The sequence below is a fragment of the Demetria terragena DSM 11295 genome, assembly GCF_000376825.1.
In the GTDB taxonomy this organism is placed as follows: Bacteria; Actinomycetota; Actinomycetes; order Actinomycetales; family Dermatophilaceae; genus Demetria; species Demetria terragena.
On sequence record NZ_AQXW01000004.1, the window covers coordinates 341,702 to 398,384 of the forward strand.

A 56,683-nucleotide genomic window follows, 5' to 3' on the forward strand; every position below is an offset into this window, starting at 1 on the left:
GAGCACGAGCAATCGCGAGACCAATGCCGCGGTTGCCTCCAGTTACCAATACAGAACGAGGGGAGTCGCTCACGGACGCATCTCCTGAGGTCGAAACGGTTTGCCGTGGCGACGCTATAGGACTACCAGGCGGTAGGCGTACCGTGGCATCCATGAGCGGGTCGTCGAGGTCATCTGGCAACGTGTCGGTGCCGTCCGCGACGAGCCTTCCCGACGGCCCGCGCAAGGACTACGAGTCCCGAATGCGCAACTATCTGCTCTCGATGGGCATCCGTACGGCCTGCTTCGTCGCGGCGGTGGTGCTGACCGGATGGCTGCGGTGGACCTGCGTCGCCCTTGCGGTTCTCCTCCCCTACGTCGCCGTGGTGTTTGCGAATGCGGCGAGCAAGCGTCGAGTCGAGGCGATTGGCTCGGTCAGCCCCGACGAACGCGCGCAACGCATCGGCCCCGCATGACCGAGCACCTTTGCAGCGCCAAAGGCTGCCGCCAGGACGCCACCTGGGCGATTCGCTGGAACAATCCCACCCTGCACGAGCCCACGCGTCGCAAGGTCTGGCTCGCGTGTGATGACCATCGCGAGTCACTGCGTGACTTTCTCGCGCTCCGTGGCTTCGTGAAGGACGTCGTACGCATCGACGAACTGCTCCCCACCGACGGCTGACCACCAGAACTGACTGCGTTAGTTCGGTCAGGCGGCGAGGAGTGCGTCGATCTGGTTTGCGGCTTGGGTGGAGCCTTCCACCATGCCCATTTCCAGCACCTGCTTGAACTGGTCGGCGCTGGCGTACGTCGTCGTTGACGTCATGCGCGTTCCGCCTTCGTGCTCGGTCAGTTCGACCTGGGTCACGGATACCGGCATGGCCTCCGTGGGGTTGCCGTCCTTGTCCCCGAAGCCGTCCCGCAGCTCAAGAGAGTGCGGCGCCTCGGCCGCGAGGACTTCCCACCACCCGTGGTGCTTGACACCTTCGGGGGATGTCATGAAGTAGCGAACCTTTCCGCCGGCCGTCAGGTCGTGCTCGGTCACCGCGGCCGGGTAGCCGGGAGGACCCCACCACTGCTCGAGCTGGCGCGGGTCAGACCAGACCTGCCACACGCGCTCAACCGGCGCGGCGAAGTCCGAGATCATTGTCAGCTGGTTGTTGTCCAGGTCTTGCTGCACGTCGACGACGGCCATGATCAATCTCCTTGAGAATCGTGTGTTTCGTTCAGCAACTCTTCGATGCGACCGATGCGGCCGCGCCACACCGCCTCGAACTCCGCCAAAGTGTCGGCGACCTCACGTACGGCGTCCATCTCCCCGCGGGCTAGCTGCTCACGCCCGTTGCGGCGTTTGGTGAGCAGACCAGAGCGCTCAAGCACGGCGACGTGACGTTGCACGGCCGCAAAGCTCATGGGATACAACTCCGCCAAAGTCGACACCGAGTGCTCCTCGCGCATCACTCGACGGAGGATGTCCCGCCGGGTGCTGTCGGAGAGCGCCTGGAAGAGGCGATCCGCCCGCTCCTCGTCGTCCCTGGCCATGACTGAAACATACAACACTTTGGTTGTATGTTGTCAAGGCTTGCTGGGAATCAGTTTCGAGTCCTTTGCGTTGTCCCCAACATGACTGATCGCACTTACTCCGTTTCCAAGTCCGATGACCAGTGGCGCCAGGAACTCTCGCCCGCCGAGTACGACGTCCTGCGCAAAGCGGGCACCGAGCGCCCGTTCACCGGGGAGTACACCGACACCGAAACCACCGGTGTTTATAGCTGCCGCGCGTGCGATGCCGAGTTGTTCACCAGCGACGCCAAGTTCCACAGCGGCTGCGGATGGCCGTCGTTCTACCAGCCCACGACCGATGACAACGTGGAACTCATCGAAGATCGGTCAATGGGGACCGTCCGTACCGAAGTCCGTTGCGGTAGTTGCGGATCCCACCTCGGACACGTCTTTGAGGGCGAGGGCTACAACGTCCCGACCGACCAGCGGTGGTGCATCAACTCCGTCAGCCTGAAACTCAAGCCGACGGAGCGCTGAGCCAGCGCTCCCTCATGGCGCGCCTTTCCCCTATGGAAGGCGAATCACGAACTCATCCAAGGAGATTCGCGGTCCGGTGAAGAATGGGGTCTCTTCCCGGACGTGGCGTCGCGCCTCGGTGGCTCGTAGGTCCCGCATGAGATCGACGATGCGGTGCAGTTCGTCACCCTCAAATGCCAGCAGCCATTCGTAGTCGCCGAGGGCGAACGCTGGCACGGTGTTTGCGCGTACGTCTGGGTAGTCCCGGGCAGCCAGACCGTGGTCCTTCAGCATGGTGCGCCGCTCCTCATCGGGCAGGAGATACCAGTCGTAGGAGCGCACGAATGGGTAGAGGCACATATATGCCTTGGGGTTCGGGTCCACCAGGAAATCCGGAACATGCGACTTGTTGAACTCGGCGGGGCGATGAACGGCGGCGTTGGACCATACGGGCTTCAGGTGCCGCCCCAGCACGGTGCTCTGGAATCCGCGGTAAGCGGCCTGGAGCGACTCAATCTCGGGCGCATGCCACCAAATCATCAGATCAGCGTCACCGCGCAAGCCGCCGAGGTCATAAAGACCTCGCACCACGACATCGTGCTCACCGATCGCATCGAAATAGCCGTTGACCTCAGCGACCAACCTCGAGCGGTCCTGTGGGAGTTCGCGATCGACCCGGAAGATCGAGTACATCGTGTAACGCACGGTCGCGTTGATCTCGTTGATCTGGGCTGCACCCGGGCGTACGGCGCGTGGCCCGCTACTGGAATCCGTCGACTCGGTCATGCAGGCCATTCTCGCCGGTCACGTCAACCATGAGACAGGTGGGGCAACAACATCTCCGCTGCGCGGGTCCCGGATCCAATGCACGCTGGGATGCCCACTCCCTCATAGGCTGCGCCCGCGACCTCCAGGCCGGGAAGGGCCTCGACCGCTCGGCGAACGCGCCCGATCCGGTCCTGGTGTCCGAGGAGGTACTGCGGCAGTCCGCCGCCCCAGCGTTGTAAGTGCGTCTCGACTGGACGCGGCAAGGTCGTGCCGAGAGCCGCGCCAAGATCAGCAAGACCGGCAGCCGTCAGGTCTTCGTCCGAGGTCTGCAGGGAGACCTCCTCACGGTGGCGACCCAAAGACACCCGAACATAGGTCACGTCCGAAGCGGCCTCTGACAGCCATGGCCACTTGGCCGAGCTAAAGGTCGCGGCCTTGATCCGCTGTCCGTCGACAGGTGGCACCAGAAAGCCACTTCGGTCTGTCATCGTGGACGGAACATCGCCCCGGCCAAACGCGTAGGTAACGATCGCCATAGAGGCGTATTCGATTGCAGTTAAGGCCGATCCAGCGGTCGCATCATGCGGGCCGAGCAGGCGAGCCGTTGGTGCAGACGGCGTCGCGAGGACGACCGCGTCGGCGCATATCCGCTCCGGTGCTCGCGTCTCCCCCACGGTCAGTTCCCAACGTGTACCGACTCGGTTCAGCGCGCGAACCACGGCACCCGTTCGCACGACCGCACTGGCTGCGCGCAGCCGTTCTGTCAGGATGCCCGGCAGCTGACCCAAGCCACCCGGAAGTGTCGCAAAGACCGGATCGTGCCGCCTGTCCCCTGCGGCTGTTGCCGCGGAGGACGCCAGGGAGATCAACGAATCCCCTCGGGCCACAGCACTATTGACCTGAGGCAAGCACGCGGATGCCGACAACAGTCGGGCATGGCCCGCGTAGACACCCCCTAGGAGCGGCTCCACCAATCGGTCCACCACGGCATCCCCAAGAGCGCCGGAGATGAGGTCACCGAGTGAGCTATCACCGCTGGACTCGACCGGCCGCTCAGCTACCGCACGAGCGACTTCCGCTGGCGTCAGCAAGCCAGACAGCGCGCTCGGATCACTCGGAATGCCCATTAACGTCCCAGTCGGCATCGGGTGCAGGGCGCCGCGGCTCCAGATCGAAGCGCTCAACTGCGCCGGGTGGGTGACCCGCACATGGAGATCATCGACCAACCGCCGTCCCTCCGGTCGCCGCCACAACAGCGACTCAGCCCCGACGTCGATCAGCTGACCAGCGAGTTCCGCCTGGCGCAGTTTGCCGCCTACCCGATCAGTCGACTCCAGGAGGAGGACATCGACGCCCCGCTGCATCAGAGTCCAGGCAGCCGACAGACCGGCAACTCCACCACCTACCACCACGACATCCGGCACGCGATCAACGATGTCACAACCGCGAAATCCGCCAACGGTGGCGCGCAATGTGTGGGGCTCGGATATTCTCCGGACATCGTGGCGCGGCGATCGGCCCGCCCGAATTTCGGGAGGCGAACCAACGTGGGACTCTTTCAGGCAGTGGCTGGTGCCATCGGTGGAACGCTGGCAGACCAGTGGGTTGACTTCTTCACCGTTCCCGCGGACGTCGGGTCCACGACGGCGATCTTCCCCGCAGTGCAGCGCGGCGAAAATTCCGGACGAGGCGGCAACGATCGTCCCTCCGAGGGTGTGATCACCAACGGGTCGAAGATCATCGTCCCCGAGGGCTACGCACTCGCTCTCTTGGAGGACGGTGCCTTCACCGGTCTTGCCGCTCAAGCTGGTGCCTACATCTGGAACTCCGACGAACCCGCCTCCCAGTCGGTATTCACCGGCGGCGGCCTGGTCGATGCCGTGCTCAAGCAGAGCTGGGAACGATTCAAGTTCGGCGGTCGGCCTAGCGCGCAGCAGAATGCGGTCTTCGTCTCGCTCAAGGAATTGCCCAACAACAAGTTCGGCACCCAGTCGGAGATCTATTGGAATGACGCGTTCCTCAACACCCAGGTCGGGGCGGTCACGCGCGGAACGTACACCCTGAAAATCACTGATCCGTTGACCTTCATTCGCAATTTCGTGCCAGCCGATGTCATCACGGGGCGCGCCCGCTTCGACTTCACCGACATGGACAACCCCGCAGGCGAGCAGCTGTTCAATGAGGTCATCAGCTCGTTGGCACCGGCCTTCTCGATGTATACCAACGACCCGGCCAAGGGCAATCGAATCGCCCGCCTCCAACAGGATTCCATCGGCTTCGCCGAGTCGCTCTCGGCCGCGGTGGAGCAGAACTACCAGTGGAAGACCGACCGCGGACTGGAGATCATCAAGACCGCGATCATTTCCATCGAGTACGACGCCAATACCCGTGAATTGCTCAAGACTGTGCAGCGCGCCGATGCCCTGTCTGGCGCTCGCGGCAATGCGAACCTGCAGGCTTCGGTCGCCGCGGGTGTCGAATCAGCCGGCGAGAATGCCGGCCCCGGCGGCCTCATCGGCATGGGAATGGCGACCTCCGGTCTTGGAGTGAGCGGACTGCAGCAGCCGGTCGCCGGTCAGCAAGCGGCCGCTCCCCCGGCCCAACAGCCCGCGCAGCAGGCACCGCCGGCTGCTGCGCCCCCGGCTGCCGCTGCGCCCGCCGAAGCGCCTGCGGCGGATGACCCGATGGCTGTCCTCAAGCGTGCCAAGGACATGCTCGACGCTGGCCTGATCACCCAAGAGGACTACGACGCCGCCAAGGCCAAGGCCCTGGGGTTGTGAAGTGAGCACCGAAGAGTCTGGTTCTTCGGCTGACCACCACCCACCACCGTTCGATGGCCCGCCCAACTCCCTAGAAGAAGAACTCGCCGCCGCGCGCGCCGAGCCGGCGCCGAAGCCAGACATCAACACGGTCAACGAATCCCTGCGGGACGGCGTCAACCGATGCCCGCGGTGTGGATCGACCGAGGTCCGGCAACGTGCGTCAACCACCGCCTTGCGCTGCCTTTTTTGTCGCTACGAGTGGGAAGAGGCCCGGGTCGAGGAGGAGTTCGGGCTCGGCGACGGAATCACTGACCTGGAGGGTCAGGTCGTGTCCACCGGTGCCGCAGCCATCGACGCCGATGCATCAGCGGTCGTGACGCTCAAATGCGACGGGTGCGGTGCCGAGGTAGTTGTCGACACCAAAAACACCATGAATGCTCGATGCCACTGGTGTCGCCACACGCTCAACGTCAGCCAACAAGTACCCAACGGCGCGGTCCCTGACGCGGTGTTGCCGTTCAAACTGACCAAGGAGGAAGCGGTCGAGAAGATTCGGGAATTCGCTTCATCTCGTCGGTTGTTCGCCCATCGCGCGTTCAAGGCGGAGTTCGTTCCCGAGAATGTGCTGGGTGTCTTCTTGCCCTACCTCGTGATCGACGCTCATGCGGAGTCGACCTTCTGGGGCGCCGGTGAGATCCAGACCAGGCGCTGGACCGAAGGAACGGACAACAACAAAACGACCTACTACAGCGCCGACGTCTATCACGTGCAGCGTCAGGTCGGATTCACCGTCGATGACCTCACGGTCGAAAGCTCCAGCGCTCGGGGCACTTTCGGGGAAGAAAACACCAACAACATCATCAATACGGTCTTGCCTTTCGACACCAAGAACGCGGTCAAGTGGAACGCGAACTATCTCGTGGGCTACACCAGTGAGAAGCGAGACCTCAACGTCGAGGGAGTCATACCGCGATTCGAGGATCAACTGCTCTCGATCGGTCGATCTCGGGTCGAACCCTCGATCTCAAGGTTCGACCGTGGAGTTCGGTGGGAACAGGAAAAACTCGATGTCGGGGGCTCCCGGTGGATCGCGATGTATCTGCCGGTCTGGATCTACTCCCACCAAGACGACAAGTCCGGAATGATTCACTACATCGCCGTAAATGCTCGTACGGGCGAAACCATGGGAAGTGTCCCGGTCTCCCAACCCAAGCTGATTTTGGCGGCACTGACGGTGGGCACCTTCCTTGAAGGCGCGGCCGGCGCATTCTTGGTGGCTGCGTCATGATCGTCGACCTCATCCCCATCGTGACCGATTACGCGTCCCTCGCGGCGGCCGCCGACACAAGCAGCACGCAAAGCGGCCCACCGTGGTGGATTCTGGCGGCCGGTCCGGTCGGCGGAGCTGGGACCTACTGGGCGATCTACAAGTACTACCGAAACCAGGACAAGTCCCACCATTTCGAGCGAGACACCTTGATCAGCGAGAAGCCGGTGGAAGGAACGGAGAAGGTCATCGACCAGATCCGGAAGACCAGCGATCCCGACATTGACGGGGGCAATGGCTCGAGTCACCGGGAGCGAGTCAAGCGGGTGACCTGACCCGGCCGCGAGACCAGCCTCACGTCACCCGGGCCCACGCTCGGGCGAGCCGCACAACAGCCTCGGTGAGGTCGGCCTCGGGAAGGGCGAACGGCGTACGCACCCAATGCTCTAGGCCACTCTCCGCGACCGCGAACGTCGACCCGGGGAGCATCAACAGGCCTTCCTCGCGTGCTGCGCGTACCAACGCGGTGGAACGTGGCACCGGAAGTCGCCACCAGAGCCACAGCCCGCCAGGCGGCGCGACAGTCGTCCAGTCGGGAAGTGCTTCATGGATGCCGTCCATCACGACACGGCGCCGGGAACGCAGGCTGTCCCGGCGCTCGTTATCGGACCCCACCCCGCGGCGAATCAGATCCGCGGCGACCATCTGCTCCATCACCGGCCCTCCGAGTCCAATACTCATCCGCGCCTGGGTGAGTGGCCCAATAAGGTTGCGCGGCGCGCGAATCCACGCCACGCGCAACCCTCCCCACAGCATCTTGCTCACGCTCCCCACCGTGACCGCACTGGTCGCAAAAGCTGCCATGGGCGCCGGCATCGTGAGGTCGTCGATCACGAGCTCGGCAAGCGTCTCGTCAACTAACCCGGTGAGCTTGTGGCGCCGCCACAGTGCCGCCAGCTGGTCGCGCCGCTCAGCATCCAGCAACGCGCCCGTCGGGTTGTGGAAGTCCGGTGTAAGGAACGCGGCCCGCGCACCGGACCCCACTGTCGCGCTCTCCCACGCACCCACATCACTGCCGTCCCAGGTGATCGGAACTGGCACGACACGCGATACCTCACGTCGCAAGGTGACCAGTGAGTTCGGATAGGCCGGCGTCTCGGCGATCACCCGGCTCCCCCGACCCAACAGCACCTGAGCGGCTGCCGCGGTCCCCTCGGTTGCGCCCGTGGTCACGATGATCTGGTCGGGCGAGGTGGCCAAACCTCGTTCGGTATAGCGCTGCGCCACGGCCTCCCTGATCTCCGGGATGCCCACTGGGAAATATCCCATCCCGCTGACAAAGCGACCAATGTGTTCCCCCGCTCGGGCATAGGCCGAGGTCAGCCCAGCCACCGCTGGTGGAGCCGCCGAGCGCCAGTCGATGGCACCGGCAGGTGCCGAGCCCGGCACACCCATCGGGACCGGCTCGGCTCCCCCGGCCGCCGGACCTCCAGGCAACACGGCAATCGTTCCTGATCCCTGTCGGGCGGTGGCATAGCCACGATCTCGAAGTTCGGCGTACGCGCGTGTCACCGTGGTCCGACTCAACCCGAGTGCGGCGACCATGCTTCGTTCGCTGGGCAACCGCGTGCCGTGCAGGAGTCGACCGTCGGCCACCAGCGAGCGCACCGCTTCGCTCAGCCACTGATAGGCCGGCCGGTCTACTTCGGGGGTACCAACCATCACGACCAGTCGCGTGGCCGAGATGGAAGCGGTTGAGGCGCTCGTCGCGGGCTCCATCAGGCCAGTGTTTCACAATTGGCCCTTTATTTCGGGACCATTTTCCGCGAAGGTGGGAGCATGGCCTGCACTTCCACCACTCGGCCGCGCCTCTCCGGGCGACGCCTCCCCCGACGATTCCTTCAACTCATGGTCGGTCTGACGTTGTACGGCGTCTCCGTCGCACTCCTGGTGCGGGCCGGGCTCGGCACGATGCCATGGAGCGTGCTCGAGGTCGGGATCGCCGAACGGCTGGATCGCGACCTCGGCGTGGTCATCGTTGCGGTCAGCTTCATCGTGCTGTTGCTGTGGATTCCGTTACGACAGCGGGTCGGCATCGGCACGCTAGCCAACTCACTATGGGTCGGCCCCGCGGCCGGTGTGACCTTGGCGAAAGTGCCCACCATGCACGATCTCGTGCCGCAGGTCGGCCTCCTGCTCCTCGGGATTGTCCTCAACGGCCTGGCGACCGCGATGTATATCGGCACCCGCCTTGGCCCCGGTCCGCGCGATGGGCTCATGACCGGACTGCATGCGCGAACCGGCCGGAGCCTGCGCCTCATTCGCACCGGCATCGAAGTCACCGTCGTGGCGGTGGGCATCCTGCTCGGTGGAGTGGCTGGCATCGGGACGGTCCTCTACGCCCTTGCCATCGGCCCCATCGTCCAGCTTTTTCTGCCACGCTTCACCGTCGCGGAGACCGCTGGCTCGAGCCGAGACTCGATCAGGCGGAGTAACCCTTCGGAGGAATCAGGCTTGCCAGCAGGTCAAAACCGATCCAGTACTGTCCCTGGCTGAACTGAGCAGAATCGACGACGAAGACATCACGCGAATCGGGCTGATAGCCGACCACCGTGAAGTAGTGGTAGATCGTCTGGTCAGAGGGGTAGCCCGGCGGGTGATTTCCAGGCGGGGCGACAATGTTGGCGACCAAGCCGTAACCGTTGTCGACATTGTGGGTCACATCGCGCCACAACAGATCCCGCTGCTCTGGTGACGGCGGGTCCGAGGGCATCTCCTTGGTCTCGTACCAACCGACGAGACTGCCCAACACCCTGGTGATCTGCCCGATGTGGTCGGTTCCGTCCCCATCCGTCCCGAGTTGCCCGGCGAGTTCGGCCTGGGTCAGGTGAATACCACGACAGGACAACGCAACTCGGGCCGCTGCCGGACCGCACCAGTACTTGGTCTCCTGCCACTGATGCTCGTACTGAAGGACCACTGCCAAGTCCGACGGAGTCATAAGGGTGGCTATTCCACTGGGGAATGCACGAGTTCCACGACACGGGTCAGCACACCGGGGTCAGTCGTCGGAAGCACGCCATGGCCAAGATTGAAAATGTGCCCGGGCGCCTTGGCCCCGGAAGCCAGTACATCTCCGACAGCTCGTTCCAGGACCGACGCTGGCGCGAACAGCAGCGCCGGATCGAGATTTCCCTGGACGGTATGACCGCCACCAGCGCGTCGAGCTCCCTCCTGTAACGGCAGGCGAAAGTCGATCCCGATCACTTCGCACCCGGCACCCGCCATTGCCCCGAGGAGTTCCCCGGTGCCGACGCCAAAGTGGATGCGAGGAACACCTGAACCCTTTACTGCCGCAAGTGCTTTCGCTGAATGGTTGCGAACATAGGTTAGGTAGTCGGCGTGTGACAGGCACCCTGCCCAGGAGTCGAAGAGCTGAACCGCACTGGCGCCGGCATCGACCTGCACCTTCAAGAACGTGCCCGAGATCTGGGCCAGCCGTGCGCAGAGATCGTTCCAGAGCTCGGGGTCGCCATGCATGAGCGCTTTGGTCTGCTCGTGGTTACGCGAGGGGCCGCCCTCAATGAGGTAGGACGCCAGAGTGAACGGCGCACCGGCGAACCCGATGAGTGGGGTGCCACCTAATGCTGCGACCAACCGCGTGACCGACTCGGTGATGTCTTCTACGTGTTCAGCCGTGAGTTCGGGAAGCCGGTCAAGATCTGCGCGTGTGCGGATCGGGTCGGTCAGCACCGGACCGACTCCCGGGCGGATCTCGATGTCCAAACCCACCGCCTGCAACGGCACCACGATGTCGCTGAAGAAAATGGCCGCGTCGGTGCCGTGGCGACGCACTGGCTGGAGCGTGATCTCGGTGACCAGGTCGGGCGTACGGCACGCTTCGAGCATCGTGACGTCGGCCCGTAACGCCCGATACTCCGGGAGCGAGCGCCCGGCCTGTCGCATGAACCACACCGGCGTGCGGTCGACGGGGAGACCACGCGCAGCACGGACCAGCCGGCTATCCGCGGTATCGCCGGGGGTGGGAAGCGTCAGGGACTGCGGGACATCGATCGCTGCTGGCACATGCCAATCCTCCCAGGTCGTGTTCCAGCCGACCGCATCGCCGTGCTCAGGTGAGGCGCAACCGAGCAGCTTGCTTCATGAGGTGGTCTCGTTCAGGTGTGCTGGTCGCCAGCGCGGACGCCTCGACATAGAGCTGACGCGCCTTCGCGTGATGGCCGTCCCGCTCGGTGAGATAGGCAAGGACGGACATATACCGCGGCATGCTGGCATCAAGACCGGCAAGCGCCGCCAGACCGCCCCGAGGCCCCTCGGCCTCTCCGACCGCGACTGCGCGGTTAAGGCGTGCCACTGGGTTGTCGGTCAGGTCGATGAGCTCGTCGTACCACTCAACGATCTGGACCCAGTCGGTTTCGTCCGCCGATTGCGCGTCGGCATGCAGCGCGGCAATCGCCGCCTGCGCTTGGAACTCACCGAGTCGGTCGCGGGCGAGTGCGGCGCGGAGGACCGTGATGCCTTCCCGGATCAAAGTCGTGTCCCACAACGTTCGATCCTGCTCGGCCAGCGGCACCAGACTGCCGTCGACTCGGGTACGCGCCGGTCGCCTCGCGTGATGCAGCACCATCAGCGCCAGCAGGCCTGCCACCTCGGGGTGGTTGGTATGAACCCTGAGCTCACGGGCAAGGCGGATGGCTTCGACGGCCAAGTCGACGTCCCCGGAATACCCTTCATTGAAGACGAGGTACAGCACTCGCGCGACAGTCCTTAGGTCTCCTGCACGGTCCAACTCCACGTCGGCGAGGGTGCGCTTAGCGCGGCTAATCCGTTGGGCCATAGTCGATTCCGGCACCAGATAGGCGTCAGCGATCTGCTGAGTCGTGAGGCCGCCCACCGCACGCAGCGTGAGCGCGACGGCCGACGCCGGGGTCAGAGACGGGTGCGCGCATAACAGGTACATCTGGAGGGTGTCGTCGGCGGGTATGCCCGCCCCGGGTGCTGGCTGCGAGGCCAGCCGCTCCTCCCGCGAGCGTCGAGCCTGCCCAGAGCGCTCGGCGTCAAGGAACTTTCGCCAGGCGACCGTCACCAACCAGGCTTTCTGGCTGCGCGGAGTTTCTCGCGGCCAGACGCGGATGGCTTCGACCAGCGCATCCTGGACGGCGTCCTCAGCCGCCGCGAAATCCGCTCCACGACGGACGAGGACGCCGTTCACCTCAGGAATGAGCGCGCGCAACTCGTTCAGGTCCACGGACCACGCTCACTCGACTGCGGTCGGCTCGTGGCCCATGACCGCACGCAGCTCCAACCATTCGTGGATGGGCTTCCCACCGAGCCCAGGAGCGGCGGACAGCTCACCGGCGAGTTCGACGGCTCGCTCGTGGCTGTCGACATCGATGATCATGTATCCGGCGACGAGGTCCTTGGTCTCGGCGAACGGACCATCGGTGGCTGGCGGCTTGCCCTCGCCGTCGTACCGGACCCAGGATCCTTCCGGTGTGAGCGCAACGCTGTCCACGAACTCGCCGCTCTCCCGAAGCCGGTCTGCGAACTCATCCATGTAGCGGATATGCGCAGTGATCTCCTCGGGAGTCCACTCGTCCATCGGAGCGTCGTTCACGCCTTCCGGGGCGCCGCGGTAGTGCTTCAACATCAGGTACTTAGCCATCGTGCTCTCCTCTGCTGGTGCCGCCCATTCTGGCGGCGCTCACTCAGGAGACGGCGCTGATCGGACGTTCTCGACATCGCTCGGACATTGAATCTCAAGATCCGCCCGACACCAGCACGACGCCGACGACCGCGAGAGCCACCCCGACCAATTGAATGCGCCGCATCCGTTCGTGCAAGACGAACCGGGCAAGCAGCAGTGTCATGACGGGAAACAGGGAGCCGAGCACGGCCGCGACACTCACCGCGCCATACGCCGTGGCCAGGCCATAGAGGGCGTTGGCCCCGAGGTCACCCAGGCCGATCACCGCGAGCATCGGGATGTCGCTGCGCATCGGACGCCCGCTGCCGAGCGCTCCCCGCGCCCGAACGACGGTGATGAGGACACCCAGCACCACGAGGTCTGCAGAGCGCATCATCATCAACGATGGTGCGACCGCCACTTCACTGGCGCGGTCAATGAAGAACAACGTGAGCCCGAAGCAGCATGCTGCGAGCACCGCGTATGCGACCGGGCGCGCGCCGACGCCGCCCGAGATTTCAGGGCCTGCGGCCAGCACACATCCGCCGATGGCGCAGGCAATGCCGATGCCGAGCGCGGCGCCCATGGGATCGCCAGTCGCCAGACCTAACGCGACGGGCACGACGGCCGACAGTGCAGCGATCGGCGACACCACGCCCATGGCCCCAGACGACAACGCGGTGTAGAAGGCCGCCAAACCGATGGAGCCGACCGCGCCAGCCAGAATCGCAGGGAGCCAGCCTCCCCAACGCTGGTCACCACTGATCAGCACCATCACGATGGTCGCGGACAGCCCGAAGATCTGAGACGAGGCGACGACAAGGAGCGCCGGGATGCGCTTGGTCAGCAGGCCGCCGAGAAAGTCCGAGGTACCCCACACCACGCTGGAACCGAGAGCCAGGAGAGCAAGCACGCCCTGAGGCTAGTCAGGGTGGCGCTGGCGCTCTGCGCCGGTGGCGGACCTACCGGAAGAAAAGCCTCGCCCGGTCGTGGCGAGTCTCCTGCGCAGCGACGGTGCTTCGACTTAGGCTGCCGAGCGTGAGCACGCGTAGCCTTTCCGGAGACCCCTCGGCAGCCTTTGACGCTGCAGCGGCTCAGGTGTCGCGAGCGCAACTGCGCCCGGAGCTTCGGCTGACCGAGGTGCCTGCGCCGACGCGCGTCGCACCCTACGCGCTCGCCCTCACCGCCGAGGTCGTGTCCGATCACCACGACGAAGATGACGACCTGGCCTCAGGACGCTTCGTTCTGCTACACGACCCGTCCGCTCCCGAGCCGTGGGCTGGACAGTGGCGCGTCGTGTCATTCGCGCGTGCGGAGTTGGAGCCCGAGACCGCACCCGACCCACTCCTGGGCGAAGTGGGCTGGTCCTGGTTGGCCGATTCGCTGCGTGATGAGGGCGCTGAGTACACGGCTGAGGGCGGCACAGTCACTCGGGTCGTGTCCGAGAGTTTTGCGGCCTTGTCCGAGCGTCCGCCATCGATCGAGATGGAGGTACGCGCCTCCTGGACTCCGACCAACACCGACTTTGGTGCCCACCTTCGAGCCTGGGGCGCATTGCTGTGCACCATCGCTGGGCTGCCACCACTGCCGGATGGCGTCGTGGCATTGCCCAGCCAGCGACGATGAGTCGACGGGCGACGTCCGCAGCTGGTCCTCCTCGGAGGGCCGCAGGCGCCACCATGCCCGCGGTTCCTGACGCTGAGGTACCTGTGGCTGACGTTCCCGCCCCTGACGTCCCGGCGACAGAGGAGACCGTCCTCGCCCCGCCCGTTCCCGTTCTCGATGAACCAGCGGACGGGCTTCCCGAGGTCGTCACGACCGAACGTGGTCTCACTCTCGCGGCGGAGGCTATCGCGGGTGGCACCGGCCCGGTGGCGTTGGACGCCGAGCGGGCCAGTGGCTTTCGATACTCCAGCCGCGCCTATCTGGTCCAGATGCGCCGCAAGGGCGCCGGTACCTGGCTGATTGACCCGATCGCCTGCCCGGACCTGAGCCCTCTCCAGGAGGCCATCGGTGACACCGAGTGGGTGTTGCACGCGGCCACCCAGGACCTCATGTGTCTCGCCGAGGTGGGCTTGCGCCCGACCCGCCTGTTCGACACCGAGCTCGGCGGACGGCTCGCCGGGTTGCCGCGAGTGGGCCTGTCCGCGGTCGTCGAGCACTATCTCGGGCTCTCACTCGCGAAGGAGCACTCCGCCGCCGATTGGTCCGAGCGCCCCCTTCCAGAGCCCTGGCTGCGTTATGCCGCACTCGATGTCGAAGTCCTAGTCGAGGTACGCGACTTGATGGCCGAGCATCTCGAGCAGCAAGGAAAGAGTGAACTCGCTGCCCAAGAGTTCGACGCGCTGACACGCTTCACCGGGCCTCCAGTACGCACCGACCCCTGGCGGCGCACGACGGGCGCACCGACCATTCGCGATCGGCGGGGGCTGGCCCGGCTTCGGGCTCTCTGGCACATGCGCGATGACATCGCCCAACGGCGTGACATCGCACCGGGGCGCATCCTGCCGGACCGCATCCTGTCGCAGATCGCGGCGGCGAACCCCACGACCGACGATGAGCTGCAGGCAGTTGCGAGTACGCCCGGCCGCACGGCGCAGAGTCGGCCACGCCCAGCTCATCGGGCGGTCGTGCGCCATCGCGCCGCGATCCTCGACGCCATCAAAGCCTCCAACGCGGTCCCGGAGCGGAGCCTGCCTCCGCGCTCGATCCGCAGCGATGCACCGCCCCCTGCACGCGCCTGGGCCGACCGGGACCCGGAGGCCGCCGCCCGCCTTCAGGCGGTCCGCGCCGCACTTGCCGTTGAGTCGGAGCGACTCGCCATCCCTGTGGAGAACCTGTTGACTCCAGACACCCTTCGCCGTGTCTTGTGGCAACCTCCGGGGCCGTACGACATCGAGTCGCTGACGCATGCGCTGTCAGATCTTGGAGCCCGACCGTGGCAGGTCGAACTCGTGGTTCCGCACATCATGAGCGCGGTCACCGAGCACCCAATGACGGACGAATAACTACCGAGCGATCACCAACCCATCGAGTCGTACATCGCCATGGTCAGTTCGCCGGGGTCACGAATCGTCTCACCGCGGCCGAGACTCGGGGTCATCAGCGAGTTCGGGTTCCCTGCCGGGTAGGTGTTCTCATCAAGGTGGGTGTAACTACTCCCCGGCTCGAACGGTCTGGGCGAGTAGAGCCTGGCCGGCTCACCTCCGTTGACGGCGCGCACCTGCGGACTGTCGAACTTGACGATCCATTGGAGGTGGTTGCCCAGCGCCACCGAATTGGTCGCATGCTTCGTGAGGAATCCGCCGTCTCCGGTGGTGGTGAAATGATCGAACGGCGTCAGGTACGACTGCCCGCCGATCACGGTCTTCACCCGTCCGAGGCCCTTGCTGACCGTGCCGAAACCAGCCGACCCGAGGCCGTGACCCAATTCGTGCAGCACTGTGGTGGTGAAGTCCACCTTGTCTGCGGGTGCCGGGTCCGCACCGAAGTGGAAGTCCGGCGCGTAGTTCTTGTTGAGCATGACCTTGATGTCTGGCCGCGTACCGTCGATCTGTTTGCGCTGCAGATGGTTGGCGATAGACGCCGGATAAATCGTGTTGCGCTTCTCCGCACCTGCGAAGTTGACCTGCAGTTCATTTGGCCCGGCCTGGGCCAGAACCTTGTCGGGAAGGTCCGCCCACACCGCCGCGACGGTAATCGGAGCGTTGGAGGTCAGCTTCCTCGACCAGATATCAACAGCTCGCTGGAACGCTGCTTGCACCTCAGGCGTGAAGCCCTGGTAGTAAACCTTCCAGTACGAGCCGGCCACAGCGCGTGCCGCACGACCCGACTTAGCTGGGCTCTTTGCTACCTGCTCTCGGACATAGGTCGGCTTCGTTGGCGACGGCCCAATCTGGAGCGTTTTCATGCCGGGAACCGGCAGATCCTGTGGTTCGGATTCACCCTGCTGCGCGCTTGCGGTGGGGCCGGACAATCCGGTGGTCGTGATCGCCATCGCGGCCATGCACGACAAAATTCGGCGCTTCATCTCTCTCAACTTCCTGTGAACCTGCAATGGGATCGAGTCAGGATGATCATGGGCGCTGGTCCCCACGCTGATCGGCTCACGGCAGGTCACGATCCGATCTCACCGGGCGCAGCTGCGTACTGCCGGGGTCCACGTGCCGAACACCACATCGAACAGAGCGCATCGATATCTCATATGTGATCTATGGTGGAGAAATGGCGAACAGTCAACTCGCGAAGGTGGGACACCTCATCCGCGACGCTCGGCGTCAACGTGATTTGACTCAGACTGAACTCGCTGCTGCGCTGGGTACCAGCCAGAGTGCAGTTGCCCGGATCGAACAGGGCAAGCAAAACCTCAGTCTGGACACCCTCGCCCGTATTAGCGAAGCACTCGACTCGGAGATCGTGACTGTGGCATCTAACGCACCCGTGAACCTACGCATCGAAGGCGGCCGCAAGCTGTCCGGCGAGATTGACGTCAGGACATCTAAGAACGCGGCAGTCGCTGGCCTGTGCGCCGCGCTGCTGAACAAGGGGCGCACCACGCTGCGCGACCTGGCCCGCATCGAGGAGGTCAATCGCATCACCGAAGTCCTGGACTCCATCGGAGTGAAGACGCGGTGGTTGCCTGGCACCAATGACCTGGAGATCGTGCCGCCCAAGACCGTCAACCTCGACGCCATTGACGAAGCTGCGGCGCGGCGTACGCGCACCATCTTGATGTTCCTTGGGCCGCTGCTCCACGAGTTCGATGACTTCAAGCTTCCGAACGCCGGTGGCTGTGACCTCGGTTCGCGTTCAGTTGAGCCACACCTGCACGCGCTGCGCGCCTTTGGTCTCAACGTCGTGGCGTCGCACGGCTACTACCACGCCACGGTCGACAAAGATGTTCACCCGGAGAAGCCGATCATCCTGACCGAGCGCGGCGACACGGTCACTGAAAACGCGCTCTTCGCCGCCGCGAAGCACCCCGGCACGACGATCATTCGCAACGCCAGCCCCAACTACATGGTGCAGGACCTCTGCGTCTTCCTGCAGAAGCTCGGGGTACAGATCGAAGGCATCGGTACGACGACCCTTACCGTGACGGGCGTCGAGGAGATCAACCAGGACGTGGAGTTCTTCCCCTCGGAAGACCCCATCGAGGCCATGTCGCTGCTTGCCGCCGCCGTGGTGACCGAATCTGAGATCACGATCAAGCGCGTACCCATCGAGTTCATGGAGATCGAACTCACCCTGCTTGCTGACATGGGGATGAAGTACGAAACCACCGACGAGTACGTGTCGAACAACCAGCACACTCGGCTCGTTGACCTGCGCACGATCCCCGGACCGCTGCACGCACCCAAGGACAAGATTCACCCGATGCCCTTCCCGGGCCTCAACATTGACAACTTGCCCTTCTTCGCGGCGATTGCCGCTGTCGCCGAAGGCCAAACCCAGTTGCATGACTGGGTTTATGAGAATCGCGCCATCTATCTGACGGAACTCACTCCGCTCGGCGTGAAGGTTCAGCTCATGGACCCGCACCGTGTCCTGATCGAGGGACCGACGCGCTGGCGCCCGGCCGAGGTGATGTGCCCACCCGCTCTTCGTCCGGCCATGGTTGTCCTCCTGGCCATGCTGGCCGCTCCCGGCGAGTCGGTTCTTCGCAACATCTACGTCATTAGCCGCGGCTATGAGGAACTCGACTCCCGGCTGAACGCGCTCGGTGCCAACATTCAGACCTTCCGCGACGTCTAATGCCCGCAATGCCGGTCGAGCACCCAACGCCGGTCGAGCGCCCAACGCCGGTCGAGCACCCAACGCCGGTCGAGCACCCAACGCCGGTCGAGCTTGTCGAGACCCCGGTCGAGACCTGATGCGCACCGCCTACTTCGACCATGACGGCCCGATCGCCATGGCGCATCGTGGTTTCTCTCTCGACGGTCTCGAGAACACGATGGTGGCCTTCGCTGCCGCGGTGGACCTTGGCTTCCGCTACGTCGAAACGGATGTCCACGCCACCGCGGACGGCGAACTCATCGCCTTCCACGATGTGGCGCTGGACCGGGTGACCGACGGCTCTGGGATGGTGGCAAACCACACCTGGGATCAGTTGCGCGGGCTACGAATTGGCGGCTCGGAGCCGATACCCCACATGGACACGCTGTTCGGTGCCTGGCCCGACCTGCGCATCAATATCGACCTCAAGGCCGCCTCGGCGGTCGAGCCGCTGGTGACGCTCATCGAACGCCATCAGGCACACGACCGGGTCTGCGTGACCTCCTTCTCCGACCGACGGCGACGCGCGGCCCTGCGCCTACTTTCACGCCCGGTGGCCACGTCGGCGGGCCAGTCGCGGACGACCGCCTTCACGCTCGGCGCCGGCAGCCGGGCCCCTGGGGTGCCCAGAATGGTGACCCGCAAGATCGATTGCCTGCAGATTCCGGTGTCCCACAGAGGAATACCGCTAGTCACGCCTCGCTTCATCCGTAGTGCGCACGCATCCAACACTCAGGTTCACGTGTGGACGATCAACGACACAGATGAAATGCACCGACTGCTCGACCTCGGCGTCGACGGACTCATTTCTGATCGCGCCGATCTCCTCAAGGACGTGCTCGTGGCGCGTGACGGGTGGCCCGCCTGAAATCTGGGAAGCGAATTCCGATGCGCTACCAACGAACCCGGCGGCCATACCTCTAGCGCTTCGTACACGTGTTCGACATAATGAATGCATGTCCAGCCCCGAGATTGGCCAGTTGCACGAGATCCTCGCGTGCGCGCAGGATGGGGTGACGCGGCGACGCCAAGCTGAGGTTGACGACCTGAAGTTGTTGCTGACCTGGGCTGACTCTCACGGCGCAGATCCGCAGTCTGAGCCGAACCCTGTCCCGGTCAAACGCGGTGGGCCACGCTTAGTCGCTATAGGCGGCCAGGGAACCCCAGCGGTGGTCGATCTGTGCTTTGCGGAGATGGCGATCGCACGGCGAGCCAGTGAGATTGCAACTCGCCATGCGACGGCGGACGCGCTCGACCTGCGGCATCGGCTGCCACTGGTATGGGCACAGATGCAGGACCTGGCGTGTGAGACCTGGGTCGCACGGAAGGTCGCTCGGATGTCTCGGCCACTGTCCCGCGCTGCTGTGCAAGTAGTGGACCAAGCTGTGGCCGACGCCATCAGTCAGTCACCGTCGCGACTGCTGGCTATTGCCGAGGCCAAGGTGGTCGAAGCCGACCAGACCGCACACGCCGCCCGGGTCGCGGAGAGTCGCACGCGCCGGGGTGTGTGGTTCCCGAAGCCGCGGCCGGGCGATCTCCTCGAGGACGACGGGGCCGCCGGCGTCCGATCTGTGTTCGGGCGCCTCGACGAGGCAGACGCCGTCGAGCTTGAGCAAGCGATTGACGACGTCGCAGAACTACTCGTTCAACACGGCGCCTACGACGATGTAGATCAACCGACGTGGGACCAGTTGCGCGCCGAAAGCCTGGGCCTCCTCGCGCGGCCCGCCGACGTTTTGGCGTTGCTGCGCGGCGAGAACCCGAACGCGGCCCGTACATCTTCTCGCTCGCGACGGAAAGCTCGGTTGGTCGTGCACGTGACCGACACCACCTTGTGCGGCACAGCAGCCGGCATCGCACGTACGGAACATCTCGGCCCCATGGTTCTCGATCAGGTCGCCCGGGTTCTCGGCCACCGCGACATCGAGATCCTGCCTGTCATCGATCTGCGCGAGGTCCGCGCTGTCAATGGTTACGAACACCCCACCGATGTCCGCAACCGCACCATGATGCGCACCCTCGGTGATGTGTTCCCACACTCAGCTGCACGCCCGGAAGCCCGGGTCGATCACGATCATCCGATTCCCTACGACCCAACGGGGCCGCCAGCACAAACCGGTGACCGTCATGACGCACCCCTGACCCGACGACATCACCGGGTGAAGACCCACCGTGGCTACCGCGTCGACCAACTCGCCCCCGGCATTTATCGATGGGCTACGCCGAACGGACTCGTCCGTTTCGTCACCCCGGCGGGCACGACCCTTGACCCGCCTCAGCCCGCCCCGCTACGCCGCATTCCCCTCAACATCACAACCGCTTAACGCAATCTCCAAAACCAGGGCTGTGTGACCTGTACGACCTCAAGGATTCGAGCCCGTGCTTGCGTAAGGTCAGGCACGAGCGTCTGCAGATCCTCGTCGTTCACCCTGCTTCCGCCATGATCTCGGCGGCCCACTGGTCCGTGTGCGGAGCCCACTGCTCGCGCTCCCCCTCGTCGGCACGAGCCAACGCCCGCTCCCAGCCGATGAGTCGGCCGACTCTGGCCAGGAGGAGTGCGTCAGGAAGCGCAGCAGTCAAAGCCGACGGTGTCGCGAGGTCTGACCATCCCGAGAAATAGGCGCGCGCCAACCGCGCGTCTCGCTCGGAGTCGGCAGGGAGATCGAAGTGGTAGCTCGGGTTGCGCAGCGCAACCAGCAACGAGCACAACGGATTTCCGACGTATGCATCGCCCCAGTCAAACACCCGGGCGTCCTGCAACGCTCTGGTGCTGACATCGGCACAGAACACATTGCCAGCGTGCAGATCATCGTGCTGAATCGTCGGCGGCAAGCCGAGCGAGTCAAGCCGATCAGCGGCCTCACGGAGCGAGGCATCTGCCGCGCGCTCCTCCGGTCGCGCCCGGGCAATCCATCTGGTCACTAGGTCCTGCGGCGCCAGTTTTGGCACACCCGCCGCGACCAAATCCTCGGCGATCGAGGCCGACGCCCGCTGAAGACGGGCATACCCACGAAGCACGCCCGACCAGGCCGACACGATCGTGTCCGCCGTGGCGACATCGCGCAGCAGTTTCCCGTGGTCCGGCTGCAGCAACCAGCCTCGCTCGGCATCTGCCGCCCAGGTAGGAATGACCGCATCAGGCGCTACCCGGCGCAGCAGGTCCAGCACCGCGGCTTCGGGTGATTGCTCAGGCACTCCAGCCTTGAACCAGGCTCTGCCCTGGTCTGTTTCGACGACGAGCAAGGTCGACCAAGGACGAATCCGCGGCTGCCGGGGTGAGGTCGGGATCCGGGTTAGGCCGCGGCGGTCAAGTGCTGCGTCAATCCACCGAGTCGCCTCCCAGCGCCAATCATCGGTGTCCCAGACCGTGCTGGATGGTCCCCACCGACTGCTGCCGGGTAGCGGACCAGTGTCAGTCACTGCGCCCAGATGCCGTCGGGCCGAGGCGATCGAGCATAGTGGTGCTCACCACATCGGCCGTGAGACCGACCTCTTCGAGGACCTGTCCGCGCGACGCATGCTCGAGGAACCGCTTTGGCACGCCGAAGGTATGCACCGGCTGCCACTGGTCATCCTCCTGCAGCGCACTGCGCAAGGAGGCCCCGATTCCGCCCGTGACTAGATTGTCTTCAATCACGACAACATGCTGCGCTTGGCTCGCCAACCGAAGTAGGTCGTCGCTGATGGGGAGGACCCAACGGGGATCGACAACCATGGTCGAATGTCCTTGTGCGACAAGCTTATCCGCGGCTGTTAGCGCCAACGAGCACATCGCCCCGACTCCGACTATCAGCACTTCTGGGTTGCCTTGCACATCAAGCAGAACGTCTAGCGAGCCATCCTGCCGCTGTGCAGTGATCGACTCCCCCACATCGCCCTTAGGAAAGCGCACGACTGTCGGTGCGTCATCGACGTCCACGGCCTCGCGCAGTTGTTGCTTGACCTGTTCCCCGTCGCGTGGCGCAGCCAACTGCAAGCCGGGCACGATCGAGGAGATCGTCATATCCCACATGCCGTTGTGCGATGGGCCGTCGCTGCCGGTGATGCCGGCGCGGTCGAGCACAAAGGTGACGCCCTGCTTGTGCAACGCGCAGTCCATCAGCAACTGATCGAAGGCTCGGTTGAGGAAGGTGGCGTAGACCGCAACGACCGGATGCATCCCGGCGAACGCGAGACCGGACGCCATGGTGACGGCGTGCTGCTCAGCAATACCGACATCGAAGACCCGATCTGGGTACGCCGCAGCAAACCCGTCCAAACCCACCGGGATGAGCATTGCGGCCGTGATCGCGACCAGATCCGGGCGCTCGGCACCCAGACGCACCATCTCTTCGTTGAACTCGTCAGTCCAGATTCGCCCGGACACCTCAAACGGCAAACCGGTCTCTGGATTGAACTTGCCGATCCCGTGCCACTGATCACCATCGATGTCCGAGGCCGCCGGAGCATAACCGCGGCCCTTTTCGGTGATGGCGTGGACGATGACGGGTCCGCCGAAGTCGCGTGCCAGGGTCAACGCTTCTTCGAGCGCGGGAGTGTCGTGGCCGTTGATCGGACCAAGGTATTTGATCCCCAAGTCCTCAAACATGCCCTCCTGCGGCGCCACGATGTCCTTGAGGCCCTTCTTGACCCCGTGGAGCGTCTCGTACATCGCCGCGCCCACCACGGGGGTACGGGTCAGCGTCTCGCGGCCCCAGTCCAGGACCTTCTCGTAACGTCGTGTCGCGCGAAGGGATGCCAAGTGGTGGGAAATGCCACCGATCGTGGGCGCATACGAGCGCTCGTTGTCATTGACCACGATGGTCAACGGCAGGTCTTTGTCCACGGCGATATTGTTGAGCGCCTCCCAGGCCATCCCACCGGTCAGTGCTCCATCGCCGATCACCGCGACCGTGTGACGGTCACGCTCGCCGGAGAGGCGGCGAGCGGCAGCGATGCCCTCGGCCCAGGACAATGAGGTCGACGCGTGTGAGTTCTCGACTACGTCATGCTCAGACTCGGCCCGACTGGGATATCCCGACAGCCCGCCTTGCTTCTTGAGCGCGGAGAAATCATGCCGCCCGGTCAACAATTTATGCACGTATGCCTGATGCCCGGTGTCGAAGACCAACGTGTCGTGCGGCGAGTCAAAGACGCGATGCATGGCCAACGTGAGCTCGACGACCCCAAGGTTCGGCCCCAGGTGCCCGCCGGTCTTGGAGACCGACTCCACCAAAAAGTCGCGGATCTCCTGGGCGAGGGCCTCCACCTGGGGGGCGGACAGGCCTTTGAGATCAGCCGGGGAACTGACGTTCTGGAGTAATGACACCAGGCAGACCTCTTTCACGCATTCAGGAACATCTGAGTCTAGTTGACACCAGTCGGTACGCCCTCCAGGGCTCACGCTGACGGCTCTGTCGCACTAGGCATCTACAGTCGACGCATGCCCGAGAAGAACATCCTGTGCTTCGGTGACTCCTTGACGTGGGGCTGGGTTCCCGTACTCGAAGGCGCGCCCACCCAGCGATACACCCGCGATGTGCGATGGACCGGCGTGCTCACCGAGCATCTCGGTCCGGGCTATCACGTCATCGAAGAAGGACTCAGCGCACGGACGACCACGGCGGATGACCCAACTGATCCGAGACTGAATGGGTCTGCCTACCTGCCCGCGACGATCGCCAGTCACCTTCCGCTAGATCTGGTTGTCGTCATGCTCGGCACCAATGACACCAAGACCTATCTGCGACGTAGCCCCGAGGAGATCGCCGTCGGAATGTCGACGCTGGTTGGGCAGATTCTGAGCTCCGGCGGCGGCGTGGGGACGATTTATCCGGCGCCGCAGGTGCTGCTCGTGGCCCCGCCAGCGCTGGGCACCATGGGCCACGACTGGTTCGCCACGATCTTCGCCGATGCGCACGAAAAGTCCCGCGCCCTAGCCCATCACTACCGCGCCCTGGCCGACTTCATGAACATTGGATTCCTGGACGCCGGGTCGGTCATCACGACCGACGGAGTCGATGGCATCCACTTCACCCCCGAGAACAACCGCGAGCTCGGACAAGCGGTCGCGCGACGCGTACTCGAGATTCTCGATTGAGGCTGTCCGCCCAGAGCACTTCGACGAGCGCCTACGCCACGCGAGGCTCGGTCCTCGCCCTCGTCTTGGCGGGGTTGTGTCTCGGCATATCACCAGTCCTCGTCAAAGCTGCAGCCAGTGAGCCGGTGACCGTCGCGATGCTTCGAGCTGGGATCGCGGCGCTGGCCGTGCTGCCATTCGCGGTCCGAGAAATGAAGCGTCGCGGACTGATTCCCCGCCGACAAGTCGTCTTCGCCACGTCCGCTGGCATCGCCCTTGGCCTGGATTTTTGCTGCTGGAACATCGCAGTGCAGGAGGCAGGCGCAGGCATTGCCACCGTGCTGGTCAACGTGCAGGTCCTCTTGATGCCGCTTTTGGTGTTGCTGGTGGAGCGCATCCGACCTGAGCCCGTCACGTGGGTTCTCGCGCCCATGATGCTGCTGGGAGTGGGGCTCGCTGGCGGCCTGGGAAGCGCCTCCGTGGGCACCTCTCCGACCACCATCGGGGTCGTGCTCGGAGTCGCGGCTGGCGCGGGCTATACCGGTTACCTCTACCTGCTCCGACGAGGCGCCGTCGGACAAAACCACTGGCCGATCACGGTGCTGTGCACAGCGTGCGGCTCGGCCGCGGTTACGGCCATGATCGTCGGGGTCGTCGCCGGCGTCCTGAGCATGCCCACGAGCGCCGAGGCATGGGCGTTGATCGTCGTGCTGGCCCTGGTCAGCCAATTGCTGGCGTTCGTCCTGATCAATCGTGGCGTCGTTGGCCTTCCGCACAGCACAAGCGGGGTGCTACTCCTGCTCCCGTCCGTCTTCGCGCTCTCACTGGCTGCCGTCGTGCTGGACCAGATTCCATCGCTGAGCCAGGTGATTGGTTGCGCCGTCATCCTGACGGGCGCGGCGTACGCCGCGATCAGGGGCGGCCGGAACCGCACAGTGCGAGTCCGGCCGGTCCCGTCCTAGCGCGTCACTCGGAGCTGTCTGCTTGTTCCTTGCCCTGGAACGGGGTCTTGTACTCCAGCGCCTCATCCGAAGGCACCGGATCGCCGGTGATCTTCAGGCCACCAGGAACCTTGGCAGGCAACGTCGGGTAGCCCGCACGGGTCGAGGGCTGGCCCGGCTTGGTGAAGTCCAGCGCCGGCGTCAGACCGCGGGTATCGACCGAGGTCTTTCGGATGGCCTTGAGAATCCCACCACGAGTCAGGTCGCCGTCCGAGCACGCCTGCTTGAGGATGGCGCCCCACACCAGGCCATTGGCATAACCCTGGTTCTGACCGTAGGTCGGGACCTGTTTGGGGTACTTGGCCTTAGTGCGCCTCGCGAGTTCCTGAGCCAGCGGTGCCTTCTCGTAGTTGTAGGGCACCTGCAGCGCTGAGGTTTCGAACTGACCGCTCAGCAGCACTGGGGCAGCAGGAGTCTCCAGCAACTGCGGGGTGTAGGACGGGCCGCTGCCAAAGATCGGCACCTTCACGCCCTGCGCCCGGGCGACGCCGAGAGCCGACGCCGACTGGGCGGGCGTGCCCGTGATGAGCATCGCCTTGACCCCCTGTGCCTTGAGCTGGGTCACCGCCGAGGTGAGATCGGCCTCGGTCGACGTCACGGACGAACGCACCAGGCGCATCTTGTGCTTCTTGGCGTAGTAGATGCTGCCCTTGAGTGCGTTCTTGCCGTATTCGGAGTCGACGTAGATGTGACCGATGGTGTCGCCGTCCTTGATCTTGTCCCGGCGCTGCAGTTCGGCGAGCCCGTTGATCATCTCCACGTCATAGGTGGGGCCGACCATGACCACGTTGGGGACATCAAGGTTGTCCGAGGCCCAGGAGGCCGGGATCGCCGCCACCTTGTCATTGACGATGGGCTGCTTGAGAGCTGCGAGAACGGGCGAACCGAGCAACTGGATCAGCCCGAGCACGTCGGTTTTCATCCGGTTGTACTGCGGAACGGCCTTCTCCGCGGTGTATCCGTGATCGGCCGTGGTCACCTTGATCTTGCGACCACAGATACCGCCCTCGGCGTTGATGTCGGAGGCCCAGAGTTGGGTGCCCTGGGTAATCGCCAGCCCGAGGGTCTTGAAGACGCCGGAGGTGTCGGTGAGGTTGCCGAGGGTGATGGTGTCTTCGGTGACGCCTTCGCCGGTCTTCACGCCGCGCGCACCTTCACCTCCTCCGCCAGCGTTTTCCGGAGTCTTCAAACTGCATCCAGACACCACCAGGGTGAGAGAGGCAAGGGCGACCGCGAACGTTGTGGGGTGTCGTCGGTTCATGAGACGAAGGTCCTTTCCAGGGACTGAGAAACGTTCATCGGCGGACCATTCCGCGTAGGCGGCGGCCAATTCCGGCGGCGCCGCCGGGTTCGAAAATGATGATGAACACGATTAATCCGCCGTACAACAGATTGGTGATCACCACGGGTGTGAAGCCGGTCCCGGACAAGTCACCGGACTCCCCCTGCAACAGGGGAATGAGCAACGGAAGTCCGAATACGACGGCCGCACCAAGGACGGCACCGGGCAGAGACCCCAGCCCACCAATGACACACATCGCCAAGAAACTGATCGCGACGACGGTGCTGTAGGTGCCGGCGTCGACCGACTCGTCTGGCTTGAGCAGACCGTCGTACCACCAGACGACCATGACACCGGCAAGACCCGCGTAGGCCGACGAGATCGCGAAGGCGTTGGCCCGCTGTCGAGCGACAGGCACGCCCATCACGGTCGCCACGGCCTCGTTGTCCCGCAGCGCACGCCATCCACGGCCGATGCGCCCATTGAGCGTTCCTCGGCCGATGAAATACGCCAGCGCGGTGATTCCGGCGAACAGCCAGAACATCCGCTCGTCCTTGCCGATGTGGACACCAAGGACGTGCAACTGCCCTTGGGCTTCACCAAAATTGAACCCGAAGATCTCCAGGCGAGGGGCGTACCGACCACTGGAGGTCGACCCAAAGAAGTCCGGGAAGGTCCGGGCCAACCAGTAGCCAAGGAATACCAGGCTCAGGGAGGCCACGCCGAGGTAGATGCCGCGCACCCGACCTGAGATCGGAGCGAACGCAGCACCCACTCCGCCGGTGATGGCCACGGCACCAATCGCCGCGATCCAGGCCGGCAGGCCAAAGCCGATATATGCGTCCCCGTCAGTGGGGCCGGCGAGGACTGCGTAGGACATTCCGCCGATCAGGATGAAGAACGAGTGCGCCAAGGACAGTTGTCCGGCTTGCCCGATGAGCATGGTGAGTCCGAGCGCTCCGACCGCACCGACCATGACCCAGTTGAGAACGAGGAGATAGGGATCGGTCACGAAGAGCGGCGTGGCCCACACCACGAGAACTCCGAGCGCGGCGAGTACCAGGTTGCGTACGCGGCGCTGTCCGGCGCCAGCATCGAGGGCTTGGACTGCGCGCGAAGCGGGAACGTCCCGGGTGGTTTCTGTCGTGGTCGCTGTGGTGTCAGACACGCACCTGCTCCATTCTTCCGAACAAGCCAGCTGGGCGGACGACCAATACGGCGAGCATGACGAGGTAGACCGCCACGACGGCGAAGTCCCGGTCGATGTATTGAGCCGCGAGGGCCTCCGTCAAGCCGACCACCACCCCACCGACGACCGCGCCGCCGGGGGAGGTCAGGCCGCCGATGATGGCCGCAGGGAAGGCGGCGAACGCCAACGTGTGGCTCGACACGAGGCCGTTGCCACCTCCAAGCGCATTGGTTGCGAGAAACAGCACGGCGATACCGGCCAGCAACCCGCCGACGAACCACGCGCTTGAGGTCACCCGCCAACTCCGGATGCCCATGAGCGCCGCGGCCTCCTTGTTCTCAGCCTGTGCACGCATCGACAAGCCCCAGGACGTGTAGCGGAACGCTGCGAAGAACACGCCGAGAAGAATGAGGGCGACAGCCAAGGCGACGATGTAGGTCAGGGCAACGCTGGCCCCGAGGAAAGACACCGACTCACCGTCGTAGGGCTCGCCCAGGAAGGGTGGCGTGCCTGTACCGATCCGCCGAAGTATCTCGGTGAAGATCACCACGTCTAACCCGATGGTCAGAATGGCCAGGCTGTCTGAGTGGGCGCCCTTGGCATTCGACAGGAAAACCCGCTCGATGAAGAGGCCGAGGAGACCACCCGCGAGGACACCGACGAACGCGCCCACCAACCAATTGGTGTGCTCCATCACGGAGTAGGCGATGTAGCCGGAGAATATTGCCATCGATCCGTGCGCGAAGTTCACGGTCTCGGTGGCCTTGAAGATGACCACGAAACCGACGGCCAGCAGCGCGAGAACGGCGCCCTTGCCGAGTCCGTTCACGAGGACCTGGACCAGCGTATCCATCACGCCTCCTTGTCGTTGGGTGTGGATTCCTCCGAGGAATCGACTCCCAGGTAGGCACGAATGACTTCGGGGTCTTGTTGAACGACGCTCGGGATGTCGTCGGCGATACGGCGCCCGAAGTCAAGAACCGTTACCCGGTCGGCAACTCCCATCACCAGGCTCATGTCGTGCTCAACCAACAAGATCGAGATACCAAGTTGGTCGCGAATCTGAGTGATCAAGCTGGCCATCTCGGCGGTCTCGCTTGAGTTCATGCCGGCGGCTGGCTCGTCCAACAGGAGCACGGTCGGCTCGACGTTGAGCGCCCGCGCGATATCCACTCTCTTCTGGTCGCCATACGACAACGCACCGGCGGGCTTGTGGAGGTGATCAACCAGTCCCAAGAATTCGCAGATCTCCGCGGCCCGCACCTGGTGGCGCCGCTCTTCACGCATCGTCCACGGTGCGCGCAGCGCGTACTGCACGAAGCCGCCCTTGGTGAGCGCGTACCGCCCCAGCATGACGTTATCCAGGACTGAGGAAGTGTCGACCAATGCGAGGTTCTGAAACGCGCGCCCAATGCCAAGGCGGGCGATCCGGTGCGCTGGGATTTTGGTGAGTTCGGTGTCGCCGAGGTGAACGTGCCCTGAGGCGATGCCATACACACCAGTGATCGCGTTGAAACAGGTGGACTTGCCGGCACCATTGGGGCCAATCAGCGCGTGAACAGTGCCGGGCTCGACAGTAAAAGACACATCGTCCAACGCGACGATGCCACCGAATCTGACGGTCACGCCCTCGACGTGCAGAGGCCGGACATCGCGTCCAACGCCCGTCGGCGCAGTGGACTCATGAGTATCGACATGGCTCATCCTCGCCACACCTCCAAACCGCGTTGGCTACGGATCGAACTCGTCGCATCGGACAACTCCGCCTCAGCTTCTTCGTCGCTCTCGGCATGCCCGCCCAGATAGAGCCGCTGAACGTCTTCGGACGCGGCCAACTCGTCGGCAGGACCTTCCAACTTCAGTTCGCCTACCTCAAGGACAACGGCCAAGTCGGAGACCCGCAGCGCCATACTGGCGTTCTGCTCGACGAGGACGACTGCCGTCCCCGAAGCATTGATGTCACGGACAATTTCGCCGATGCGGGCCACCATCTGCGGCGCGAGGCCGAGTGATGGCTCATCCAGAAGCAATACCTCAGGTGCGGCCATCATCGCCCGCCCGATGGCCAACATTTGCTGCTCGCCACCCGACAGCAGTCCGCCAGCTTGCTTGGCGCGTTCTTTCAGCACGGGGAACAGGTCATAAATGCGGTCGCGCGCGGCATCGCGCCCTGCGGCGGGGCTCGCCAACCCACCAGCTCGCAGGTTCTCCTCGACGCTCATGCGTCCAAAAATCTGACGCCCCTCGGGTACCTGCAGCACTTTGTGGCGTACGACACCGGCTGGATCCATTTGATCCAACCGAGTCTCGCCATAGGCGACCGAGCCGCTCGTAATGGTTCCACCATGCAAACCCAGCGTTCCTGAGATAGCGCGAAGCAGCGTGGTTTTGCCCGCACCGTTGCTGCCCAGCACCGCGACAACTTTGCCGTCGGGCACGGTGATGTTCACACCATGGAGGGCTTTGACTGAACGGCCGTAACGCACTGATAGGTCAGTGATCTGAAGCATCGGACTCCCTTGTCCCGCAGGTGGATCCACGCTTCAGCGCGCAGGGCGGCTCACCGGCATATGGGTCGATGGCTCAGCATGGCTATCCGGGTGCCTTCTCGACGCCCGGATTCACATTCCGTGACCTTTTCGTTACCGGAGGTTTTGCCTTTGAGATCTGCTTCAGTTCAGATGCCAAAGTTCTTTGGCATCTGTGTTCCTTCGGGATAGATGGCGTAGACCAGGCCGCCCGAATGTGGCAGCCAGGCGTTCTCGACCGCGGCACGGTCGTAGGTGACCCGAACTTCGTTGTTGCTGGGGATCAGATGACTGGCCGGGTCATTGATCACCGGGTTGCCTGCCGCGGTGAATCCGCAGAGAACCATCAGGTGACCACTCGTGGAGTAGCCAGCTCCCGGCATGTCCTCCTTCTTGAAGGACACCGACATGACTAGCGGGATGCCTGCTGCGATGTATGCCTCAGCGTCGCGAAGGCTTCGGAGCCGGGTGACATACCCGCGCAGGCCCAGGGTGGCGGCGTAAGCCACGTTGAACGGCCAGTTCCCGCACCCTTGATATTCATGGTCGAAGGACTGCCGTGCGGCGTGATCGACTTGCTCGTCAGGGGCCACAGTCACCCAGGACGTGGCCTTCGCACTCGGGCCGCGCTTCCAGTAGTCAGCGATCATGGCCACCGACGTCGGGGAACACCATGCCTCTCCCCCGTTATCCCACTCGGGGTAGTGACCGACGTGAACCTCTTGGGACAGTGTGGGCACGTCCAGCACGGTGCCTGCCGTCTTCCCGGGGGTGCTCGTCGTGACGGCCCCGTCTGGAAGCGCCGAGGCCATACCGGTCAACTGTGCGACGCGCGGCGTGCAGTCACTGTCCGTGCGCCGCATTAACGTGATGCGCAGAAAGTAGGACGCCAGGGTATTGCCGCCCTCAAAGACGACAGTGTCGGTCTTGACCGAGGCGAGCGCGCCCTCCTGATCGTCGACGCTCGTCCGGTGAATCGCCCCGCCCTCAGCGGGGTTTGCCGAACTCCACCGACCCACGACAAGCCACTCGGTCTCCTCACCACCAGTCGTCGCGCCTTGGACCGCAACCTCAACCCAGGTGCCGGGTGGAGTGTCGACATTCCAGGACGCGATGACTTCTGTCGCAGGAAAGCCCACCGTGATCCGCGGGGAGGTCCACGCGCCAGCCTCCCAGACGGTCGCCGCACCAGAATCAGCGTGCGGATCGGTGTAGGACCGTGTTGTCGAGGGGGACGCGATGACCAACTGTCCCTGCGAAACTGCAACGCCGGAACATTTACCCCGAGCCCAATGCGCGGCGCACCGGAAGCTCTGCAGGTGAATCTCGCGCTCCGCTGGAGCCGTCGCGGACTGAGCGGACGCGGCGGTCATCTCGGCGCTGTGGGCAAGGCCTCCGACCACCAAGCCTGCCCCGAGAACGACCCGTCGGCTGAACGTTGGCTGTGGCACGCCAGTCGTGGTCTGTCTGGTGCACCTGTCGCTCATCCTGACTCCCCAAACGTCGGTTCATCACCACGCTAGCTCAGATTCACGAACGCGTGACGAGGAACGCCTCACCCATTTCAACGTGGCGCCTTGGCGCCCGCAGTCGCCTGCGGGAGCGCGAACACCCCGCCAGGCTTCGGCCTGGCGGGGTGTTCGCGTGCTGCGATCGGATTATTGCTTGACGAGCGAGCGCAGGACGTACTGCAGGATGCCGTCGTTGCGGAAGTAGTCCGCCTCACCTGGGGTGTCGATGCGCACGACTGCGTCGAACTCCACGACGTTGCCGTTCTCGTGAGTTGCCTTGACGTGCACCGTCTTTGGCGTCCGGCCCTCGTTGAGTTCGGTCACACCGGAGATGTCGAACGTCTCAGTGCCGTCCAGGCCCAACGACTCGGCGTTCTGGCCCTGCGGGAACTGCAGCGGCAGCACACCCATACCAATGAGATTGGAGCGGTGAATGCGCTCGAACGACTCGGTGATAACCGCCTTCACACCCAGCAGGCGGGTCCCCTTGGCGGCCCAGTCACGGGACGAACCGGAGCCGTACTCCTTGCCGCCCAGCACCACCAGCGGGGTGCCCTGCGCGGCGTAGTTCTCGGCCGCGTCATAGATCGCCGCTTGCGGCGCGTCGGCCTTGGTGAAGTCGCGGGTGAAACCGCCCTCGACATCGTCCAGCAGCTGGTTGCGCAGTCGGATGTTGGCAAAGGTGCCACGAACCATGATCTCGTGGTTGCCGCGGCGTGAGCCGTAGGAGTTGAAGTCCTTGCGCTCAATGCCATGCTCATTCAGATAGCGGCCAGCCGGGCTGTCCGCCTTAATCGCGCCTGCCGGGCTGATGTGGTCGGTGGTCACCGAGTCACCCAGTTTGGCGAGTACGCGAGCGCCCGAGATGTCTTCGACCGGCGACGGCTGCGCGGCCATACCCTCGAAGTATGGGGGCTTGCGCACGTAGGTCGACTCCGCAGCCCAGTCGAAGGTGTCGCCTTCGGGTGTCTCCAGCGACTTCCACCGCTCGTCGCCGGCAAACACGTCGGCGTAGTCCTTGACGAACAACTCTTTGCTGATCGAGCCAGCGATGGTCTTCTCGACCTCGTCGGGGCTCGGCCAAATGTCCTTGAGGAAAACGTCGTTGCCTTCGGCATCCTGACCAAGCGGGTCGGAGTCGAAGTCGACCGACATGGTTCCGGCGAGCGCGTAAGCGATGACCAGCGGCGGCGATGCCAAGTAGTTCATCTTGACGTCCGGGTTGATGCGTCCCTCGAAGTTGCGGTTTCCCGAGAGCACCGACACGACGGTGAGGTCGTTGTCCTGGACCGCCTGAGAAATCTCCTCATTGAGCGGCCCAGAGTTTCCGATGCAGGTGGTGCAGCCATAGCCGACCAGGTGGTAGCCGAGCTTCTCCAGGTAGGGCCACAGGCCCGCCTTCTCGTAATAGCCGGTCACGACCTGTGAGCCAGGCGCCATGGAGGTCTTGACCCACGGCGGAACCTGAAGGCCCTTCTCCACGGCCTTCTTGGCCAGCAGCGCGGCCGCAATCATGACCGAAGGGTTGGAGGTGTTGGTGCAGGACGTGATCGAGGCGACCACGACAGCGCCGTCCTTCAAGCCGTACTTGACGCCCTCTTCTGAGGTGACCTCGACCTCACGGAACCCGCCTTGTACGCCGTAGTTCTTGACGTCAATGTCGAATTGGGATTTTGCGTCCGAGACCACGATGCGGTCTTGGGGGCGCTTCGGCCCTGCGATGGACGGGACGACCGTCGACAGGTCGAGTTCGAGTTTCTCCGAGAAGCGCGGCTCAACGTCCGGGTTGTGCCACAGGCCCTGCTCCTTGGCGTAGGCCTCGACAAGGGCGACCTGGTCGTCAGCGCGACCCGTGAGGCGCAGGTAGTCGAGCGTCACGTCGTCGATCGGGAAGATCGCACAAGTCGAACCAAATTCGGGGCTCATGTTGCCGATCGTGGCTCGGTTGGCCAGCGGTACGACTCCGACGCCGTCGCCGTAGAACTCGACGAACTTGCCGACCACACCGTGCTCGCGCAGCATCTGCGTGATGGTCAGCACGACGTCGGTGGCGGTGGCACCAGCAGGAATCTCGCCGGTCAGCTTGAAGCCGACCACGCGCGGGATCAGCATGGAGACGGGCTGGCCAAGCATGGCCGCCTCAGCCTCGATGCCGCCGACTCCCCAGCCCAAAACACCTAGGCCGTTGACCATGGTGGTGTGGCTGTCGGTGCCGACGCAGGAGTCTGGGTAGGCCTTGCCGTCGCGGGTCATGACCGTGCGGGCCAGGTGCTCGATGTTGACCTGGTGCACGATGCCGGTGCCGGGCGGCACGACCTTGAAGTCGTCGAAGGCGGTCTGGCCCCAACGCAGGAACTGGTAGCGCTCCTTGTTGCGGCCGTACTCGATCTCGACGTTCCGCTCGAAGGCGTCAGGGCGGCCGAACACGTCGATGATGACGGAGTGGTCGATGACCATCTCGGCTGGTGCCAACGGGTTGATCTTCTTGGGATCCCCGCCGAGTTCAGCAACGGCCTCGCGCATCGTGGCGAGGTCGACGACACAGGGAACGCCGGTGAAGTCCTGCATGATCACGCGGGCCGGGGTGAACTGGATCTCGATATCCGGGTCGGCGTTCTCGTCCCAACTACCAAGCGACCGGATCTGGTCGGCCGTGATGTTCGCGCCGTCCTCGGTCCGCAGCAGGTTCTCCAGCAACACCTTCAGGCTGAACGGCAGCGTCTCGTGGCCCGGCACGGTGTCGATCCGATAAATGTCGTATGCCTGGTCGCCCACCGACAGAGTGGACTTGGCTCCGAAGCTGTTCGTGCTTTCGCTCACCGCGACTCCTTCGTCTGCTTTATCTTGACGTCAAGATAATTTAATCACGCTCAGCACCAGGCTAGCCGCGAAGGACAGCCTTACTTGGTCACAGCACTGGCCGTCTCCGAGGCGGTCAGGGCGTGCGTGGCACCAGGATCGCGACGCACTCGACGTGATGCGTCATCGGAAAGATGTCGTACGCGCGCAGACTCACCAGGTCATACCCGGCCTCGGTCGCCGTCGCGAGATCTCGGGCCAGCGCCGCGGGGTCACACGCGACGTAGCCGACCGCCCTTGGTCGTCCCGCAAGGACGGCAGCGGTGACCTCCCGCCCGGCGCCAGTCCTGGGTGGATCCAAAATCACGACGTCGGCATCCTGGAGTTCGGGCGCGGTCAAGGCCCAATCCGTCACATCCGCATGCACGGGTCCTGCCCAAGGCGTCGCGCGAAGGTTGGTACGCGCGTGCGCACTCGCCGCGACGTCACCTTCAACCGCGACCACTGATCCTTCGGGACCAACCTCGCGAGCCATCTCCGATGCGAACAATCCGACGCCCGCATAAAGATCGACTACGCGCTCCCCCGCCTTCGGCTTCACGCCCTCTCGCACTGCATCAACGAGAGTGCGCGCCGCGCCCGGATGCACCTGCCAGAAGCCGTCTGCCTCGACGGCAAAGGACAGCTCATGGTCCTCGAACCTGACCTGCTCATGCACCGTCGGTGCGGCTTGTCCTCGCTCAATGGTCACGACGTCCCCACCGGACACCTCGACAACTTCGACTCTGCCGATGTGGGGGTCGAATACGTCCTGCAACACACCAGATTTGGTGACAGGCTCCGTGGCGATCAAACAGTCGTCGACGGGAATCACGTCGTGCGAACGGTGCCCGCGCAGGCCCGCGCGCCCGTTGCGTTCCACGGCCAATTCGAGCCGGGTACGCCAGCGCAAACCATCACGATCGCCCGGCACCGGTTCAACTTCAACGTCAACCTCAAGGTGTGCGAGGCGTTTCAGTTGTTCTTTGATCACTCGCGCCTTGAGGTCTCGCCCGTATGCGGCGTCCGTGTGCTGCCAGTCACAGCCGCCGCAGCCGCCCGGCCCGCTGACGGGGCACGGCGCGCTTCGGCGCTGGGGTGCCGGACGCACCACATCGATCGCATCGGCGCGCAGGAAGGGCGAGGTGTCGGTGCCGGAGGTGACCTGGGCGATGACCAGTTCGCCGGGCAGCGTGTGTCGCACAAACACGACCCGGCCCTCGTGGCGAGCTACGCAATGGCCACCGTGGGCCACATCCCCAATGTCTAGTTCGAGACGTTGACCGACGAGTGAACGCCCCTTGGGTTTGCGCTGCTGACCTCGCTGAACACCACGACGTCCGCGGCGGGGCGCGTTCATGGCGGTGCTCCTCTCGCGGCGGGGTTGACGGTCACCGGTGGGTCAGCGTACGCCGCGGTCCCAACCCTGCACGGGCAGGAGTAGCGTCCAGGTCGTGCATGTCGTGATCATGGGATGCGGCCGAGTCGGCTCCACCTTGGCATTGAACCTCGAGAAGTTAGGGCACACGGTCGCCATCATCGACCGTGACCCGTCGTCCTTTCGACGGCTCGGCGCCGAGTTCAACGGGCGCCGCATCGAAGGCATCGGCTTTGACCGCCGGACACTGACGGCCGCCGACATTGGGTCCGCCTACGCGTTCGCCGCCGTCAGCAGTGGCGACAACTCCAATATCATCGCCGCGCGCGTCGCCCGCGAAACCTTCGGGATCGAACACGTCGTCGCGCGCATCTATGACCCCGGCCGCGCCGAGATCTACCAACGTCTCGGCATCCCGACGGTCGCGACGGTGAAGTGGACGGCCGACCAGGTCGTGCAGCGGATCGTCCCCCAGGGCGCCCGAGCGGTGCATACCGACGCCAGCGGCCAGGTGGTCCTGGTCGAAGTTCCCGCTCATCTGGGATGGGTCGGAATGCCCTATGCCGACCTCGCTGCTCGGACCGCGAGCCGCATCGCGTACATCACCCGCCTGGGTGAAGGAACTCTCCCCAAGGACGGCATGGTGCATCAACAAGGCGACTTGGTACACCTCCTGGTCCGGAGGGACCAGCTGCATCGGGTAGAGCAACAACTGGCCCAAGACCCTCGCGGGGAGGCCTGATGCGCGTCGTTGTCGTCGGTGCTGGAAGCGTCGGGCGCTCAATCGCCCGCGAGTTGATTGCCAACGACCATCGCGTGTTGCTCATTGATCACGATGTCGACGGCGCCAACACGAACGCGGTGCCGGATGCTGCCTGGCTGCTCGCGGATGCCTGTGAAACTGCGACGTTGCGAGAAGCAGAACTGGACCTCGCCGATGTCGTGGTCTGCGCCAGCGGCGACGACAAGGTCAACCTCGTGGTGTCGCTTCTGGCCAAGACTGAGTTCGCGGTCCCTCGGACCGTGGCGCGGGTCAATCATCCCCGTAACGAGTGGCTGTTCACCGAGAGTTGGGGCGTCGATGTTGCGGTCTCCACGCCGCGCCTGATGACCGCACTCGTCGAGGAAGCGGTGAGCGTCGGCAACCTGGTCAGGCTGTTTGAGTTCCAGCAGGGGCACGCCATGATGACGGAGATCACGCTGCCCCACGACAGCCCCTACGTCGGTCGCACCGTCGCCGACCTGGAACTGCCACCCGACACGGTGCTGACCTGCATCTTGCGCGATCAGCGTCCCATCGCGCCGCGGGCGTCCCACACCATCCACGCGTTGGACGAGCTCCTGCTCATCACCTCGCCCGATGCCGAGGTGAACCTGGCGGCGATGCTGACCGGCCGATCACCCGCCGACATTCGGATGGTCACTGCCGACGACGATTAGCCAGGCAGGGTCGACCTGGTGCGACCAGGTCATAGTCGGGGTTGTAGATCGTCGGGTTACCGCGGTCGACGCAGACCCGCCCCCTGGCGTTGATGCGCCGGCCAGGTTCGACCCCGGCAATCTCGCGCTGACCGAGCCAGACGAGCAACACGGTCGAGCCGTCGTCATCCAAGTCGGCGACGAGCGCCGGCACCCCACCGGCGTACGAGCGCATCGACGCCGCCCGCACCGTTCCTGACACGGCGACGTACTGCCGATCGCGCACGTCGCAGGCGCGAGTCGGCTCGACATCAGCGCGAGGCTGCAGCACTACGGCGGGCTGAGTGGGCGACGATGTCCACCGCTCGAGCGTTCGCAGCCAACGCTCCACCGGTCAGCGGACCTCGGTGATTTCGGGACCTCGCTCGAACGGCTTGAAGTCACCGACTTCCTTGTCGCGGGTGTCTTCGGCGCCCTCAACTGGCTCAATCGGTGCTGGCGCCTGCTCCAGAAGTTCGGCAGGAATCGTCAACTCCAGTAGCTCACGAGGAGCACGCGCTTCCCCGCCGCGCGTCACGATGGCGTCGCGCACAAAACCCAGGAAGGGCTCTGCCGCATCGTCCTCAACCGCTGCCCGACCCGACAACACACCGCGGATGAACCAGCGTGGCCCGTCGACGCCGATAAAGCGCACCGGGGTGTAGGTCGTGCGGCCGTTGGCACCCTTGGCAGGCATCCGGGCGTGCAACTCGATCCCGAGGTCGCCTTCCTTCTCCTCGGCGGTGCCACCGGACGCGATCAGGTTGTCCGCCAGCTCATCCCGAATGCCATCCCAGACACCCGAAGATTTCGGAGCGGCAAAGACCTGGACCTGCAAAGCCGACTCGTCCGCTGCGACAGTCACGCCAGTGACGTTCTGCCCCTCTTCATCGACATCGAGGCGGAGTTCGCTGCCGGCGAACGGGGTCAAGGTCAGCGCGCCGAGATCCAGTTTGTCGGTGGTGTCATCCACCTCGGATGAGTCGAACGGACCATTGGACCGATCGAGGTCATAGGGCCGCGGGAGTCGGACCCGGTCATCAGACTCATCCTCAGCGTCGGTTTCCTCGCGTGCCTCATCTGATTCGTCAGACTCGTCTGCTTCGCCGCTCGGGTCTTCAAGGTCTGCGCTGTCCGAAACGTCTTCGCCGTCAACGTCCTCGCCGTCAACCTGCTCGAGTTCGGCGTCGGTCTTGACGTCCTCGACCTCGTCCACGGCCTTCTTCCGTCGGAAGATTCCCACGTCGCTCAATCCCTCGATGCTGTTGTCGACGCCGATGACGGGTCCGTCACCGACGATCCGAAGCCACCACTGGCTCCGTGGCCGCTCGCGCCGCGCTCGCTGTCTGGCAAGGCCGCGACATCGACCAGGTCTACATTCTCCACCCGCTGAACCACCAACTGGGCAATCCGATCACCGCGACTCACAGTGAAAGTGTCGCGCGGGTCGCAGTTGATCACATTGACCTTGATCTCGCCGCGATAGCCGCTGTCCACGGTGCCTGGACTGTTCAGCGTGGTCACGCCGTGTCGAGCCGCGAGACCCGACCGCGGGTGCACAAATCCGGCATAGCCCGCCGGCAGCGCAATGGCGAGACCGGTGTCGACCAGCGCCCGCTCACCGGGCGCCAGCGTGACGCCTTCCCTGGCGTACAGGTCCAGCCCAGCGTCTCCCTCCCGCGCATAACGCGGGAGGGGTAAGCCTTCATCGAGACGATGGACCGGTACGCGCAGCACGTTCAGACCGCGCAGTCCGAGCAGATCGGGAGGCCGTTCTCCTCGCCTGCCAACTGGCTGCGGTGGTGGACGAGGAAGCACCGTCCACACGTGAATTCGTCCGCCTGACGCGGCAAGACGCGTACTGACAGCTCCTCCCCTGACAAATCGGCGCCGGGCAACTCAAAGCCCTCCGCCTGCTCGGTTTCGTCAACGTCGACGCTTCCCGAGCTCTGATCCACGCGCCGCGATTTCAACTCTTCGATTGAGTCCTCATTGAGCTCATCGTCAGTCTTGCGCGGTGCGTCGTAATCGGTCGCCATGCTCACTCCTTCTCACGAGACAGCCCCAAACTGTCGTGGCGTGGTTCGGCGGGGATTGTGCCCCATTTCCCACCGGCGCCAACACCCGGGTCGGGCTGATGCGCTCACATAACGTCTGAGCCGCGCTCAGCATTCCCGGAAAAATGCCGAGAATGGGCCTACGACACGCCGCCGCGATCCACTCGTGGTCGCAGAGCTTCCACGAGTGACGATGGGCCCGCCACCATAAGGGTCTCGTCGGCCGGACCACCCGCCGACCCCTGCAACACGCCGCCCGCCTCGGTCAGGATCAAGGCCCCGGCCGCCATGTCCCACACCTTCGGGCCCGATTCGTAGTAAACGTCGACCCGGCCAGCGGCGACCGCCACCAGATCCAACGAGCACGCGCCGAATCGGCGGATGTCGCGGATGTGGGGTAGCAAACCAGCGAGGACCTCACCCTGGCGGGCACGGACCTGAGCGTCGTACCCGAAGCCTGTTGCCACTAAAGCCATCGCCAGGTCCGACTGCACGCTCACCTGCAGCGGCACAGACGTCCCGTCGGCGGCCAACGCATACGCTCCACCACCCTGTCGCGCGTGATAAGCCATCTCGGCGCGCGGGTCGTAGACCACGGCTGCTACCGGCTCCCACCCGCCGGGGACACCCACGTCACCGACGCACGCGGCGACGGATACCGCGAAGGCAGGAATGTCATACAAGTAGTTGACCGTGCCGTCGATGGGATCGAGAACCCAGGTGATGCCGCTGCTGCCCGCCACGTCGTCACCCTCCTCGCCGAGGATCGCGTCGTCTGGCCGCTCTCGCGCCAGGCGATCGCGAAGGAGCTCCTCGCTGCGTTGGTCCATCACGGTCACCACGTCCACCACGCTGGACTTGGTCGCCGCCACACCGAGGTCATGAGGCCGCTTATCGATCACCAACCGGCCAGCTTCCCTCGCGATATCGCAGGCCAGCCGTTCGAGGCCTCGTACCTCGTCCTCGGTCAGGTTCCCGTTGCTCAAGCCCATGTCAGTCCCGTCCGCACAGAGCGGGTCGCGATTCACGCAAATTGGGGCAACATCCTGGAGCACAGACTGCAGGCATCGCCTCACCCGGCCAGGCTGGGTGCGCCACGTTCTGGCCCTCAGCCTCAGCGGCACGTTCCTCCACGAGGTCAATCAACCCGCTCACAAACTCCGGGTCGACTCCCACCGTCGGGGTGCGGACCATGGTGAGCCCGAGCTCGCGGGCAGTCTCTGCAGCCTCCGTATCGAGGTCGAAGGCCACTTCCATGTGATCACTGATGAAACCGATCGGGGCGATGGCCACGTGAGTCACGCCCTGCTCGTGGATCTGGCGTAGGTAGTCACTGATGTCGGGCTCAAGCCACGGCTGGCTCGGCGGCCCACTGCGCGAGCAATAGACCAAGGCGCCATCGAGCGAGCGATCCAATGTTGCGCTCGCTTCGTCGAGGATCACGTGCGCCAACTCGTCGTGCTGGTGCCAGTAGAGGTTTCCCTCCCCGTCGCCAGGGCCGGAGGTGTCGTCCATCCCGACCGGCACCGAGTGGGTGACAAAGGCCACGCGCAGTTTGGTGTCATCGGGTTCATCCAACTGCCGGACGCTGTCCGTGACGAGGCGCGTGTTGACGCGACCAAACGATGGGTGTGTGGCGTACTGGCGCACCTTATCCACGACCAGTTCCCGCCCCTCCTCGCGCAACTCCGCCACGGCATCCGCGAGATTCTCCCGGTACTGCCGGCAGGAGCTGTACGACGAGTACGCGCTCGTCGTGACCACCAGGATGCGGCGCACCCCGGCGTCGGACGCCTCGCGCAGCACATCGGTCAGGAACGGGTCACTGTTGCGGTTTCCCCACAGCACGGGAGTGACATAGCCCCGTCGTCGTAACTCACCGTGGAGCTCCTGACGCAAGGCGCGGTTCTGATCGTTGATGGGGCTGCGCCCGCCGAACAAGAAGTAGTGCTCGCCAACTTCCTCGAGTCGCTCGTCCGGGATATCTCGGCCAGCCGTCACCCGCCGTAGGAACGGCATGACTTCCTCGGGCGCCTCTGGCCCCCCAAAAGACAGCAGAAGCACGGCGTCATAGGGCTGGAGGCGACTCTCCTGCAACTGCTCGCCGACGTCGGGCTCGGCCTGGATCTCCCCCGCAGGCGGATCCGCGGAGATGTCCGATGGGCCCGGTTCTGCCGGCTCTGCCGGTTGGGCCTGTTCAGGCGGTGGTGGCATGGTCACAGTCGAAAACGCTACCCGCGCGGCGTGCCCTGCCTGCGCTCAGGTCGTTCGGCTGGCATCCTGCCGGTTAAGTGCGCGCAGCCTGCGAGCAGGCGCGGCGGCAGGGACGATGTGAGGAACACGAATCTGATGCAGAATCTGCGACTGGTCGGGATTCATGAGGACGGCCAGCATGTGCTGCTGTCCGATGACGACGGCGGCCGATTCCAGGTACCGCTGGATGACGCCCTGCGCGCCGCTGTTCGGCGGGAGCGGCCGCGACCGGCCGGTGACCGTTCGGACGCTGAGCACGAGCCCATGCGCCCCCGCGAGGTGCAGGCCCTCATTCGGACTGGGGTCCCGCTCGAGGAGGTCGCCGAGCGATCCGGCTGGGATCTCGACAAGGTTCGCCGCTACGAGCCCCCCATCAGGGCCGAGCGTGACTATGTGGCGGCTCAAGCACGCGCCCTCGAAGTACGTGACCGCACCGGTGCTGCCACGTTGGGCGAACGGGTGGCGCTGCGCCTCACGGATCGCGGCGTCGACTCCGAGCGTGTTTCGTGGGATGCCTGGAAAGAAACGGATGCGACCTGGAAGGTGGTGTGTCTGTTCCCCGCGGGAGGTCGGGAACGTCGTGCCAGTTGGCGGTTCACGGCCGCCGACCGGGCCGTTATCCCGACGGACGACGAGGCACGCTGGCTCGGCGAGGACGAGCACGGCACCGCCCCGGGCGCACCGGCTCCTCTTGCCGCCAAGTCCTCCCGCAACGCCGCGGTCTATGACGTCGAGGCCGAAGGTGGCGTCGCTGCAAAGGTCCGCGCTCGGAGCGGCACGTCTCGCCCAACCTCACCCACGGTGAGCGAGAAATCGGACAGCGCCGAGCAAGGCGCCGTCGACATGGTCTCGGTCATGCGGGAGCGCGCAGCGTCGCGACGGCGCAAACCGCAGCGTCGTCCCTCACCGACCGACACGCCGATCCCCTCAGAAGGCATGCCCGACGAGGCACGGCCGGTGACCGACCTCGATCTGAGCGATGTCGAAGAACCACCGCAGGCCTCGCACGCCGCGCCGGATGACCTCACGCCCGAATCTTCCGACGTCGAAGCCGGCGACACCGACGCCGTGGATTCTGCCGACGCTGACGAAGCACCCCGACACGACCCTGTGACGGGAACACGCGACCTCTTTGAGGACCTTGAGGAGGTTTCCGAAAGCAAGGCCCACAAGGCATCCCGCCAGCGCGGCCGAGGGCGTAATCGCCGGACAACGTCGTCAGAGCCAGAGAAGGACCAGGCGCAGGCCCGCGACGCTGAACCCGTCGACGTGCCCGTCGAGGTGCCAGACGAGGAGCCAGACGACGCTGTCGAGCCGCCTGCAGAGCCCGACGCATCACCTGAGGTGCCCGACCGGCAGCGGTCAACGCGCAAGGGACGACCGAGCGTACCCAGCTGGGACGACATCATGTTCGGGTCGCGCCGCGAGGACTAACCGGGGCGACTAGGCCTCCGGACCAAACCGACTCCGCCAACGATCGCGACGATCGTCGGCATCGGGGGCACCCCTGCGCGGTGATGGTTGCCACGGGTCGTCACGTCGAATAGGCACCGTGGACTCCTGACCGTCGTGATCATGGGTCGAGGACCGCACCGGGCCCGGTCGCGGCTGGTCGCTGGGCCGACGCCGACGTCGGCTCCCCGGGTGCCGCCGCGCAGGAAAGGCATGGCCCCTGCTCCAAAGCATCACGGCAATCGTCCACAGCGCCAACAACACCGCGGCCGTCGTCATCCCGATAGTGGCCGACATCGGCAACAAGACGCCGACAAGCCCGCCGAGCACCCAGGCAAGTTGCAAGAGGGTTTCCGAGCGGGCGAACACGCTAGTACGAATGCGCTCGGCCACGTTGTCCTGGATGAGCGCATCCAACGCCAATTTGCCCATCTGCTGGCCGATGCCCGCGACCAGCGCAACGGCCACCGCGGTAAAGATGTTGAACCACACCGCGGCAACGACCGCGATCGCGGCATCGGCACACAACGAGACCAGGATGATGACGCGCGGTGCGCTCGTTCGGACCAAGGCCCCAGTCATCGTGCCGATCGCGTTACCGACACCGGCAGCGCCCACGACCAACGTGAGGAGCAGAGTCCCGCGTCCCTCCCACCCCGGGAAAGGCTCTGCCCGCAAGAGGAACGCGAGGTAGATCGTCAGGAACCCGGAAAGCCAGCGCAGGCCGGTATTCGCCCGCAAAGCCGTGACCAAGACCCCGGGGACTCCGCGGCGAGTGCCACCCTCGCTCTCGGCTGCCAGGTCACGCATGGCGGCTTGTTCTTCACCCTGCGCGGAATCTGCTGCAGCCGGAAGCATGACCGCCAGGATCGTGCCAATGATGAAGAGGGCAAATCCGACCCGTAACCCCCACTCGGCGCCAAACTGCGCGGCGACGCCCGCGAGACCTCCCCCGATGGCCGCGCCTACGGTGCCAGCCAACGACAGCCGACCATTGGCCTTGACCAAGGTGAGCTGAGCCGGCAGCAGCCGTGGCGTCGCTGACGATCGGGTAATGAGATAGGCCTTAGAGGCAACCAGCACTCCCAAAGCTGCAGGGAACTGCCAACTGGACTGTTCGCTAATGCTCCCAGCCAGCACCCAGCACAGGAACGCGCGCAGCGCCAAGGTCGCGCCGATCGACCACCGCCGGCCATGTCGGAAGCGATCCAGCAAGGGGCCGATCAGGGGCGCCACGATGGCAAACGGCAGCATCGTGAGCAGGAGGAACATCAGGACTTGGTCCTTGGCCTGCCCTTGCGGCACCTGGAAGAAGAGAGTCCCCGCCAGCCCGACCATGACCGCGGTATCACCAGCCATGGAGAAGGCGTGCACCTGGATCAGCCGGGACAGTCCGGTCTCCCCCGCGCCTTCGGCTTCAGTGGCCCGGCGTGCCACCCGAGCCGTACCTCGCCCGGCGGCGGCCGTCGCACGCCCCACGGCAGCCACCCCTCGCGCGGCGGACGACGCGGCGCCCCGTGCGGTGGACGCGCGCGAACCGTGAGGCCGGTCTGGCGACTCGGGCTGGCGTGGCAGTGGCCGCGTTGACGGATGGGAAGGTTGCGGGCGAGTCTGACCTGACTCGTCGCCGCGATAAGGACCTCGGGGCCCGGCACCTTCCTGCATGCCTCCCATTATCTGCTGCCTGTGCCAGGCAAGGGGCACAGATCAAGATCGAATGGCAGCGTGTCGAGCCATTCTGCGTGGGCACGGGCGGCGTGGGAGGTCATGCGGCGCATGTAGTGACGGCGGCACAGGACCTCGTACTCCACCGCGAGATCGGGACTGGTCGCGGTGTCCCCGACGACGACCTGCTCCCCTTCCACGACCATGTCGCCGTCGATGACTCGCGCGTTATGGGTCGCCTTCCGACCACACCAGCACAGCGCCTCGACTTGCGGGACTTGCAGCCGGTCGGCGAGCTCGATCAACCGTTGCGAACCGGCAAACAGTTGGGTCCGGAAGTCGGCGGTGATACCGAAGGCATAGACGTCGATCTGCATCTCATCGACCAGAGCCGCAAGTTGGTCGACCTGGGCGGGCGTGTAGAACTGCGCTTCATCACAGATCAGATAGTTGATCTGGTGCCCGAGGGACACATGACGGACCACGAGTTCCCAGAGGTCGACGCTGTCGGACACCTCGAGTGCCTCTCGCGACAATCCGAGCCTCGAGGAGAGCACCGCGGTTCCAGCGCGGTCCAGTTTGGTCATGACCAATCCGAGGCGACCACGCGCCCGATGGTTGTGGTCCATCTGCAAGGCCAACGTGGACTTTCCACAATCCATTGTTCCCGCGAAAAAAACCAACTCAGCCACGAGAGACCACTCTAGGAGGTCGCCGGAAGGTGGATCATCGGCACCTGGATCTCATCTTCGGTCAATGAGCCATGCTGGCCGAGAAGGTCGATCACGACGCGGCGCATCACCCGAGAATCCACGACACCGATCGGCTCGTGGAAGGCCACCACGACGTCGCCGATTCGAGGCAGCACTCGTTCATGGACCGGACCGAACCAGCCGTCAGCGATGGCCTGCTCTCGGGTACGCACCCACGCCTGCGCGCCGAACCTCTCGGTCCAGGTGTCGAGGACGTCGTCCGCCGCGCCAGGCTCGCAATACAACTGGAGCGCGCGCATCTCGCCGCCCACCACCGCGACACCGGAATCAAGCTCGGGGTCCGCCGCGACATCAACGCGACCATCGCGCGGGATATCGACCATGCCGTGATCAGCCACCAGAGTGAACGAACATCCCCGCGGGAGCGACCCTGCAAGCCGCCTCATCTCGGCATCAACATGCTCCAACTCGGTGCACCACGCTGCGCTCGTGCAGCCATGCACGTGGCCGGTGCGGTCCAGCTCACCCCAATAGAGATAGACCAGAGATCTCCGGTCGGCGCGCAAGGCTGCCAGGGTTGCATCGACTCGCTTGGATAGCGTTCCGGCCGAACGGAATTGCGCTCCCCGTAGCGCTGCCCGGGTTAATCCAGAACCGTTGAAATAGGCCGGAGCAACCATGGTGGTCGCAATGCCGGACTCTGCGGCACGCTGCAGCCAGGTCGGCTCCGGCTGCCACTGTTCTGGCCTAGGCCCGAAGTCCCAGGAGAGCTCGTTGAACAACTCCCCAGTCTCGGGGTCACGCACCTGGTAGCCGGTCAGACCATGGATGCCGGGAGGCAACCCCGTGCCGAACGATCCCATGCTGGTCGCCGTGGTCGTGGGAAAGCCGACGTTGAGCGGGCGAGTCTCCGCGAGCACGGCGCGCATGAACGGCGCATGTCCCCTGTTGCGCTCCAGCAGCCGCAGTCCAAGGCCGTCAATAAGCACCACGACCGCTCGATCCGCGGGGGCGAGCGTAGGCCCGCCCGATTCGCGAGTCACGCCCAGCGAGTCGACCACCGCAGGGAGAACTCCCGCGAGGCCACCCTCGTCATATCTCGGCAGGACCGGCTGGACCATGGCTCAGTGCTGGCCCACGGCGGCCGATAGCGCTGCCGAGAAGGTGTAGGCCTGTTGCAACACCTGGTCGCCATCGGCATCGGCGCTGATGCGCAAGGAGATGTCGTCACCGGTGATGCTGCCCTCGAAACCGTGATCTAGTTGGCAACTGGGGTCCGCACAGTTCGCGGGGATCAAATCAACCCGGGACACCGTCCCCCATCCGATGGTCAGGGTGAGATCGCGTCCGAGGCTGCCCGCGACGTACTGATCCGGGGCCGCGACGAGGTGCGCGAGCATCACGCCACGGATCAGCCGCAAAGGCACCGTCTCAGTGGTCGCCGTTGCCACGGATTCGGCGCCCATAGGCGCACTCAGGTCGGGTCCGTGATCATCGGCATGGGCGATCACCAGACGAGAGTCAGTCAGCGCCAGCACGGTGATGTGACGGCGAACGGCATCGTGATCAAGGGTGGTCTCCTGGTGCACCAAGTGCGTACGAACAGGCTCACCAGCCAGCGCCGCCCCCAGCACATCGCTCACCAAGATCGGGTAGTACCCAGCCCTCTCGATATCGCTCAAGAGTTCACGAGGCAAGGATTCGCCGGTGGTCAGATGTGTGGCCATGGGCGCCATCCTCGCATCACCGCGATGGTGCACACACGAGCATCGGCGAAGTTCAGGACAACGAACGACGTCCGGTGTCAGCGCGCTTCTCTGGCGGCGCGATGGTGACCGAGGCCCCTAAGACCTCGGTCCCGCCGGGCCGCGCGTTGACGGGATTGAGTTCCAGATCCGCAATCTCCGGATGGTGATCGGCAAGGAGTGACACGCGGCTCAGCAAATCCTCCAGCGCTGCGTGGTCGATCGGCGCGGCGCCACGATGCCCATTGAGCAGTGGGGCCGCCTTGACCGATCCGATGAGGTCCTTGACGTCACCCGTCGTCAACGGTGGCATGCGATAGCCCACATCATCCAGAAGTTCCGTCGGCGCCCCCGAGAGGCTGAACCGGACCACCGGGCCAAAGAGCGAGTCCTCGCTACTCCCCACCACACATGCCACGCCGGGCGAGGCCATTTTCTGCACCACGAACCGGTTTGCGTGCAGCGGCGCCAACCGATCGTCAAGGGCTGCATATGCCTCCCGCACCGACGCCGCGCCACCGATGTCGCCACGGAACGCCGTGACGGGTTGATGGCGCACAAGCGGCGACACTGATTTCAACGCGACGGGATAACCCAACTGATCGGCTGCGGCCACTGCTTCCTCGGCATTATCGACAGGGTGCACGGGCCACAGGTCGATGCCGTACGACGACAGCAACTCGGCCACCTCGTCGGGCCGCAGTCGGCGCCCTTGCGGGCTGTCGGAAAGCACGTTGGCAATCAGCGCTTCGACGCGGGCCCGCTCGATACCCTCCGGGTTGACGAGGTGGCCGCGGTCGCGCTGCAACCATTCGCTGTATCGGGTGACCGCGCGGAGTGCGCGGACTGCGTCCTCGGGCATGGAGTACGACGGGACTCGTTCGACACTCCCGTCGGCGCGCTCTGCGGTCAACACCTCTGGGATTCCATGGAGACCGAGAAAGGTTGCTACACAAGGCTTTTCGTGTTCTGTTGCGGTCGCAGTGACGGCGGCTGCGATGTCTCCGTCAGCGGCGACCAACTGGGGAATGAATGCCGTGATCACGGCATCCACGTCAGGATCGGCGAAGGCCACACGCAAGGCTTCTGCGTAGTCGGCGACCACGGCATCCGCAGGGAGCGCGACTGGACCGTGGGTAACATCGAGGCCATAACTGCGCGCTGCATCTGCGGCCAATACGCCGAGTGCGTCGGCATTGCCGACCACCGCGACGCGCGGACCAGCCGGCAACGGCTGGGTGGTCACCAGTTGCGCGACATCGAACATTCGATGGGCACTGTCCACTCGTATGACGCCTGCCTGGCGCATCATTGCGCGAAACGCCTTCGCGCCGTGCTTGGTCGACCGGACATTGTGCCCACGGGGAACACCGTTCGCCGACATGTCGGTCTTGACGACGATGACCGGCTTCTGGGTGGACAGCCTCCGGGCAATGCGGGAGAACTTCCGTGGGTTGCCGACCGATTCCAGATAAAGGCTCACGGCCTCGGTGTGTTCGTCATCGAACCAGTGCTGCATGAGGTCATTGCCGCTGACGTCGGCGCGATTACCGGCCGATACGAAGTCCGACACTCCGAGATTGCGACGCGCGAGCAAATCGAGCATCGCCACGCCGAGAGCTCCACTCTGGGTGAACACACCAAGCGTTCCGTGTTTGGGCATGGTCGCCGCGAGTGAGGCGTTCAGCGCCACGTCGGGATGGGTGTTGATGAGGCCAAAACTGCTCGGGCCAACGATGCGCAACCCGTGCCGGCGTACGACCCGCATCAGGGCTTGCTGCCGCGCCTGACCTGAGGTTCCAGTCTCCGCGAATCCGTTGGACAACACCAGGACGCTGCGCACGCCGTGGCGAACGCACTCCTCAGTTGCGGCGAGCGCGTCATCATCGGACACGGCGATGACGCCAAGGTCGACCATTGGCGGCAATTCGCTCACGGAGCGATAGGTCGTGCACCCCTCAAGTTCAAGGTCGTGGTCGGCCACGGCGTACAGATCCCCGCGGTAGCCGCCCCCCACCAGGTGGCTCAGGACCTGCCGGCCAACCGATGCCGCGTGGGAGTCCACGCCCACGACCGCGACCGAGGTCGGCGCCAGCAGAGCCTTCACACTCAGCGACTCGGCACGTTGCTCTCGCTCGGCACGAACCTGCTCGCTCTGATCCGTCGGGCGGATATCGAAGGCCAGCTCGACCACGCCGTCGTCGAAATGTTGGGTGACTTCGTAGCCCGCGTCCTTGAACACGGCTAGCATTTTTCGGTTCTGTGGCAGGACGTCGGCGACGAATCGCTCGATCCCTTGCTCTTGTCCGATGGCCGCCAAGTGCTCCAGCATGACCGATCCGACGCCTCGCCCTTGGAAATGATCGGAGACGTTGAAGGCCACCTCCGCGGCGACGCCCTGCTCGGCATCGAGCCGGTCGAATCGGGCGATTCCCACGAGGTCGTCTTCGACCATCAACACCAACGCAACGCGCGAGTGATAGTCGACATTCGCGAACCGGTGAACTTCTCGATTCGACAATCTCTTGATCGGCGCGAAAAACCGCAGATAGATGGACTCATCTGACTGGCGTTCGTGGAACCGGTGCAGCGCGTCCGCATCCTCTGGTGTGATCGGGCGCAACTGCGCCACGCTGCCGTCACGGAGGACGACATCGGCCTCCCATTCCTGGGGATAACCAGCCGGCAGTGGAGCATCAGCCTCGGTCATAGACCCCATGATCCACTAGTCAGCATCCGGGTTCCGGCAAGACATCACGGCGTGGCAGCCGATGTGGTGGATGTCGCACTCGACGGTCGCTGCCTTGGGTCGAGCAATGTCCACTTCTTGCCAAAGTCAAGGGAACGCCAGATCGACGGGCCCGTACGCGTCAGGGCCAGGACCTCAGCACCTCCCGGCGCGCCCGTCCAGTCGATGCCTTGTGCAGGCGGCGCTGGGTCGGTGACAGGCCGCCACGTCTTGCCGCGGTTCTGGGTGACTTGCAGCATTCGACTTGGCGCGGTGACGCGTGTCGGCCCTGAGACCTTCCGCGGACCGCCCGTGGCGACGACTAAGCGCTGGTCATCGATCGCGGCGAGAGACAGTCGGCCTAGGCGTGGCAGTGCTATCGGGGTTGAACTCGCGGCCGTCCAGGTCTTACCGTCGTCCTCACTTCGGACGAGGCGATATTCGGCCTGGTTGCCACGAATCACTCCACCGCACAGAGCGAAGAGTTTCGACGAGCCGTTGGTCGTCGAGGTCAGGGCCTCGAGTGGATCATTGGCGCAGGCCGGGCCCGAGCCCACCGGAAGAAGTTCCTTGCCGACGAGCCGCCACGGCGGGTCGATGTTCCCGTCCACGCGATAGGGCTGGACAAACACCTCCCCGTCGGACAGCACCAGCTGAGCAGAGTCGATCGGACGGTCTCCGGCGAGTTCCAACACCGTGGCCGGAGCACCCAGATCCGGCGAATTGGCATCGGCACGGGACAGCATGAGAGGACCGGTGCACTGGCCCTGGGAGCACCCATCCGCCGAGAGGACAACGACAGTGCCTTGCGAGATCGCCACATCGAGCACGGTCTGTCCCGGCCGAGAAAGTTGGATCTTGTAGAACGTCTTGCCTGCGTCGCTGGTCCGCCACAGATCTCCACCAAACGCGAATCCGACGGTAGGACTGGCGAACCGGACCTCGGTTACCGCGCGGCTCGGCTGAATCCGTGGAACTTCATCGCTGGCGACGGCGGCCGTATCCGAATCCTCGAACCGATGCACTGTGCGCCACGTTTTTCCGTGATCAGCCGAGCGCACCAACGTGGGGCACACGTCGTCAACGTCGCAACTGCTGGCGCCCATCGCGAAGACCGTCTTTGCATCGGCATGCGCCAGCGACCAGGGCACAAAACTGCCTGGCACGGACCTCACCGGCTGGGGGCCAGACGTCGGAAGCGGCCTGTTGCCGGACGCTTGCCCATCCTCATCTTGGGTGGCTTCTACGTGGTTTCCGGCTTGAACACCGCTGTCCCCAAAGGGATTCTGCTGCACTGACCAGACAAAGAGGAGGATGGCGATCACTCCCAGCGCGCCGGCACCGGGCCAGAACCATGACCGAGTCTCGCGACCGGCCTCGTGCACGATCTGCTCCCAGTGATCGGCCGTTGCGGGCAGCGGGTGTACGGCCGAACGCTCGGCGATGAAGAACTCCTCGATTTCCTCGTCGGACAACTCCCCCACCTGTGCGGTGAGTGCGGCCTTCGCGTCGGCGATATCCCGTCGAGTGCTTTTGCTGTTATTGGACGTCGTCGCGACGATCTCAGCCACGGACAGGCCCGCATACCAATGGAGTAGGAAGGCTTCCCGGGAGCGCACTGGCAACGACATCCCGACCGAGTGCGCGGTACGCGCCGAGGTGTCATTGGGTCGGAGCGCCCGGGCCGCCGGGCGGACTGGCGATGTCCCTTCCTGCGTCCAATGGTCCAGCACCGCACGCAGCACCTGCGCATAGAGCGTTGATCGAACGTCCTCGGGGCTCTTGTTCTGTTTGAGCAGTTGAGCGAAGGCGTCGATGACTACTTCGTGGGCCAGGTCAGCGTCAAGGATGAGGCGTTCGGTCCACCCGACGATCGCGCCGAAGTGCAAGTCAAAGGCATCGCGAACGACCGCCACCGCGTGATCGGGGTCGGGTGTCACGTCAGCCAGTATGACCGAGACCAGGTCGCGACTCGTGGCACAGTGGCCGAGTGACCTCGACTCCAACAGTGCTCATCGTGCAGAACACCTCCGGAAGCGGTCCCGGACAGTTGCCAACCTGGATCGAGCAGGCCGGCGCCGTCCCTCGCGTACTTCGTGCCTTCGATGACGTGGCCGTGCCGACGGACCCGGGCGACGCGGTGGCCGTCATCCTTCTCGGCGGAGGCCTCATGCCGGATGCCGACCTCGATCATCCGTGGCTGCCTGCAGAGCGTGAGCTGATTCGTTCCTGCCGGGCTCGTGCCGTTCCACTGCTGGGCATCTGCCTTGGTGGGCAGCTCATTGCGCACACCTTCGGGGGCGCCGTACGTGCCAAGCAACTCGATCGAGCTGAGGCGGGAGTCGTTGCCCTTAACCTCCGGCCAGAGGCTGCCGACGATCTCCTGTTCCGCGAGCTCCCGAGCCCCGTCCCGGCCATGGAACATCACGAGGATGCCATCGTTGACCTTCCCCCAGACGCCGTATGGCTCGCCTCCACCGAGGTGTGCCCCATTCAGGCGTTCCGCCTTGATTCCTTGTGGGCTTTGCAGTTTCACCCAGAGGCGCCGGGGAGTCGGGTTGCCACCTGGAACAGGGAGGAGCTCGCCGGACAGGGCTACGATCCCGACGCACTGGTGGCCGCAGCACAGCAGGCATCGGATGAGCTCGAGCGAGTGTGGTCGCGGTTCATTACTCGCCTGCTAGGGATCTCGGCCGCCTGATGGAGACTCAGCGCGCGATCCGCGCTCGGCGAATGATCCGGCAGTTCGACCCGGACCGGCCAGTCGATCCGCAGGCACTGCACCGCATCCTCACCCTTGCGCTGCGAGCGCCCAGCGCAGGGTTCAGCCAGGGGTGGGATTTTGTGCTGCTCACCGCGGCGCAGGATCGCGAAGCGTTCTGGTCGGCGGCGACAGATTCGGACGTTCCAGACTCATGGCTTCGCGGGGTCATGTCCGCACCGGCACTCGTGGTCTGCTGCTCGGACAAGGCGGCCTATCTTGAGCGATACGCCCAGCCAGACAAGGGTTGGACCGATCAGGACGACGAGCGCTGGCCAGTTCCTTACTGGGACATAGATGTGGGGATGGCGGCGCTCATCATGCTGCTGGTCGCAGTCGATGAAGATCTCGGCGCCCTGTTTTTCGGCGCGCACGTGCCCACTCACGCCGCCGTCAAAAACGCCCTTGCCATTCCCGTCGACCGCACCATCGTGGGCATTGTGGCCCTCGGATACCCGCAGGAGAAGAAAGCCAGCGGGAGCGTTCGAGTACGACGTCGACGGCCTACCGAGGAGGTCGTGCACCACGGTCGCTTCGGGATGCCATACGACCCCGTTCAGCCTCCGGCTAAGGCATCCGAATAAGGCGTCACCAACGACCGATCGAGGTCGGCCAGGCAGGTCGAGCCAAGCAATCCCATGACCTCGGCGGCTTCGGCTGTCAGGCCATTCACCACCTCGGCCACTCCCGCAGCCCCGTTGCATGCCAGCCCATAGATCGCGGGTCGACCGATCAGGACGGCTGCGGCCCCAAGAGCGAGTCCGATCGCTACGTCGGCACCCGTGCGGATCCCACCATCGACCAGGACCGGCACCTGACGCCCGACGGCTGACACCACCTCGGGGAGCGCACGCGCCGTCTCAATGGTGCCGTCGATCTGTCTGGCACCGTGGTTACTCACGATCACCCCGGCCGCCCCGGCGTCGACGCATGACTGCGCATCATCCGCACGAACGACGCCCTTCACCAGGACGGGAAGGCCAGACAACTCGGCCAGCCAGTTGATGGCGGCGGGGGTGATGCTCGGGTCCGCCACCAAGTCATCGATCGAGCGTCCCTCCATATGCTCCCTGACGTTGGCCATCGCGACCTCCTCCGGAACAGGTCCCGCTTCACCACCGCGGGCTCGACGCGAGACGTAGGGAGTGTCGCCGGTGAGTACGAGGGCCGTGCTTCCGGACTCAACCGCGCGGCCGACCATCTCCTCGGTGATGCCTCGGTCTGCCGTCACATAGATCTGCATCCACCAGGGACCGGCTTCGGCGGCGACGTCTTCGAGCGGCGTCGTGGACCGGGTCGAGAGGCACAGCAGGGAACCGGATTCTCGGGCTCCCTTGGCTGTCGCGAGCTCACCCTCAGGGTGGTACGCACGATGGCAGGCAGTGGGAGCCACCAAGATCGGCGTCTCAAGGTCGTCACCCAACAGCGTGCACGACGTACTGATCGTCGAAACATCTCGGAGCACCCTGGGCCTGAATCTCCATGACTTCCAAGCATTTTCGGCCCGTCCAAGACCGGCTTCACCGCCAACACCTGTTTCCAGATAGTCCCAGGCTTCGGGTGAAATGAGCCCTTCCGCACGCAAGCGCATGTCCCGAACGGTCATAGTGAATAGCATGGCACGATGACGACTCGCCCTATCCGTATCGGTGTCCAGATCCAACCGCAACATGCCGACTACCCCGCTATCCGCGACGCGGTGCGCCGTGCAGAAGATCTCGGCGTTGATGTGCTCTTCAACTGGGACCACTTCTTTCCCCTGAGCGGTGACCCCGACGGGCAGCACTTCGAATGCTGGACAATGCTGGCGGCATGGGCCGAACAGACCTCCCGGGTCCAGTTCGGAGCCCTCGTCACGTGCAACAGTTATCGCAATCCGCACCTGCTCGCCGACATGGCGCGGACGGTCGATCACATCAGCGGCGGTCGACTGATCTTGGGACTTGGATCCGGGTGGTTTGAGCGCGACTACACCGAGTACGACTACGAATTCGGCACTGCCGGTGGCCGGCTCGACCATCTCGCCGAAGCCATACCGCAGATGCAGCAGCGGTTCACTGCACTCAACCCGTCGCCGACCCGCGACCTCCCTGTCCTCATCGGCGGTGGCGGCGAGAAGAAGACGCTCCGACTGGTGGCCGAGCACGCCACCATCTGGCATACCTTCGCTGGCCCGGACGTTCTCGAGCACAAACTTCAGGTGTTGGGTAGGCACTGTGCTGATGTCGGCCGCGACCTTCAGGACATTGAGGTTTCCGTGGGCGTGGGAGGCAAGGGGCGCGAAGGCCGCTCCCCCGAGGCGCCCGAGGTGGAGGGCGAGCCATTGCGCGCCCTAGGCGCAACCTTATTCACCATGGGCACCAACGGACCGGACTACGACTTGGCGCCTGTTGAGCCATGGCTACGTTGGCGCGATGAGGTCAACGCTAAGTCGAACGGATGAGCCACCTTCTGCTGCTCCACTCGGCACTCGGTCTGCGGCCGGCGGTTCGCCAAGCCGCTGAGCGCCTGCGCGAGCGTGGGCACACCGTCCACACCCCGGATTACTACGACGGGCATGTTTTCGATGATGAGGGCGAGGGCATCGCCTATCGGGACGAGATCGGAGCCAAAAGCCTCTTTGCACGCCTGGGCCCAGTCCTCGACGCGGTCCCAGCAGATGCAGCCCTCGCGGGTTTCTCACTCGGATCGGCCTTCGCGCAAAATCTCGCCGGTCAGCGTTCGGCCGCGCGGGCGGTGATCCTCCTACACTCGGTCGGCGCCCCGCGCGGGCCGTGGCCCGGCCAGCCCGTTCAGGTACACCGGTATGCCGACGACCACTGGATCGATCCGGCTGACGTCGAGGCGTTGGGTGCCGCAGTCCGTGCGAGTGGAGCATCGTTCGAGGACCATGTGGTGCCTGGCCGCGGACACTTGTTCACTGATTCGGAGACAGCAGATGGCGACGCCGGTGCCACCGACGCCGCCATCAACATGATCGATGTGCTCCTCTCCCAGGAGCCCATCAACAACCCGTAATCAGTCTTCCGTGATCAGCGGGTAGACACCGTTCTCGTCGTGCACTTCCCGCCCGGTGACCGGAGGGTTAAATACACATGCCGTGCTGATGTCGGTCTCGGCCTTGACCGTGTGCTTGTCGTGCTTGTCGAGCAGGTACATCGTGCCGGGACGCAGCGGAAACTCTTCTCCGGTATCACGATTCACCAGTGTTCCGGTGCCTTCATAGACGAAGACCGCCTCGATGTGATTTGCATACCACATCTCCGTGTCGGTGCCCGCCTTCAGCACCGTGTGGTGGAAGGAGAAGCCGACCTTGTCGGAGGCCAGGACGAATCGGCGGCTCCGCCAGTTTCCGTGCTGCACGTCCCGGTCGGTGTCGTTCAGTTCTTCAAGGTTGATGACCTTCATGTATGTCCTTTCGTGGAGTAAGTCAGGCGGCGGTGACTGCGCGGGTTGCGTCGCCGAGAATGCCAAGTCCGCGGTCCAAGTCTGCATTCGAGATCGTCAGCGGCGGCATGATCTTGACGACCTCGCCCTCCGGACCTGACGTCTCGACCAGCAAACCTCGGTTGAACGCCTCAGCGGCGACCTTGCCTGCGACCTCGACGTCATCGAAGTGCAATCCAACCAGGAGGCCACGACCTCGGAAATGGCCACCCGTTTCGCTGCCCAGGGCCTCCAGACCACGGCGCAGTTGATCGCCACGTTCGCGAACACTCGCCGCGAACTCCTCATCCGCCCAGAATTCTCTGAGGGCTGCGGTTGCGGTGACGAAAGCCGGGTTGAAGC

At 64.6% G+C, this 56,683-nt stretch carries 58 protein-coding genes (2 of these 58 cut by a window edge); 21 read left to right on the top strand and 37 right to left on the bottom strand.

Annotation, left to right across the window (positions count from 1 at the left end; all coding sequences use genetic code 11):
* A protein-coding gene (locus tag F562_RS0105770; RefSeq protein ID WP_051080189.1) for a beta-ketoacyl-ACP reductase crosses the window boundary here: on the bottom strand, window positions 1-154 show its 5' portion. 644 nt of this gene lie to the left of the window's left edge; 154 of the gene's 798 nt are visible here — the first part of the coding sequence; its start codon is at window positions 152-154; its stop codon lies off the left edge, out of view.
* On the opposite strand from F562_RS0105770, the gene F562_RS0105775 reads away from it, so the two are divergent.
* Window positions 153-455: a DUF3099 domain-containing protein gene (locus F562_RS0105775; RefSeq protein WP_156822551.1), complete on the top strand. Its 303-nt coding sequence runs from the start codon at window positions 153-155 to the stop codon at window positions 453-455. The two genes, F562_RS0105770 and F562_RS0105775, sit on opposite strands and share 2 nt — an antisense overlap.
* Entirely contained in the window at window positions 452-661 is a 210-nt protein-coding gene (locus tag F562_RS0105780; RefSeq protein WP_018155986.1) for a hypothetical protein, read from the top strand. The genes F562_RS0105775 and F562_RS0105780 overlap by 4 nt, the downstream gene beginning before the upstream one ends.
* 27 nt (window positions 662-688) lie before the next feature.
* Here the strand turns inward: F562_RS0105780 and F562_RS0105785 are convergent, their stop codons facing one another.
* A complete protein-coding gene (locus F562_RS0105785; protein WP_018155987.1) occupies window positions 689-1,174 on the bottom strand; it encodes an SRPBCC family protein in 486 nt (161 codons plus the stop codon).
* Between the two features lie 2 nt (window positions 1,175-1,176).
* Window positions 1,177-1,521: an ArsR/SmtB family transcription factor gene (locus F562_RS0105790; protein WP_018155988.1), complete on the bottom strand. Its 345-nt coding sequence runs from the start codon at window positions 1,519-1,521 to the stop codon at window positions 1,177-1,179.
* Between the two features lie 81 nt (window positions 1,522-1,602).
* On the opposite strand from F562_RS0105790, the gene msrB reads away from it, so the two are divergent.
* Entirely contained in the window at window positions 1,603-2,019 is a 417-nt protein-coding gene (msrB, locus tag F562_RS0105795; RefSeq protein WP_018155989.1) for a peptide-methionine (R)-S-oxide reductase MsrB, read from the top strand.
* Window positions 2,020-2,049: 30 nt separating this feature from the next.
* On the opposite strand, the gene hemQ is transcribed toward msrB, so the two are convergent.
* Both hemQ and hemG read right to left on the bottom strand, forming a co-directional pair.
* The gene (gene hemQ / locus F562_RS0105800; protein ID WP_018155990.1) at window positions 2,050-2,793 is read right to left on the bottom strand and encodes a hydrogen peroxide-dependent heme synthase; all 744 of its coding nucleotides are present in this window, start codon (window positions 2,791-2,793) and stop codon (window positions 2,050-2,052) included.
* Between the two features lie 14 nt (window positions 2,794-2,807).
* Entirely contained in the window at window positions 2,808-4,190 is a 1,383-nt protein-coding gene (gene hemG, locus F562_RS0105805; protein WP_156822552.1) for a protoporphyrinogen oxidase, read from the bottom strand.
* A gap of 123 nt (window positions 4,191-4,313) precedes the next feature.
* Between hemG and F562_RS0105810 the strand changes: the two genes are divergently transcribed.
* From F562_RS0105810 to F562_RS0105820, 3 genes are read left to right on the top strand one after another with little or no spacing between them, the layout of a single operon-like run.
* Complete coding sequence (locus F562_RS0105810) at window positions 4,314-5,546, top strand: SHOCT domain-containing protein (RefSeq protein WP_026181039.1); 1,233 nt, start codon at window positions 4,314-4,316, stop codon at window positions 5,544-5,546.
* Between the two features lies 1 nt (window position 5,547).
* Window positions 5,548-6,816, top strand: coding sequence for a hypothetical protein (locus F562_RS0105815; RefSeq protein WP_018155993.1), 1,269 nt, complete (start codon window positions 5,548-5,550; stop codon window positions 6,814-6,816).
* Window positions 6,813-7,130: a hypothetical protein gene (locus tag F562_RS0105820; protein WP_018155994.1), complete on the top strand. Its 318-nt coding sequence runs from the start codon at window positions 6,813-6,815 to the stop codon at window positions 7,128-7,130. The genes F562_RS0105815 and F562_RS0105820 overlap by 4 nt, the downstream gene beginning before the upstream one ends.
* A gap of 19 nt (window positions 7,131-7,149) precedes the next feature.
* On the opposite strand, the gene yczR is transcribed toward F562_RS0105820, so the two are convergent.
* Window positions 7,150-8,574 (bottom strand): MocR-like transcription factor YczR, encoded by a 1,425-nt coding sequence (gene yczR, locus F562_RS18230; RefSeq protein WP_018155995.1) that lies wholly within the window; start codon window positions 8,572-8,574, stop codon window positions 7,150-7,152.
* 60 nt (window positions 8,575-8,634) lie between these two features.
* On the opposite strand from yczR, the gene yczE reads away from it, so the two are divergent.
* Complete coding sequence (yczE, locus tag F562_RS18235; protein WP_051080153.1) at window positions 8,635-9,351, top strand: membrane protein YczE; 717 nt, start codon at window positions 8,635-8,637, stop codon at window positions 9,349-9,351.
* Here the strand turns inward: yczE and F562_RS0105835 are convergent.
* The 5 genes from F562_RS0105835 to F562_RS0105855 all read right to left on the bottom strand — a co-directional run bounded on the left by F562_RS0105835 (window position 9,278) and on the right by F562_RS0105855 (window position 13,415).
* Window positions 9,278-9,796, bottom strand: a complete 519-nt coding sequence (locus F562_RS0105835) for a C39 family peptidase (protein ID WP_018155997.1) — start codon at window positions 9,794-9,796, stop codon at window positions 9,278-9,280. The two genes, yczE and F562_RS0105835, sit on opposite strands and share 74 nt — an antisense overlap.
* A gap of 8 nt (window positions 9,797-9,804) precedes the next feature.
* Window positions 9,805-10,881, bottom strand: coding sequence for a uroporphyrinogen decarboxylase (gene hemE / locus F562_RS0105840; protein ID WP_018155998.1), 1,077 nt, complete (start codon window positions 10,879-10,881; stop codon window positions 9,805-9,807).
* 46 nt (window positions 10,882-10,927) lie between these two features.
* Window positions 10,928-12,064 carry an RNA polymerase sigma factor gene (locus F562_RS0105845; RefSeq protein ID WP_018155999.1) on the bottom strand — a complete coding sequence of 379 codons (1,137 nt, stop codon included), beginning with the start codon at window positions 12,062-12,064 and terminating at the stop codon, window positions 10,928-10,930.
* A gap of 9 nt (window positions 12,065-12,073) precedes the next feature.
* Window positions 12,074-12,481 carry a YciI family protein gene (locus tag F562_RS0105850; RefSeq protein ID WP_018156000.1) on the bottom strand — a complete coding sequence of 136 codons (408 nt, stop codon included), beginning with the start codon at window positions 12,479-12,481 and terminating at the stop codon, window positions 12,074-12,076.
* Between the two features lie 94 nt (window positions 12,482-12,575).
* Entirely contained in the window at window positions 12,576-13,415 is an 840-nt protein-coding gene (locus tag F562_RS0105855; RefSeq protein ID WP_018156001.1) for a DMT family transporter, read from the bottom strand.
* 125 nt (window positions 13,416-13,540) lie between these two features.
* On the opposite strand from F562_RS0105855, the gene F562_RS0105860 reads away from it, so the two are divergent.
* A complete protein-coding gene (locus F562_RS0105860) occupies window positions 13,541-14,128 on the top strand; it encodes a DUF3000 domain-containing protein (protein WP_026181041.1) in 588 nt (195 codons plus the stop codon).
* A gap of 53 nt (window positions 14,129-14,181) precedes the next feature.
* Window positions 14,182-15,510, top strand: a complete 1,329-nt coding sequence (locus tag F562_RS0105865) for an HRDC domain-containing protein (RefSeq protein WP_083915480.1) — start codon at window positions 14,182-14,184, stop codon at window positions 15,508-15,510.
* An 11-nt stretch (window positions 15,511-15,521) separates the two neighbouring features.
* On the opposite strand, the gene F562_RS0105870 is transcribed toward F562_RS0105865, so the two are convergent.
* Window positions 15,522-16,532 (bottom strand): hypothetical protein, encoded by a 1,011-nt coding sequence (locus F562_RS0105870; RefSeq protein ID WP_156822553.1) that lies wholly within the window; start codon window positions 16,530-16,532, stop codon window positions 15,522-15,524.
* Window positions 16,533-16,726: 194 nt separating this feature from the next.
* On the opposite strand from F562_RS0105870, the gene F562_RS0105875 reads away from it, so the two are divergent.
* The 3 genes from F562_RS0105875 to F562_RS0105890 all read left to right on the top strand — a co-directional run bounded on the left by F562_RS0105875 (window position 16,727) and on the right by F562_RS0105890 (window position 20,601).
* Entirely contained in the window at window positions 16,727-18,256 is a 1,530-nt protein-coding gene (locus tag F562_RS0105875; protein ID WP_018156005.1) for a helix-turn-helix domain-containing protein, read from the top strand.
* Window positions 18,257-18,374: 118 nt separating this feature from the next.
* Window positions 18,375-19,145 carry a glycerophosphodiester phosphodiesterase family protein gene (locus F562_RS0105885; protein ID WP_018156007.1) on the top strand — a complete coding sequence of 257 codons (771 nt, stop codon included), beginning with the start codon at window positions 18,375-18,377 and terminating at the stop codon, window positions 19,143-19,145.
* Between the two features lie 88 nt (window positions 19,146-19,233).
* Entirely contained in the window at window positions 19,234-20,601 is a 1,368-nt protein-coding gene (locus tag F562_RS0105890) for a hypothetical protein (RefSeq protein WP_018156008.1), read from the top strand.
* 100 nt (window positions 20,602-20,701) lie between these two features.
* On the opposite strand, the gene F562_RS0105895 is transcribed toward F562_RS0105890, so the two are convergent.
* On the bottom strand, window positions 20,702-21,697 hold the full coding sequence (locus F562_RS0105895; RefSeq protein WP_018156009.1) for a phosphotransferase: 996 nt from the start codon (window positions 21,695-21,697) through the stop codon (window positions 20,702-20,704).
* A complete protein-coding gene (gene dxs, locus F562_RS0105900; protein ID WP_040385511.1) occupies window positions 21,690-23,585 on the bottom strand; it encodes a 1-deoxy-D-xylulose-5-phosphate synthase in 1,896 nt (631 codons plus the stop codon). The genes F562_RS0105895 and dxs overlap by 8 nt, the downstream gene beginning before the upstream one ends.
* A 114-nt stretch (window positions 23,586-23,699) precedes the next feature.
* On the opposite strand from dxs, the gene F562_RS0105905 reads away from it, so the two are divergent.
* Together F562_RS0105905 and F562_RS18240 are read left to right on the top strand one after the other, a co-directional pair.
* On the top strand, window positions 23,700-24,356 hold the full coding sequence (locus F562_RS0105905) for an SGNH/GDSL hydrolase family protein (protein ID WP_018156011.1): 657 nt from the start codon (window positions 23,700-23,702) through the stop codon (window positions 24,354-24,356).
* Entirely contained in the window at window positions 24,353-25,297 is a 945-nt protein-coding gene (locus F562_RS18240) for a DMT family transporter (protein ID WP_018156012.1), read from the top strand. The genes F562_RS0105905 and F562_RS18240 overlap by 4 nt, the downstream gene beginning before the upstream one ends.
* A gap of 4 nt (window positions 25,298-25,301) precedes the next feature.
* Here the strand turns inward: F562_RS18240 and F562_RS0105915 are convergent, their stop codons facing one another.
* From F562_RS0105915 to F562_RS0105950, 8 genes are all read right to left on the bottom strand, one after another.
* The gene (locus F562_RS0105915) at window positions 25,302-26,597 is read right to left on the bottom strand and encodes an ABC transporter substrate-binding protein (RefSeq protein ID WP_018156013.1); all 1,296 of its coding nucleotides are present in this window, start codon (window positions 26,595-26,597) and stop codon (window positions 25,302-25,304) included.
* A 34-nt stretch (window positions 26,598-26,631) separates the two neighbouring features.
* Window positions 26,632-27,786, bottom strand: a complete 1,155-nt coding sequence (locus tag F562_RS0105920; RefSeq protein ID WP_018156014.1) for a branched-chain amino acid ABC transporter permease — start codon at window positions 27,784-27,786, stop codon at window positions 26,632-26,634.
* The gene (locus tag F562_RS0105925) at window positions 27,779-28,660 is read right to left on the bottom strand and encodes a branched-chain amino acid ABC transporter permease (RefSeq protein ID WP_018156015.1); all 882 of its coding nucleotides are present in this window, start codon (window positions 28,658-28,660) and stop codon (window positions 27,779-27,781) included. The genes F562_RS0105920 and F562_RS0105925 overlap by 8 nt, the downstream gene beginning before the upstream one ends.
* Window positions 28,660-29,511: an ABC transporter ATP-binding protein gene (locus F562_RS0105930; RefSeq protein ID WP_018156016.1), complete on the bottom strand. Its 852-nt coding sequence runs from the start codon at window positions 29,509-29,511 to the stop codon at window positions 28,660-28,662. Before F562_RS0105930 ends, F562_RS0105925 begins: the two co-directional genes overlap by 1 nt.
* Window positions 29,508-30,317: an ABC transporter ATP-binding protein gene (locus tag F562_RS0105935; RefSeq protein WP_018156017.1), complete on the bottom strand. Its 810-nt coding sequence runs from the start codon at window positions 30,315-30,317 to the stop codon at window positions 29,508-29,510. The genes F562_RS0105930 and F562_RS0105935 overlap by 4 nt, the downstream gene beginning before the upstream one ends.
* Before the next feature lie 167 nt (window positions 30,318-30,484).
* Complete coding sequence (locus F562_RS0105940; RefSeq protein WP_156822556.1) at window positions 30,485-31,822, bottom strand: C39 family peptidase; 1,338 nt, start codon at window positions 31,820-31,822, stop codon at window positions 30,485-30,487.
* A 171-nt stretch (window positions 31,823-31,993) separates the two neighbouring features.
* Entirely contained in the window at window positions 31,994-34,666 is a 2,673-nt protein-coding gene (acnA, locus tag F562_RS0105945; protein ID WP_018156019.1) for an aconitate hydratase AcnA, read from the bottom strand.
* 115 nt (window positions 34,667-34,781) lie between these two features.
* Window positions 34,782-36,044, bottom strand: a complete 1,263-nt coding sequence (locus tag F562_RS0105950) for a class I SAM-dependent RNA methyltransferase (RefSeq protein ID WP_018156020.1) — start codon at window positions 36,042-36,044, stop codon at window positions 34,782-34,784.
* A gap of 94 nt (window positions 36,045-36,138) precedes the next feature.
* Between F562_RS0105950 and F562_RS0105955 the strand changes: the two genes are divergently transcribed.
* Together F562_RS0105955 and F562_RS0105960 are read left to right on the top strand one after the other, a co-directional pair.
* Window positions 36,139-36,804, top strand: coding sequence for a potassium channel family protein (locus F562_RS0105955; RefSeq protein WP_018156021.1), 666 nt, complete (start codon window positions 36,139-36,141; stop codon window positions 36,802-36,804).
* Complete coding sequence (locus F562_RS0105960; RefSeq protein ID WP_018156022.1) at window positions 36,804-37,502, top strand: potassium channel family protein; 699 nt, start codon at window positions 36,804-36,806, stop codon at window positions 37,500-37,502. Before F562_RS0105955 ends, F562_RS0105960 begins: the two co-directional genes overlap by 1 nt.
* Here F562_RS0105960 and F562_RS0105965 read toward each other — a convergent pair.
* From F562_RS0105965 to F562_RS0105990, 6 genes are all read right to left on the bottom strand, one after another.
* Window positions 37,483-37,872, bottom strand: a complete 390-nt coding sequence (locus F562_RS0105965) for an OB-fold nucleic acid binding domain-containing protein (RefSeq protein ID WP_026181043.1) — start codon at window positions 37,870-37,872, stop codon at window positions 37,483-37,485. The genes F562_RS0105960 and F562_RS0105965 overlap by 20 nt on opposite strands.
* A 3-nt stretch (window positions 37,873-37,875) precedes the next feature.
* Window positions 37,876-38,763 carry a DUF3710 domain-containing protein gene (locus tag F562_RS0105970; RefSeq protein ID WP_018156024.1) on the bottom strand — a complete coding sequence of 296 codons (888 nt, stop codon included), beginning with the start codon at window positions 38,761-38,763 and terminating at the stop codon, window positions 37,876-37,878.
* A gap of 5 nt (window positions 38,764-38,768) precedes the next feature.
* Window positions 38,769-39,257, bottom strand: coding sequence for a dUTP diphosphatase (gene dut / locus F562_RS0105975; RefSeq protein ID WP_018156025.1), 489 nt, complete (start codon window positions 39,255-39,257; stop codon window positions 38,769-38,771).
* A 2-nt stretch (window positions 39,258-39,259) separates the two neighbouring features.
* Window positions 39,260-39,559 (bottom strand): DUF4193 domain-containing protein, encoded by a 300-nt coding sequence (locus tag F562_RS0105980; RefSeq protein ID WP_018156026.1) that lies wholly within the window; start codon window positions 39,557-39,559, stop codon window positions 39,260-39,262.
* A 158-nt stretch (window positions 39,560-39,717) separates the two neighbouring features.
* A complete protein-coding gene (locus F562_RS0105985) occupies window positions 39,718-40,569 on the bottom strand; it encodes an inositol monophosphatase family protein (RefSeq protein WP_051080154.1) in 852 nt (283 codons plus the stop codon).
* 1 nt (window position 40,570) lies between these two features.
* Entirely contained in the window at window positions 40,571-41,791 is a 1,221-nt protein-coding gene (locus tag F562_RS0105990; RefSeq protein WP_018156028.1) for a ferrochelatase, read from the bottom strand.
* A 135-nt stretch (window positions 41,792-41,926) separates the two neighbouring features.
* Here F562_RS0105990 and sepH point away from each other — a divergent pair, with 135 nt between their 5' ends.
* Window positions 41,927-43,264: a septation protein SepH gene (gene sepH, locus F562_RS0105995; RefSeq protein WP_018156029.1), complete on the top strand. Its 1,338-nt coding sequence runs from the start codon at window positions 41,927-41,929 to the stop codon at window positions 43,262-43,264.
* Window positions 43,265-43,273: 9 nt separating this feature from the next.
* On the opposite strand, the gene F562_RS0106000 is transcribed toward sepH, so the two are convergent.
* From F562_RS0106000 to F562_RS0106025, 6 genes are all read right to left on the bottom strand, one after another.
* Window positions 43,274-44,761 carry an MFS transporter gene (locus F562_RS0106000; protein WP_245553618.1) on the bottom strand — a complete coding sequence of 496 codons (1,488 nt, stop codon included), beginning with the start codon at window positions 44,759-44,761 and terminating at the stop codon, window positions 43,274-43,276.
* Between the two features lie 194 nt (window positions 44,762-44,955).
* Complete coding sequence (locus tag F562_RS0106005; protein ID WP_026181045.1) at window positions 44,956-45,639, bottom strand: thymidine kinase; 684 nt, start codon at window positions 45,637-45,639, stop codon at window positions 44,956-44,958.
* Window positions 45,640-45,650: 11 nt separating this feature from the next.
* A complete protein-coding gene (locus tag F562_RS0106010; RefSeq protein ID WP_018156032.1) occupies window positions 45,651-46,781 on the bottom strand; it encodes an alkaline phosphatase family protein in 1,131 nt (376 codons plus the stop codon).
* Window positions 46,782-46,784: 3 nt separating this feature from the next.
* The gene (locus F562_RS0106015; protein WP_018156033.1) at window positions 46,785-47,387 is read right to left on the bottom strand and encodes a DUF5998 family protein; all 603 of its coding nucleotides are present in this window, start codon (window positions 47,385-47,387) and stop codon (window positions 46,785-46,787) included.
* Between the two features lie 52 nt (window positions 47,388-47,439).
* Window positions 47,440-50,115, bottom strand: a complete 2,676-nt coding sequence (locus tag F562_RS0106020; protein ID WP_018156034.1) for a bifunctional acetate--CoA ligase family protein/GNAT family N-acetyltransferase — start codon at window positions 50,113-50,115, stop codon at window positions 47,440-47,442.
* Window positions 50,116-50,159: 44 nt separating this feature from the next.
* On the bottom strand, window positions 50,160-52,073 hold the full coding sequence (locus F562_RS0106025) for a hypothetical protein (RefSeq protein ID WP_026181046.1): 1,914 nt from the start codon (window positions 52,071-52,073) through the stop codon (window positions 50,160-50,162).
* Window positions 52,074-52,123: 50 nt separating this feature from the next.
* Here F562_RS0106025 and F562_RS0106030 point away from each other — a divergent pair, with 50 nt between their 5' ends.
* Together F562_RS0106030 and F562_RS18245 are read left to right on the top strand one after the other, a co-directional pair.
* Window positions 52,124-52,834 (top strand): type 1 glutamine amidotransferase, encoded by a 711-nt coding sequence (locus tag F562_RS0106030; RefSeq protein ID WP_026181047.1) that lies wholly within the window; start codon window positions 52,124-52,126, stop codon window positions 52,832-52,834.
* Window positions 52,834-53,478, top strand: coding sequence for a nitroreductase family protein (locus F562_RS18245; protein WP_051080156.1), 645 nt, complete (start codon window positions 52,834-52,836; stop codon window positions 53,476-53,478). The genes F562_RS0106030 and F562_RS18245 overlap by 1 nt, the downstream gene beginning before the upstream one ends.
* On the opposite strand, the gene F562_RS0106040 is transcribed toward F562_RS18245, so the two are convergent.
* Window positions 53,451-54,500: an alpha-hydroxy acid oxidase gene (locus tag F562_RS0106040; RefSeq protein ID WP_040385519.1), complete on the bottom strand. Its 1,050-nt coding sequence runs from the start codon at window positions 54,498-54,500 to the stop codon at window positions 53,451-53,453. The two genes, F562_RS18245 and F562_RS0106040, sit on opposite strands and share 28 nt — an antisense overlap.
* Window positions 54,501-54,518: 18 nt before the next feature.
* Between F562_RS0106040 and F562_RS0106045 the strand changes: the two genes are divergently transcribed.
* Both F562_RS0106045 and F562_RS0106050 read left to right on the top strand, forming a co-directional pair.
* On the top strand, window positions 54,519-55,337 hold the full coding sequence (locus tag F562_RS0106045) for an LLM class F420-dependent oxidoreductase (protein WP_018156039.1): 819 nt from the start codon (window positions 54,519-54,521) through the stop codon (window positions 55,335-55,337).
* The gene (locus F562_RS0106050; RefSeq protein WP_018156040.1) at window positions 55,334-55,912 is read left to right on the top strand and encodes a dienelactone hydrolase family protein; all 579 of its coding nucleotides are present in this window, start codon (window positions 55,334-55,336) and stop codon (window positions 55,910-55,912) included. The genes F562_RS0106045 and F562_RS0106050 overlap by 4 nt, the downstream gene beginning before the upstream one ends.
* On the opposite strand, the gene F562_RS0106055 is transcribed toward F562_RS0106050, so the two are convergent.
* Complete coding sequence (locus F562_RS0106055) at window positions 55,913-56,302, bottom strand: ectoine synthase (protein ID WP_018156041.1); 390 nt, start codon at window positions 56,300-56,302, stop codon at window positions 55,913-55,915.
* Between the two features lie 22 nt (window positions 56,303-56,324).
* Window positions 56,325-56,683 carry the end of a diaminobutyrate--2-oxoglutarate transaminase gene (gene ectB / locus F562_RS0106060; protein WP_018156042.1) on the bottom strand. Its footprint extends 958 nt past the window's final position, so only the last 359 of its 1,317 coding nucleotides appear in the window; its start codon lies beyond the right edge, outside the window; its stop codon occupies window positions 56,325-56,327.

Excerpts from the sequence above, each read along its gene's own strand:
- F562_RS0105775 (WP_156822551.1), top strand. The coding sequence starts at position 153 with ATGAGCGGGTCGTCGAGGTCATCTGGCAACGTGTCGGTGCCGTCCGCG.
- F562_RS0105780 (WP_018155986.1), top strand. The coding sequence starts at position 452 with ATGACCGAGCACCTTTGCAGCGCCAAAGGCTGCCGCCAGGACGCCACC.
- F562_RS0105785 (WP_018155987.1), bottom strand. The coding sequence starts at position 1,174 with ATGGCCGTCGTCGACGTGCAGCAAGACCTGGACAACAACCAGCTGACA.
- F562_RS0105790 (WP_018155988.1), bottom strand. The coding sequence starts at position 1,521 with ATGGCCAGGGACGACGAGGAGCGGGCGGATCGCCTCTTCCAGGCGCTC.
- msrB (WP_018155989.1), top strand. The coding sequence starts at position 1,603 with ATGACTGATCGCACTTACTCCGTTTCCAAGTCCGATGACCAGTGGCGC.
- hemQ (WP_018155990.1), bottom strand. The coding sequence starts at position 2,793 with ATGGCCTGCATGACCGAGTCGACGGATTCCAGTAGCGGGCCACGCGCC.
- F562_RS0105820 (WP_018155994.1), top strand. The coding sequence starts at position 6,813 with ATGATCGTCGACCTCATCCCCATCGTGACCGATTACGCGTCCCTCGCG.
- yczR (WP_018155995.1), bottom strand. The coding sequence starts at position 8,574 with ATGGAGCCCGCGACGAGCGCCTCAACCGCTTCCATCTCGGCCACGCGA.
- yczE (WP_051080153.1), top strand. The coding sequence starts at position 8,635 with ATGGCCTGCACTTCCACCACTCGGCCGCGCCTCTCCGGGCGACGCCTC.
- F562_RS0105835 (WP_018155997.1), bottom strand. The coding sequence starts at position 9,796 with ATGACTCCGTCGGACTTGGCAGTGGTCCTTCAGTACGAGCATCAGTGG.
- F562_RS0105850 (WP_018156000.1), bottom strand. The coding sequence starts at position 12,481 with ATGGCTAAGTACCTGATGTTGAAGCACTACCGCGGCGCCCCGGAAGGC.
- F562_RS0105865 (WP_083915480.1), top strand. The coding sequence starts at position 14,182 with ATGCCCGCGGTTCCTGACGCTGAGGTACCTGTGGCTGACGTTCCCGCC.
- F562_RS0105870 (WP_156822553.1), bottom strand. The coding sequence starts at position 16,532 with ATGAAGCGCCGAATTTTGTCGTGCATGGCCGCGATGGCGATCACGACC.
- F562_RS0105875 (WP_018156005.1), top strand. The coding sequence starts at position 16,727 with ATGGCGAACAGTCAACTCGCGAAGGTGGGACACCTCATCCGCGACGCT.
- F562_RS0105885 (WP_018156007.1), top strand. The coding sequence starts at position 18,375 with ATGCGCACCGCCTACTTCGACCATGACGGCCCGATCGCCATGGCGCAT.
- F562_RS0105890 (WP_018156008.1), top strand. The coding sequence starts at position 19,234 with ATGTCCAGCCCCGAGATTGGCCAGTTGCACGAGATCCTCGCGTGCGCG.
- F562_RS0105905 (WP_018156011.1), top strand. The coding sequence starts at position 23,700 with ATGCCCGAGAAGAACATCCTGTGCTTCGGTGACTCCTTGACGTGGGGC.
- F562_RS0105915 (WP_018156013.1), bottom strand. The coding sequence starts at position 26,597 with ATGAACCGACGACACCCCACAACGTTCGCGGTCGCCCTTGCCTCTCTC.
- F562_RS0105925 (WP_018156015.1), bottom strand. The coding sequence starts at position 28,660 with ATGGATACGCTGGTCCAGGTCCTCGTGAACGGACTCGGCAAGGGCGCC.
- F562_RS0105930 (WP_018156016.1), bottom strand. The coding sequence starts at position 29,511 with ATGAGCCATGTCGATACTCATGAGTCCACTGCGCCGACGGGCGTTGGA.
- F562_RS0105935 (WP_018156017.1), bottom strand. The coding sequence starts at position 30,317 with ATGCTTCAGATCACTGACCTATCAGTGCGTTACGGCCGTTCAGTCAAA.
- F562_RS0105940 (WP_156822556.1), bottom strand. The coding sequence starts at position 31,822 with ATGAGCGACAGGTGCACCAGACAGACCACGACTGGCGTGCCACAGCCA.
- F562_RS0105950 (WP_018156020.1), bottom strand. The coding sequence starts at position 36,044 with ATGAACGCGCCCCGCCGCGGACGTCGTGGTGTTCAGCGAGGTCAGCAG.
- F562_RS0105960 (WP_018156022.1), top strand. The coding sequence starts at position 36,804 with ATGCGCGTCGTTGTCGTCGGTGCTGGAAGCGTCGGGCGCTCAATCGCC.
- F562_RS0105980 (WP_018156026.1), bottom strand. The coding sequence starts at position 39,559 with ATGGCGACCGATTACGACGCACCGCGCAAGACTGACGATGAGCTCAAT.
- F562_RS0105985 (WP_051080154.1), bottom strand. The coding sequence starts at position 40,569 with ATGGGCTTGAGCAACGGGAACCTGACCGAGGACGAGGTACGAGGCCTC.
- F562_RS0105990 (WP_018156028.1), bottom strand. The coding sequence starts at position 41,791 with ATGCCACCACCGCCTGAACAGGCCCAACCGGCAGAGCCGGCAGAACCG.
- sepH (WP_018156029.1), top strand. The coding sequence starts at position 41,927 with ATGCAGAATCTGCGACTGGTCGGGATTCATGAGGACGGCCAGCATGTG.
- F562_RS0106010 (WP_018156032.1), bottom strand. The coding sequence starts at position 46,781 with ATGGTCCAGCCGGTCCTGCCGAGATATGACGAGGGTGGCCTCGCGGGA.
- F562_RS0106015 (WP_018156033.1), bottom strand. The coding sequence starts at position 47,387 with ATGGCCACACATCTGACCACCGGCGAATCCTTGCCTCGTGAACTCTTG.
- F562_RS0106020 (WP_018156034.1), bottom strand. The coding sequence starts at position 50,115 with ATGACCGAGGCTGATGCTCCACTGCCGGCTGGTTATCCCCAGGAATGG.
- F562_RS18245 (WP_051080156.1), top strand. The coding sequence starts at position 52,834 with ATGGAGACTCAGCGCGCGATCCGCGCTCGGCGAATGATCCGGCAGTTC.
- F562_RS0106040 (WP_040385519.1), bottom strand. The coding sequence starts at position 54,500 with ATGACCGTTCGGGACATGCGCTTGCGTGCGGAAGGGCTCATTTCACCC.
- F562_RS0106045 (WP_018156039.1), top strand. The coding sequence starts at position 54,519 with ATGACGACTCGCCCTATCCGTATCGGTGTCCAGATCCAACCGCAACAT.
- F562_RS0106050 (WP_018156040.1), top strand. The coding sequence starts at position 55,334 with ATGAGCCACCTTCTGCTGCTCCACTCGGCACTCGGTCTGCGGCCGGCG.
- F562_RS0106055 (WP_018156041.1), bottom strand. The coding sequence starts at position 56,302 with ATGAAGGTCATCAACCTTGAAGAACTGAACGACACCGACCGGGACGTG.